Consider the following 54,467-nt stretch of genomic DNA (forward strand, 5'->3'; position numbering starts at 1 on the left):
CTCAAAGTAGGTTGCTTCATTGGCTTAGTGTCTTTTGTAGCGAATGTCTATGAAGTGCACCGCGTAGCAAATTTCACCACGGCGTTTTATTCACCAATCACGCGCTTTTGGGAGTTAATGGTTGGCGCAATATTGGCTTACATGATGCTGAACCAAAAGGGTCTTGTCGATCGCTATCCAGGTGGCGCTTTCAAGGCATTGCATCGTCTCGTAGGAAACAACGGGATTTCGATTGTTGGAGTCATGTGTTTGCTAGTCGGCGCACTGTTGATCACTAAAGAGTCTGCGTTCCCTGGTTTCTGGGCTTTACTGCCTGCCATGGGAGCCGCATTATTGATCGTTGCAGGAGAGGGCGCTTGGGTTAACCGAATGGTTTTATCCAATCGGCTCATGGTCTGGATCGGGCTGATAAGTTTCCCGCTGTATTTGTGGCACTGGCCGCTACTCTCATTTGCACATATTCTGCAAGGTCAGATGCCTGAGGCAGAAATTCGTATTTTGATTGTTTTGGCATCTATAGCACTATCAACGCTTACTTACTATTTGCTTGAGAAACCCATCCGCGCTAATCGATTCAATAAAACGAAGGCGATCATATTGGTTTTTCTGCTGATGATGGTTGGATACGTCGGCCTTAATACGTATCAACGAGATGGGCTCACTTTTAGGTTGGCGCAGGTTCGCTTTCGGCTCCCACCCGTACTCCAAACTTTGGCAATGAAAAATCCATCGGCATCCGATACGGCTATCGGACCCTTAAAGGTGGATTGCACATTGCCAGATGCAGTAAAGATGAAGCCAGAAGGCGCTGTTTGTTATACCCAAGAAGAGCTGCAGAAGCCAGAAATCCTGTTGTGGGGCGACTCGTATGCCGGGCACCTGCTCGCTGGATACGAAGAGCGATATGGCAGTCAGTACCAAATCATGAGGGTTGGACACAATGGTTGTCCACCCATTCTGGATATGGAACTGCCCAATCGCAAGAACTGCACAGCTGGTAATGCAGACATCGTTCGTCGAGTCTTGAGGGATCGCCCAGCAAAACTAGTGATCGCAGCCAATTGGACGGATTATGACTGGCGACGAGTTGAAGGCACTTTAATTCAACTACAGCAGTCTGGATTTACAAGTATTGACTTAATTGGTCCTGCCCCAGTTTGGAGTGATGGACTCTATAAGCAGTTGTACTTGAAATATCTATCGGATCGAGATCCCAACATTCCTTATCGTATGAGTTTTGGTTTCAATAAAGATAAAGATTTTTTAGGGATCGATGCGGATATGGCAAAGATGGCTGCAAAGTTGAAGGTGCATTATTTGTCGATCGTGAACATTCTGTGTAATGCAGATGGTTGCATTACCAGGTTTGGGGATACGGGTGATACGCTTGAAAGCTATGATGCTGGCCACTTTACCAATATGGCATCGCGATATGTTGTGTCCCGTTTTCCGGGGAAGTAAACATCATTTTTAGCGTATGCTGTACATTTAAAAAATTAAAATAATAATATTTGGGAGGCAGTATGAAAAAACAATACTTCACTGGCTTAGTATTTTGGCTTGGGATAACGACAGCTGGGATGGCTGCATCAGCTCCTCCGCTTGTGCTGAGTCCGGGACCAGGTTTCAATCAGGAGGGATTAAAAAAATAGATGCTTTCTTTGCCGATCGAATTACGAATAACAAAATGCCTGGCGCGGTATTGGCAGTGGCTAAAAATGGCAAGCTCAGCATCTATAAGTCATATGGGTATTTAGATAAAGCCAGCAATAAGCCGATGACAACCAATGCGATTTTTAATCTGGCATCGATGACTAAAGTGATGGCATCGGTTGGCGCGTTGACCTTTTATGAAGAGGTCAAGTTACCTCTCAATGCACCCATATCCAATTAGCTGCCGCAATTTAAAGATATGAAAGTTGGCAAGGTGGATGCCGATGGTAATTTGACAACCGTACCAGCCAAAAATCCGATCACTGCGCAAGATCTGATGCGCCATACCAACGGCTTAACATACGGCGCTCGTGGCAACACGGCGGTACATAAGCTGTACCCCGCTGGTTCTGCTCCCGCCGCCATGAAATACAGCGCTACCGAGTTCATTGATAAATTGGCCAGCACGCCATTGCTGTATGAGCCTGGAACGGTGTGGGACTATGGCTTTGGGATTGATGTCCTCGGCATTATTCAAGAAAAGATCACGGGTAAATTATTGGGTGGTGTATTGCAAGAGCGCGTTTGGAATGTCGTTGGCATGTCCGATACCACCTTTGATTTGGCAAAAATCAACTCCGCTCGCTTTGTACAACCATTGCCAATAGATTCGATGAATGGCAAACCCCAGAAAGTCGACATTTTGAGCCAACAGGTGAAGTTTGATTGCGGTGGATCGTGTGCATTTTCGACTGCGGGAGACTATGTGCGTTTTGGTCAAATGCTGTTAAACGGTGGCAGCCTAGTGGCAAAAAAGTACTGGGACCGCAAACGGTGGCATTCATGACCTCGAATCATCTCAATAAAGATATTAAAATACTGTGGGTGGTACTGAGCCAGGGCGAGTGGGTTATGGATTTGGCTTAGGCGTGGCCGTTCGTATGGAGCGCGGTCTCTCCGCGATCAATGGCAACGTTGGCGATTTCACCCGGAATGGCGCCAACGGAACCATCTTTTGGATTGACCCAAAAGAGCAAATGATCGTCGTGATGATGGCTGTTGCTTCCGGCGAGATTCGGAAAGTACATCGGGAGCAATTAAATTCAGTGATTTATGGGGCATTAGCCAAATAATATTTTGGTAATCGCTGGGGTAGAAAAAAGCCCCGTTTCATCGGGGCTTTAGCTTTTCTGGCGCATCATTTTCTAGAGTCCTGCCTCGCGATAATGCCGATACAAATTCGCAATTGCTGCAAATCCGAGGGTCACAATCAACACGGAGAATAAATATTCTAGAGTGAGATAGTTAAATATGCTCATTTGAATCAAAACCACGGCGCCTATAAAAGCGCCAATCGATCCTAAAACTACCCATTTGAAGTTTGGTACAAATGCGCCTAAGGTAATCGCAATAAAAACAATATACAGATCCGAAACCAATTGATCGGCGGTGACAAAGATCGTATTCGTGAATTCGGGATTGGTGAATTTCCCCAAAATAGCAATGACGAGTATGCTGGCCAATATCGCAAAGTTCAACTTTGCTTTACCAACAATCGCTTTCAGTTGATCAGTAATCATTGAGATATTAGGCCCATTGCCGTTAAAGACTAGCCCAATACCCAGCCACAAGAGTGCAAAGGCAACCAAGATAGTCAGCCAATCTTCTTGAGGAAGTATTCCAAGCTATCCATATAGGCTTCATCGCCGCGACCAAACCACCGGTCAAACCGCTTCCATACAAGACGTCCAACTACCAGTGAAAGTAGCATGGCAACAATGCCTAGAATGATTGTCAGCGTGGTGTCCATTTAGTAAATCTTTCAAGCTCGAGTCTTCGGAAGACTCAAGAATACAGGTTTTGCGACTCAAGGCTCATTTTTTGGCACTTTTGAGAGGGTAGTGTTTATTGCTAAAGTAGAGCCCATTCTGCAGTACTAATGTATTTCACTATAGAGAGAAAACCATGGCAGATTTATCGGTGGATCAAATTCAAGAGATCCGCGTAAACGTATTGGGTGCGGCAGCCAAAGTGCCTGGAGCCCTGATTGGCTTGGGTATTTTGTTCATTATTTTGGGCATGATCGGTACTGCAGGCCAAGTCTTGTTCTCTCTGATCTCGGTGAATGTTTTGGGGATCTTCTTATTTGCTGGCGGAGTATTGCAAGGTATTCATGCGTTTAAGTCATCAGGTTGGAAGAGTGTGAGCATCCAAATGGTATTTGCGGTGCTGTATGTTGCCGCGGCAATTTACGTCTGGGCGTTTCCGATTCCTGCATTAGAGGCGATTACCTTGTGGCTAGCTGCCATCTTTTTGTCACCGGCTTCTTGCGCCTGATCGCAACATTTCAGCATCGCCATTTTGCTGAGTGGTTTTGGCTTGCAGTATCCGCAGCAATATCTATTTTGATGGGTGTACTCATCATGAATAACTTTCCATCCTCTAGCCTATGGTTACCAGGTTTATTGATTGCCATTGAGTTGCTATTGCAAGGATGGTCATTATTGTTCTTGGGCTTTGCCACCAAGTCACTGACAATTGGTAAAGAGTAGTCGCCATGGCAATGAAGAAAACGGATCTCTATAAGATCCTCGCTTTAGCGACTGCACAGCGCATGAAAATGCCGCTAAGACCCCAAAGCCTGGGGCTACTGAGGCAAAATCAAAATCCAAGAAAGAGTTAGCCGAGGCTAATCCGTTGCTAGCTTCTTTGATGGGTAAAAAGAAATTGAAATAAGATCCACTTCATTCAATTGATCAGTTGGCTTTGAAAAAAACGGCACCATTTATAGTGATCGATTTTCTGAAGGTGTTTGCAGCCCTTCTGATTATTCTGCATCACCTGTCGAGCTACGGACAAATTGCGAAAGATGCCCATACGGTTCTGCCATTGACGATGGCATGGTTATTTGAGTATAAACGCTATGCCGTACAGATCTTTTTAGTAATGGCAGGATATCTTGCAGCGCAATCCTTGAACCGCCTTGCCAATATGCGCTTTAGTGCATCGAATTTTCTAAAAGTCATCTTCAATCGTTATCTACGATTGTTTTTTCCCTATGCGGTTGCGTTGCTACTAACGATAGCGTGTGCCTATATTGCGCGCCTCTGGATCAATGATGAGTTTGTCGGTGAATCAGAAACCCTCTCTCAATTTTTAGCGCACCTCTTTTTTATACAGGGCATCTTAGGGCTAGATTCTATTTCTGCGGGTGCTTGGTATATCGCGATTGATTGGCAACTCTACGCAGTACTAGCCGTTTTGTTGATTACTTTTCCGCGCTATCAGTCAGCCATTTGGATCCTGAGTGTGCTGGGCGTCTGTTCACTGTTATTTTTTAATCGCTCTGGGGATTACGAAGCCTACTTTATCTACTTCATTGGCTCTTATGCTCTTGGAGCATTGGCATTTCTGGCTAAAGGGTTTAACAACGACGGCGTTAACCGCTTGGCCAGAATCATTCTTCTGGTGATTGACATCACCATTTTGGTGTCATCGTTCCAGCAGCTTTGGCTGCGCAATATTTTGGCTTGGATGGTTGCAGTGGTGTTATTGCTCTGGGGCGATAAACCGTATCCAGCGATGAATGCTAGAAACCAAAAACTCTTAATCTTGTTAGTCTCAGCAATTGCCGTCTTGATTGCCTCATCTAAGGGTATGGCTTTGAGTGCATCGCTACTCAAAGCCGCTAAGACTTCAGCCAATTTCTGGCGTTCGGTCATTTGGCGCTTTAGCTCGGATTTGCTAGGGCCTTCATCTTCCTCGGCTAGCTTGGGAGTGCGATTTTTCTCATTTAGATGCATGTAGCTATTTTAGACGGCTATTGAGAGTCTGCTGTACTGATGACCAATGTTGAAGTTTGGTAAATAATAGAGCGATAAATTCGAATGAATACTAAAAATACCGAGACAATGACTCAAGTAAATGCGTACGACTACATCATTATTGGCGCCGGTAGTGCGGGCTGTATGTTGCAGGCGCTTAACTGAGAACCCCAATAAAAAGGTATTGCTCATCGAGGCGGGCAAGAGCGACAACTATATTTGGATTCATATTCCGGTTGGCTATCTGTACTGCATTGATAACCCTCGCGCGGCTCGGCGTTTCAAGACAGTTACGGAAAAGGGGTTAAACGGCCGCTCTTTGCTGTATCCCCGTGGTCGTGTCCTGGGCGGATGTTCATCGATTAACGGCATGATTTATATGCGTGGTCAAGAGGGCGACTACGAATCTTGGGTGCAGGCCACTGGCGATGCATCTTGGTCTTGGGAAAATGCACTCCAGCGTTACAAGTCTTTTGAGGATTACCACAGTGATGCCAACCCATGGCATAGAAAAGTTGGCGAGCGGACGGTATCCAAACAGCGCTTGCGTTGGCCCATCATGGATAAATTTAAGGAAGCTGTAGTTCAGGCAGGTATTCCACATCGGATGACTTTAATCGCGGTGATAACTTTGGTGTAGGTTACTTTGATGTGAGTCAACGCAAGGGTTGGCGACTCAATACTGCAAAAATTTTTGAAGGATGCAGCCAAGCGCAGCAATCTAACAGTGCTCACAGAAGCCATTGTGACCAAGCTCAAAATTGATCCCGTGACAAAACGCTGTCTCGGAGTGGAATATCGCAAAAATGGTCAACTCACTGAATCCTTAATTCGTTCGAGTGGTGAAGTCATTCTGAGTGCAGGCGCGATTGGTAGCGTGCAGATCTTGGAGCGTTCGAGAATAGGCTCTGCAACCCATTTGGCGAAGTTGGGTATTCCGGTAATGGCGGATTTACCAGGCGCTGGTGAAAACCTCCAAGACCATTTGCAATTGCGCATGATCTATAAGGTGAGCGGTATTAAAACTCTGAACACCAAAGCAAACTCCTGGTTTGGCAAGATGATGATTGGCTTGGAATATCTGCTAAAACGCTCTGGCCCTATAGCCATTTTGAACTATTGAGTACCTTCAGATTGCCATCGGATCGCAATGAATAGAATGCCTGAGTATTGCTCACACATTTTTTTGAAACCAGTTCGGGAACTTGGCAATTTCATACCAGGTCCCCAAGTAACGTGGAACATCCAAGGATGAAATCGTTTTGACTGGTACATCAATCGTTTGAGCATAAGCAGTGTTACCAAATAGCAGAAAAGTACTGCTAAAAAAATAGGGAGTGCAGAATGAATTTTAGTCATTACTTTTTCATGATGAGATTCGAGTAATTTGTTCTCTGCAACCACTGCTTAATAATATTTTTTAAGATCCATACCAGCATACATACTAGCTACTTGCTCGCCATATCCATTAAACATTTGGGTTTTTATTTTGGGCGCAAACATACCCTTGGGGTCACCAATACGTCGTTCAGTAGCTTGGCTCCAGCGGGGATGATCAACTTGTGGATTGACATTGGAATAAAAGCCATACTCCCTCGCATCAAACTGGATTCCAGCTGGTCTTGGGCATTTCTTCCGTAAACCGAATTTTGACGATGGATTTAGCGCTCTTAAAACCGTATTTCCAGGGGACTACGATGCGCACCGGCGCACCATTTTGTTTTGGAAGCACTTCACCATAAAGACCAAAGGTCAGCAAAGTCAGAGGATTCATCATCTCGTCCATTCGCAAGCCTTCACGGTATGGCCAATCGATAATGTTGCTCCGAATTCCTGGCATTTGTTTGCGGTTTTCTAAAAAAATAAATTCCACATACTTTGCCGATCCGAGTGGCTCTACTTTGTTAATGAGTTTTGAAAGAGAGTAGCCATCCCAAGGAATGACCATTGACCATCCTTCGACACAGCGCATCCGATAGATGCGCTCTTCCATGGGTGCCAACTTTAATAAGGCATCAATATCTAAGGTGACTGGCTTTTTTACCAGACCTTCAATGGAGATTGTCCATGGACGCGTCTGCAAACTCCCCGCATGAGCCGCGGGATCCGATTTATCGGTACCGAATTCATAAAAATTGTTATACGTCGTGACGTATTTGTATGGGGTTGCTTCCTCTTTAGGGTCGTAAGCTGAATTCAGTGACGCACTTAACTTCTCAGGAGTGGCGGCTAATGCTTGCCGTGAAAACCATGGCGCCAGTGCGGCACCAAAACTCCCAGCAGCGGCCGCCTTGATCAATGCGCGGCGATTCTCAAAAACTGCTTTGGGTGTGACTTCACTAGCCAGAAGGGTCTTATCTGTAAACGCCATAACGGACTCCATTTATGCAATAGGGCTATTTTGCAACCGTTTTGAATTATGCGTATTGCGCGAATTTAGTGATTAACTTTGGGCTTCGCGCATCTTATTGAGTAGAGACAAACTATGTTTGTCCATACCGCCGACCATTCCTGCTAATACTGGATAGTCACGAATGAGGGTTTCGCCCCTATAAAACCGCAATAGCTACTCAGGATAAGTTCGTTCCGTGATCTCACGAATTTCCAGCAACTCGATCCGGTGATGCCGTTTGTCTTCCTGAATACGCTTCCAGACTTTCATAGTGTTGGCGCGTTCACCCTCGATGATTTGTCCAAATTGCTGGTTGTCATAGAACAAAATGCCAGTAATACCGTGCTGCTGATTGAATGCGCGAGCAGATTCTAATAAACGCATCAGCCCAAGAAAAGACGTATCCGAGACAGTTTCGTTCAGATAACTCAATTCAACAAGGTCGTTTGGTTTTGGCATGGGGGGGTAATTCAAAGGTGATGCAATCGTGAGAACGATAAAAAAGCAAACCCGAGAGTTTGCTTTTTTAGCTTAATCCTAATTGATTAAATTAGGACTTATGACTAACACCTATTGCGCTCTTACTGCCTTTAGCGCTGCATTGAAAGTAGAACTTGGACGCATAACAGCTTTGCACTTCTCAGAATCAGCTAGGTAATAACCGCCGATATCGGCTGGCTTACCTTGGACTGCTTTGAGCTCAGACACAATCTTCTGCTCATTTTCAGCCAACGATTTAGCTAGCGGTGCGAAATACGTTTGCAATTCTTTGTCCTCAGTCTGGTTTTCCAGTGCTTCAGCCCAGTACATGGCGAGATAGAACTGGCTTCCACGGTTATCCAACTCACCAGTACGTGGTGAAGGAGACTTGTTGTTATCCAACAATTTACCGGTTGCCTCGTCCAGAGTACGCGCTAGGATCTTCACTTTCGGGTTACCCGTCTTATCGCCAATATCTTTAAGCGATACAGCCAAGGCCAAGAACTCGCCAAGGGAATCCCAACGCAAGTGATTTTCTTCTACAAGCTGTTGAACGTGCTTCGGCGCTGATCCACCAGCACCAGTTTCAAAGAGGCCACCACCAGCCATCAATGGCACGATTGATAACATCTTCGCACTGGTTCCCAATTCCATGATGGGGAACAAATCGGTGAGGTAGTCACGCAAGCTGTTGCCAGTCACAGAAATAGTGTCTTTGCCACGAATCACGCGCTCGAGGGTGTAACGCATTGCGCGGGTTTGAGACATGATCTGAATATCAACACCTTCGAGGTCATAGTCCTTGAGATAGGTTTTCACCTTTTTGATCAACTCTGCCTCGTGAGGGCGGTACTCGTCCAACCAGAATACTGCTGGAGTGTTCGAGAGACGCGCACGATTTACTGCCAACTTCACCCAATCGCGAATCGGTGCATCTTTGACTTGGCACATACGCCAGATATCACCCTCTTCTACGTTTTGCTCAAGTAATACAGTCCCGTCATCGGCAACAATACAAGCGACACCAGCTTCTGGAATTTCGAAGGTCTTGTCATGTGAGCCGTACTCTTCCGCTTGTTGCGCCATCAAACCAACGTTAGGCACTGTACCCATCGTGGTTGGATCAAAGTTGCCATGGGTCTTACAGAAATTAATCATTTCTTGATAGATACGGGCAAACGTACTTTCTGGAATGACTGCCTTAGTGTCATGCAAGCGACCATCCGCGCCCCACATCTTGCCGCCGACACGAATCATTGCGGGCATCGACGCATCAACGATCACAGCGCTTGGTGAATGGAGATTGGTGATACCTTTAGCAGAATCCACCATCGCCAAAGCTGGACGATGCTCGTGACAAGCATGCAAATCCTGAGTGATCTCTTCGCGCTTAGACTCTGGCAACGATTTAATCTTGTCATAGAGGCTGCCCATACCATTATTGGCATTCACACCCAACTCTTCAAACAACTTAGCATGTTTGGTAAAAGCATCTTTGTAGAAAATCTTCACAGCGTGACCAAAAACGATCGGGTGTGACACTTTCATCATGGTCGCTTTTACGTGCAAGGACAGCATCATGCCAGTTTTGTACGCATCTTCGATTTCTTTTTCATAGAACTCGCACAATGCTTTCTTACTCATGTACATGCTGTCGATGATTTCGCCTTCAAGCAAAGAGACCTTTGGTTTGAGCACAATGGTTTTTCCGCTCTTTGTAACCAAATCCATCTTGACGTCACACGCTTTTGTCATCGTCATCGACTTCTCACTAGAGTAGAAGTCACCACCATGCATGTGAGAAACGTGGGTGCGGGAGGCTTGACTCCACTCACCCATGGAGTGTGGGTTCTTGCGCGCATAGCGCTTCACAGCGGGTGGCGCACGACGGTCGGAGTTACCTTCGCGCAATACTGGGTTTACTGAGCTACCCAAGCATTTTGAATAACGGGTACGAATAGCTTTTTCTTCATCCGTTTTTGGATCTTCTGGGAAATTCGGGATCTTGTATCCCTTGCTTTGCAATTCTTTGATGGCTGCCAAAAGCTGGGGAACGGATGCGCTAATGTTTGGCAACTTAATAATGTTGGTGTCTGGCAAAAGTGTCAGCTTGCCAAGCTCCGCTAGATTGTCAGGTACTTTTTGTGCATCGGTTAAGCAATCAGAAAACTCAGCCAAGATGCGAGCGGCAACAGAAATGTCGCTCTTTACAACCTCCATTCCAGCAGGCGCTGTAAATGTACGAATGATTGGCAGAAACGCACAGGTCGCCAATAATGGCGCTTCGTCTGTCAGCGTGTAAATAATCTTTGATTTCTCTGAAGCCATTAACTTTTCCTCGATATTGATAAATTTACAGAGTCAGGTTTTTACCCTGCCACTCTCATAATCCGCATTTTGCAAGCCGCTTTTAGCCGCCTCTTGGTCAATGAGGCGAGTCTTTAATTTTAAATCATCGGGATTGGCAAAAATGGGGGTTTTGCACCTGAATTCAGCGGATAAACCCTCAAATTTAAGGGAATCCACCAACCCTATGAGGAATATACTGAGCCACTCATTCGTACCCATTAGGAAAAAATATGACTGAACTCAAAAAAATCGATACCGTTGTCGGAAACGGTCAAGAAGCTGTCGCTGGTAACCACGTGGATGTTTGTTTATTACACCGGCTGGCTCTTTGATGAGAGCGCACCCGATAACAAAGGCCAGAAGTTTGATAGCTCACTGGATCGCGGCCAGCTCTTTGGTTTTCCGTTGGGTGCAGGTCACGTTATTAGGGGCTGGGATCAAGGCGTCGCTGGCATGAAGATCGGTGGCAAACGCACATTAATCATCCCTCCAGATATGGGTTACGGCGCACGCGGTGCTGGCGGTGTCATTCCTCCAAACACCACTTTGGTCTTCGACGTGGAATTACATGGCGTGAACTAATCGCTTTGTGGTTACCTGAAAACACAAAAGCCACCCTAGGGTGGCTTTATTTATATGTATTTACTTAGTGGGAGCAGTTTGATTAAGAGCGCAAATCTTTACCATTTAACGTAAGACGATTGGTGGATTTAGTTTGGCAAAGGCCAATTAAACGATTGCGCTCAGCCATGACTTTGTCTGCATAACCGCCATCATCTTCCGCATTGGCAGCGCCCACATAGTATTTCAAACCATTCCGCAAAGATCCTGCCGTAGCAATCAGATACTTGAGAATATAAGCGCCCACACGAATATTGACTTCAGGCTTCGCGGCTTCACGAGTACCGCCAAACAAGGCATATTTATCGCGATGGACGGATGTCATGACTTGCATCAAACCTTCTGCGCCAGCATGACTCTTGGTATTGGGATTGAAGTTTGACTCCACCGAAATCACTGCCAAAAGTAACACTGGATCAATATTGACCTCTTTTGCGATCAGGATGGTATTGGAGACATACTCTTCGATCTTCTTACGATCGAGGCTGTACTTCTTCTCAAAAAAATCCGCTACTGCACGTTGATTCTGAATAGAGCCCATTAAATTACTGTCCAAGGCTTGCGGATCAATCTTGGAGGCTGGAATGCGATCTGCCAAATGCGAAATCGACTTCACGGGCACTTGGGCAACAGAAGGCATGAGTAAGGCAACGGTTTGCTGTCTCGCACTAGCAAAGCCAACATTAGAAGATGCCTGGGCAATCCCTTCGCCATGAGCGTTTTCATTCTTGTATTGGTCTAGCATGCCAAAGCCATTGCTCCACACAATATGGCGGGCTTCGTCTGGAACGAGAATGCGAGCCAGATCAAATGGGCCTGCATTCGTGCCATTGCCAGACAGCCAAAGTCCTACAACCATGAATACCGTGACAACGAGTACGCCATTGATGACTCGATACACAGGAGCCATACCATGCGCAAGCAGTTCTTTGGCCGCCAGCATTGCCGGTTGCGCCTCCTGCATTTCACTCAAATTGTTTGATAAACATTTACTCATTCAGTTGGTTGCGACACCCATAAAACCTAACTACTGATTTATGCTGCATCGCAATATGTAAAAACATGGGTCATCCTAAAAAGGTTCTTATATCAAGTCAAGAATAAAGAGGATCATTTCCATAACTTTTAAGTCTCGCAATACGGGTCATCCCGCATATGCACCAAATAAGACACATTTAATTCAATAAAATCAATAACTTATATATGTTAAGAGGCGCTAATTTCATTTTGTAAAAAATTTTCAAAAACCCAACTTTTTTACTATTTGAAAGAAAAAATTCTTTCAAAAACCCATACATCTAGTGTTTTTCACCCCCTTCATTTCTGCCGGCAGTGCTCTTACAAATTGCTGCGGAGCATTATGGATCAAGGACTTAGAGGGTTAGATAGCCACCCGAGAGATTGGCGTCCTAAACTAGAGACTCATGAATATTCACCTAAAACAATTCGCAACCTTGGGCTTACTGGTTTTACTAATCAGCCCACTGAGAGCGCTTGCTCTCTTTAATGACTGCAAGGACTTCTTCCCCCATCAACAGGTACCCGTGACTGCACAAACTGGTCGAGACCTTTGTTTTGATAGCTTTGCGATCTTTTACTCACCGCAAGATAAAAAGCCCATCTACACTGTAGAGAAATTAAACCGCGAGCAGCTCTTAGCACCACACCCGCGCAGAACAAATCAATTTTATGAAGAAGCTCGACTGCCCTTTGCAGAGCGTGCTCAACTATCCGATTATCGAGGCAGCGGCCATGACCGAGGCCACAATGTTCCCGCGGGGGATATGATTAATGAAAGGACTATGGCCCAGTCGTTTTCGCTGGCCAACATGATGCCTCAGGCCAGACTCAATAACCAAGGGATATGGGCCAAGAACGTTGAGGAGCCCACCAGGCAGTATGTCAAACGCGCCCAAGGCGATATCTATATTTTTACCGGGTCCACAGGCAACCAAGGGAGCATTGGCAAAAATCGCGTCACCATTCCGAGTCACTTGTTCAAATTGGTTTACGACCCTCATAAAAATGATGCATGGGCCTATTGGATTGAAAACGCAAATGAAGCGGGAATGTCCCCACCAATTTCGTATGCAGAATTGGTTTCAAAGACGGGGATTGATTTTCAGTTGCCCATAAAAACCGGCACTCCAATCCAACATACTCCAACTGACCCCAAACCAGTCAAGCCTATAGTGGGCGGCTGGTACCCGATCTTTTTTGATGACTGCTCCAGCAATAAGCTTGATGCACTGATGGCTCGCATTCAAGCGGGCCAAGTGGCGAGCGTGCAAATTCAATACGACCGCAATCGTGAGCTGGCAAGGAAAATCGCTTCTCGAATCGAGTCAAGCTCTTCCATCCAGGCTAGCATCGAACAAAGTAGCCCGCCGGAGTCACCCAGCGTTCAATATGAGCGGGATCGTGTAACACTGATTGTCCGCTCCAGGTAACTAATCTTTGCGTTGCAGCCCATGCGCTTTCGGAATGGGATCAAGAGGTCCACGTAAACCGTTGTGAAGCGTATGCATCAACTCCAGCAGCTCGCCTAATTCGCCTTTCGGAAATCCCTTTCGGGCAAACCACGCTAGATAGTTTCCCGGCAAATCTGCCAGCGCACGTCCTGCATGCTTGCCATAGGGCATTTTCATCAACACTAGCTTTTCGAGTGATTGCGCATCCATTACTGCGGAATTTTACTGGTAAAGCCTAATTCCCTTAGCGATTTCACCATTTATCAAAAAATAGTCTTTTTCGTATTTGATAATTATTCTCATTTGATGGTATATTGAGAACAGTTCTCATTTAGATTTTTAACCACTCTCTTTTCAAATACCCATGAAATTGACCATTCAAAAACTATTCGCCTTTTGCCTTGTCCTTGTTGCCGCCCTTCACTTTTCCCTAGCCCATGCTGGGGAAGGAGCCTTTGGCTGGATTTATACCCTCGACCTACAGCCCAAAGGAAAATGGGAGTTTGAGCAACGCTTACAGTTAAATCAAACCCAAGCATCTGGAACCAAAGCCAACAGATGCTGATATTGATAATGCAATGTCCAATGTTTGCCGTTGTGGAACATACCAAAAGATTCGAGATGGTATTCATGTTGCCTCGGGTCAGAAAAAATTAGCAGATGTCTTGGCGCAGTACCAAGCAACCCCTGCAACACGTGGTTAAGGAGAGAGACATGACATTAGAAAACTCTTCCCGTCGCGAATTTATTATCAAGGGCTCCATGGTCGGAGGCGGCCTGATGTTAGGGATTGGCGCTTTACCAGAGGCGGCATTTGCGCAATCTGGGCCACATAATCCCAATACCCCAACAAAAGCGGGTGAGGCTGAAGTCAATGCTTGGGTCAGCATTAAGCCGGATGATACGGTCTATATTCGTATTGCTCGCTCTGAGATGGGGCAAGGTACGCGTACTGGTTTAGCGCAATTGGTTACCGAAGAGCTCGAATGCAACTGGAAAAAAGTTAAAACCCAGTCTGCAACTTCTGGCCAAAGTTTGGCTCGTAAGCGTGTATGGGGTGAGCATGGAACTGGCGGCAGTCACGGCATTCGTATTTCCGAGGACTATGTTCGTCGTGGCGCAGCAGCAGCGCGTAGCATGCTGCTACAAGCAGCCGCGAATCAGTGGAACGTTCCAGTGACCGAGCTTACTGTAGGTAAAGGTGTTATCACGCATGTGCCAACAGGGCGTAAAACTACCTACGGTAAAGTTGCGGAACTTGCCTCTACGCTGACCCCTCCTGATCCAAAAACGATTACGTTGAGAGATCCTCGCACTTGGAAAGTGGCTGGTCAACCATACGCCCGTATTGATACGGCCAATAAGGCAAATGGCACAAAGGTTTATGGTGCCGACCTGCAACTACCTGGCATATTGTGTGCCTCGGTTAAATCCTGTCCAGTATTTGGCGGTAAGTTGGTGAGCTATGACGAAGCCAAGATTAAAAACATGCGCGGCGTTAAAGGCGTTGTGCAGATCAATGAGAGTACCTTAGCCGTTGTCGCGGATACGTGGTGGCGAGCTAATACCGCTCTCAATGCGTTGCCAATTGTTTGGGATAAAGGCAAGGCTGCTAACGTTTCTCAGAGCGATATCGACAAGATGATGCGCGCTGGCTTAGATGAGCAAGGCGATTTTTGGCAACGCAAGGTTGACGATGCGCCGCAAGCGATTAATGGCTCGGCAAAAAAGTTGAAGCCATTTATTACACCCCGTACTGTGCACACGTTACGATGGAGCCAATGAATGCCGCTGTCAAAATCAGTGGTGATCGTGCTGAGGTTGGGTGCCTACGCAAAACGGCGAAGGCTCCTTGGCAGCATTGTCAGAAGCTACCGGCATTTCATTGCCTAACTGCGAAGTGTATAAATTAGACTCGGGTTGTGGTTTAGGTCGTCGAGGCTCTACTCAAGACTTCGCTACCTTTGCAGCCAAGGTGGCCATGAAATACCCTGGTACTCCTGTCAAGGTGCTTTGGAGTCGTGAAGAGGTATTATGCATGACTATTACCATCCAATTGCGATGGCTAAGATGACTGCGGGTCTTGATGCCAGTGGAAATGTCACAGGCATGCACATCAAGGTTGCTGGGCAATCGATTCATGCTACGCTTGCCATTCAAAATATTAAAGATGGCAAGGATGAGCGGCAGCTGCAAGGCTTTTATGAAAAAGGACCCGATGTTCAACCCGGTTATACCTTCCCGAGTTTACTAACCGAGTACGTCATGAAAAACACCCACGTACCAGTGGGTCCTTGGCGTGGGGTGAATACCAATCAAAACGGTATTTTCATGGAATGCTTTATGGACGAGTGCGCTAAAGCAGCCGGTAAAGATCCTGCGAAATTTAGACAAGCTGTCATGCAGAGTCACCCCAAGCATTTGGGCGTGCTCAATGCTGCCGCTCAAAAAGCGAATTGGGATAAGCCGCTGCCAGCAGGGACGTATCGTGGTGTAGCACGGTTTATGGGTTACGCCAGTTACTCTGCATGCGTGGCAGAAGTATCAGTGGATGGCAATATCGCCCATGTGAAACGCTTGGTGTTTGCGTTAAACCCAGGACATGTAGTCAATTCGTATTTAACGCGTGAGCAAATTGAGGGCTCTGTGGCCATGGCTTTGGGCGCTATTTTCAATCCAGAAATCACCGTTGAAAATGACCGGATCAAGCAACAGAACCTCGATTCCTACCCGATGCTGAAATTGGCCTCGACACCACGAATCGAGACGGTGTTGGTACCAACCTATGATTTTTGGGGTGGTGTTGGTGAGCCCACAATCTGCGTAGTCGGTCCCGCAGTGGCGAATGCCGTTTCAGCGGCGATTGGCAGGCCAGTACGTAACTTCCCGCTCTACAAAGAGGGTCTAACCTTGGCCTAGTGCGTCGGTGTTATGTAAAGCATTGCGACCCCTGCAGAAAAATTTGTAGGGGTCGTTTAACATGGGTCTATGACATTACTTAAAGGCGCTCTTTTCCTGCTCTCCATTATTCCTGTGGGAAGATTGGTGTGGCTTCGATACATAGACCACCTGGGCGCCAATCCGATTGAATTCATCACCCGCTCAATGGGAACGTGGGCTCTGGTATTTTTGTGCGTCACCTTGGCCATGACACCTCTGCGTCTTCTGACCGGCTCGAGCATCTGGATCAAGCTACGTCGAATGTTCGGATTATTTTGTTTTTTCTATGCAAGTTTGCATTTTTCAATTTGGATATATCTGGATCAAAGGTTGGATTGGCAAGCCATGATTCATGATGTACTAATGATGTACTAAAGAGGCCATTCATTACCATGGGCTTTTTAAGCCTGGTGCTGTTGACTCCTCTTTGGCGGCTACGTCGAATACGTGGGCAGTCCGAAGGCTGGGGCGCCGCTGGTCTTTGCTTCATAAGCTTGTCTACTTGATCGCAATCACTGTCATCGCCCATTACTGGTGACACAAAGCAGGCAAAAATAATTTACAAACTGTCAGCATTTATGCCGCAGTATTGTTACTGTTGCTGACGCCGCGAATACCGGTGATACGAGAGCGCTTACGTACTATTCTGAAAATATCAACTCTGGAATAGAGTCAAGATTTAATAGTTCTTTTGCCGATTCAGGGGTTGCGTTTAGCCAGTCCTGAAAGAGATTGGGCTTTAACGGTACGATAGTGCGCTTTTCATCCTCTGGTTTATGACAACGCTTCATGACTGGATGTTTGCTTGCTTCAATGGTGAGCATAGAGAACGACACAATAAGTTCACCTGTCTCTGGCTCTGTCCAGGTATCCCAAATGGATGCAATAGCCATCGGCTCATGATTTTCCTGTTGAATTTTGGTACGCACTGCTTTGCCAGATTCATAACAGGGTTCGTAGAATGCATCTGCTAAGGCAAGTGCGAAGTGCCGCTTCATCCATGCATGTTTATAAGAGGGCTTCTCGCTGACGGTCTCCGCTCTAGCGTTGTAAGTTTTTCTGCCAAATTCTTCATCCTTTGCCCAGGAGGGTATCAGGCCGAAGCGAGCTGGTCCAATAGCGGTGCGTTGAGTGTTGTGACTCTTTAGGATAATCATTCCTGGGTAGGTGGGAAAAACATCGTGTGGGCTTGATGCCGATAGTGCGAGATCAAAATGGGTTTTTACCCAATCAACGTCCGCGGTGGTGAGGTACTGTACGCACATGTCCAGATTTTAATGCTTGCCTAGCTGGTAGTATTAGGGTTCCCTATCTGAAAGATTGCTACACATGAAACTGAATATCACACCCTCTATCAAGCGTATTATCTCTATTGGTTTTTTATCCATCGCCTTATGTGGCGGCGCAAATGCCCAACAGAGTGGCTTGCCAATTAATGCTGCTGCTTCAGTCAATGACGCAATCGTTACAAACGATATGGTTGAACAAGGCATCAAGGCAGCCCTGGCTCAAGGTCAAAAAGATTCGCCCGAGTTGCGTAGGGCGGTGATTGAAAAGTTCATTGAAGTCTTCTTGTTGTCCCAACAAGCTGAAAAAGATGGTACAGCAAGCAAGTAGTTTCATTAGGCCCACAGGGCATGATCAACGAATACAAGATTAGTGACATTGCGGTTGCCTCTGAATCCGATGCGCAAGCCGCTTTAAATCGTATAAAAAAGGGGGGCTTTTGACAAGGTAGCAAAAAGTGTTTCATTAGCACCGAATAAGACACAAGGCGGGGCGGCAGGTTGGGTGCAACCTGGGCAAGTTCCTCCACAAATCTCAGCTGTATTGGTGAATCCTGGCAAAGGCCAAACCTCCGCAGCGATTCAGATGCAGCAGGGCTGGTATTTGGTCAAACTGGAAGATAAGCGTTCCAGTAAGCCACCGACACTTGAACAAGCAAAGCAAGCTATTCGTGCGGGCTTAGCTCAGAAGAAGCAATTTGAATTTATTTCTGGAATTGCCAAGAATTCAAAAATTGTTGTGCAGTAAGCAACAGTATTTAGAGGTCATCGTGAAATAAAAAGGGCTCCCGGGAGTCCTTTTTATTGACGCTCGAGAGTGACGAACTGAAAGTGAATATCGTTTTCGGATCCAGGCGTACGTTCTACTTCTCTCCAGTCGTTGGGATTAGGTACTTCAAAGAATGTATCCCCGCCATCAATATCAAGATCGATTTCAGTAATGTATAAACGATCCGCTTTATCAAAAGCCTGCCTAAAAAGTTGTTCACCGCCAATTACAAAGACTCTAGGGGCTTTACTCAGTGCGTTGAGGGCCTCGTCTAGGGAGCCCACTAATTCTCCGTCGGTCAGCTCGTAGTCAGCATTGCGACTCACCACGATATTGCGTCGACCAGGAAGCGGGCGACCAATTGATTCCCAGGTCTTGCGACCCATGATGACGGGGTGACCCATCGTGACACGCTTAAAAAATTGCAGGTCAGCAGAAATTTTCCAAGGCATTTGGTTGTCACGACCAATCACGTGATTCCGTGAGCGGGCAACAATTATGGAGATAGCAGGTTGTGTCATAGGGCAATTTCTTAAACGGCTACAGGGGCTTTGATATGGGGGTGGGATTCGTAACCTACGATCTCAAAATCCTCAAATTCGTAATCAAAAATAGAGTCGGGTTTGCGTAGGGTATTGAGTTTGGGTAACGGGAAGAAATCTCGAGAGAGCTGCAGATTCACTTGTTCTAGGTGATTACTATACAAGTGGCAATCGCCGCCAGTCCAAACGAAATCGCCGACTTCGAGATTGCATTGCTGGGCCAGCATATGCGTTAACAAAGCATAGCTGGCAATATTGAACGGAACTCCTAAGAAAATATCTGCACTGCGCTGATAAAGCTGGCAAGACAGTTTCCCATCTGCTACGTAAAACTGAAAGAAAGCATGGCAAGGCGCTAATGCCATACGGGGAATATCTGCAACGTTCCATGCAGAAACAATAATACGACGTGAGTCTGGATTCTTTTTGACTGTCTCCACTACTTCACTAATCTGATCGATGTGTTGTCCATTAGGCGCAGGCCAAGAGCGCCATTGATAACTGTAAATTGGTCCCAAGTCACCATCTGGTGCAGCCCATTCGTTCCAAATGGATACACCGCGCTCTTTGAGCCAATTGTTGTCTGTGCTGCCTTTAAGAAACCAAAGCAGCTCATAGATAATGGATTTGAGGTGCAGTTTCTTGGTTGTCACCATCGGGAAACCGTCAGCCAAATTAAAGCGCATTTGGTGACCAAAGACAGACAGTGTTCCAGTACCAGTCCGGTCAGACTTTTTAACGCCGTTGGCTAAAACTTCCTTCATGAGATCGTGATATTGGCGCATAGAAATTGACTAAAAGTGAATTGGTCGGTTTGTAAATTTTGGAATAGCTATAAGGGTAACTTACTCGAGGGTAGTCGGCTTTACCCCAAGTACTTTATGCAGTTTAGGGGAGGTGGTGGTGTACTGAAGTTGAATCGGTTTTTCAGGATTCAGGTACGCGGCAGCAGCGAAAGCCGCTAATGCCGCCTCATGAAAGCCTGACAAAATCAACTTCTTCTTGCCGGGGTAGACATTAATGTCGCCGACAGCATAAATGCCCGGAATGCTTTTCTGAAATTTTTCTGTATCCACCACAATTTGTTTGCAATCAATATCCAGACCCCATTCGGCGATAGGGCCTAGTTTTGGGGATAGACCAAAAAATCAGAAGATCATCTAAAGCGAGTTGTTTAGTGTTGCCGTCATTGTCCGTAAGAGTAATCTCGCTCAATTGGTCGTTTTGAATGTCATATCCAGTGATATGTCCAATGAAGAGATTTATCTTTCCAGAAGCACAAAGCTCTCGCATCTTTGCGATCGATTGTGGTGCTGCCTTAAAGTCGTCCCGTCGATGAATGAGGGTGACGCTTGCTGCTTTATCGGCAAAATATAAGACCCAGTCAATTGCAGAGTCGCCACCCCTGCAGATGGCAATGCGTTTGCCGATAAATTGGTCGGGTTGCTTCACGCGATAGAACACGTTCTGATCTACATAAGCATCTAGACCCTCCAGATTCAGGGTTCTTGGCTGAAGAGCTCCTACTCCAGCTGCTATAAATAGCGTCTTCGTTATAAAGCGCTGATCTTGTGAGGTGCGAATGAGGAAGCGGTCGTCGGATTGGCAATCGAGATGGGTGACTTCTTGTCCTAGATGAAGCTGAGGGTGAAACGGCTCAATTTGTTTCAGTAGATTATCGGTGAGCTCGCGACCAGTACAAACAGGGACGGCAGGAATGTCGTAAATCGGTTTATCGGGATACAGCTCAATACATTGACCACCAGGTTCTGGTAAGGAATCAATGACGTGTGCGTTGATTTCAAGAAGTCCAAGCTCAAATACTTGGAAGAGGCCCACAGGGCCGGCGCCAATAATGACTGCGTCAGCTTCTGTGGGTGGGTGCAAAACGATACTCTTGGGTGATTAAATTACTTTACGAGCTGATCCAGTTTATTTTTAACGTCTTTCCACTCATCAGCATCTGGAAGAGCTGCTTTGGATTTGGTGATCGACGTCCATGACGGCGCGAGTTCGGCATTCAGCTTAATGAACTCTTGTTGATCGCCAGGTACATCATCTTCTGCGTAAATAGCATTGACGGGGCACTCAGGAACGCAAACGGCGCAGTCGATGCACTCATCCGGATCGATCACTAGGAAATTAGGGCCTTCACGAAAGCAATCAACTGGGCAAACATCAACGCAGTCGGTGTATTTGCAGCGAATACAAGATTCAGTAACAACGTAAGTCATGGTGTTTAATCGAATTAGCCCGCGATTAAGGGTTATTAGGTTATAAAACATTAATTTTAGCCGAAATGCCCTCATTTACTGAGGTAAAGTTTCCCCTTATGAATACCCACAAAATACCCAAACTACCCCCCAAAACGCCTCTCAGAAGCCCAAAATCTTGGTTGCCAGGGCTATTTTTCCTGAAGCGTTGGCAAAACTAAAAGAATCGTTTGAGGTGCTGGCAAACCAGGAAGACCAGATCTTGAAGCCCTGAGGAGTTACAAAATGCGCTCTCAGGCGTGGCGGTGCATTAGTTGCAGGAAGTAAACGCATAGACGCAAATGCTTTAGCAATGGCCAAAGATTTAAAAATCGTTCCCAACATTTCAGTGGGCTATAACAATTTTGATGTATCTGCCATTACTGCGGCTGGTGTCATGACAACCAATACACCCGATGTGTTGACCGATACTACCGCTGACTTTGGTTTTGCTTTGCTCATGGCAACAGCGCGGCGTATCACCGAATCAGAGCATTGGGTGCGCGCTGGCCATTGGGACAAATGGTCGATTGTGAATAACCCACTCGGTATGGATTTGCATCACAGCACAATCGGCATCATTGGTATGGGACGGCATTGGACAGGGTGTTGCTAAACGAGCATTGGGTTTTGGCATGAATGTGATTTATCACAATCGCAGTCGTTTATCGGAAGCGGATGAGAGGGCATGTGGCGCACGCTACGTATCAAAAGAAGAAATTACTACGAACTGTGGATCACGTGGTCCTGGTATTGCCATATACCGCCGAAAGCCATCACACCACTGGAGCTGAAGAGCTTGCCTTCATGAAACCCACGGCAACCCTTATCAATATTGTTCGTGGCGGGATTGTTGATGACTTGGCTTTGGCGCAAGCCCTGAAAGAAAAACGAATATTTGTTGCTAGTCTAGATGTATTTGATGGGGAGCCAAACGTGAATCCTGAGTTACTCAAATTGAGCAATGTTGTTCTAGCTCCGCACATTGCGAGCGCGACTGAAAAAGCCCACAGAGCCATGGTGGACCTCGCAATCGAAAACTTGCAAGCAGCGTTGGCCGGGAAAAAACCGCCCAGCTTAATTAATGCTGAGGCATTTAAAGGGTAGCACTTGTTTCTTGCTTTCGAAAAGGTTGCCGGAGAATATCAATGATTACTCGGCATCTACTTCTTCTGGTAAATCGCGTAGTGCTAGCTCAACGCCACCGAATTTTTCAGCAACCCAGTTATAGACTTTGCAAGCAATCCACAGCAAGGCAAAACCCAGTAACGCATTGAGAATTAATGCGGACAAAACGGTAAATCCAGGGATTGCACCATCTCTGATGAGGGCAACGAATAATGCCAACAGCACGATGGGCACTGAGAAGCAGAGGTAAACCAATACCAGTGTTTTAGCGGTATGGGTTGGATCGAGAAAGGCGAGTTCTTTTTTGGTAAGTTTCATGATGACCGCAATCTTAAAGCAGTCCATCAAAAAGCGCTATATCTACTAGGTCACCCGGAGCAACATTTCCTTGGTCGTGACCCAGAATGACAAAACAGTTTGCCTCGCTCATGGAGCGCAAAATGCCCACCCCTTGACTGCCAGTCAGTCGCACACTTGGCTTGCCATCAGCATTGCGCCCCAAGATGGCGCGTTGAAATTCGGTGCGACCAGGTTTCTTACGAATCGCTGTTTCGGCAATCGCTTGAACTAGTGGAGGCATTGTTTGAGTGGCCCCATTGAGTTGCAGCAGTGCGCTGCGAACGAGCTGATAAAAAGTCACCATAACGGCAACAGGGTTACCTGGTAAACCAAAAAATAGGGTTTTGCGGGCAGGCGATTTTCCAGAAGCCAACATCACCCAGTTCTTGCATGATTTGTTTGGTGAAGTCTGCTTCACCAACAGAGACGCCACCAGATGAAATTAATACATCGGCTTTAGAGACTGCTTCGATGAATGCTTGTTTTAGTGAAGCAGGATCATCACGCACAATTCCACAATCGATAATGTCTAGATCTAGACGATTGAGTAAGCCAGTAAGACTGTAACGATTGCTGTCATAGATGCTGCCAGGATCCAGGGTCTGACCCAAGGAACGTAATTCATCTCCCGAAGACAAAATAGCGACTTTGAGCTTGCGCCGAACATGAAGCGTGGCGATACCAAGGGATGCTGCCAATCCTAAATCCGAGGGTCGCAATAACCGACCAGCAGCAATTGCAGGTTTGCCTTGTTGTAAATCCTCGCCACGCAGGCGACGATTTTCCCCTGCCTTCAATTGATTTGACTGAAATCGAACGAATTGATTGTCGTTGCTCGTTGTGAATTCCTGAGGGATCACGGTGTCGCAATCCGCAGGCATGACGGCGCCTGTCATGATTTTGAGGCATTCACCTTGAGCAATTTTGCCCTCGTAAGGTTTGCCAGCCAAAGCAGTGCCAACAATCTTTAATGAGATCTCAGCGCTATTTTGATTCAGGCATTGGCCATTAAATACAAAGCCATCCATCGCTGAGTTATCAGCAACGGGACATCAATGGGTGAAAGGAGATCGCGCGCTAGAACCCGATTAATTGCTTGATCTAGTGGAACACTCTCGATATCGGCAGGATCATTGATTGCAGCGGATTCTTGGAGTAATTCATCGACAAGATCTGCAATCGCCTGACGAGCTTCATCAACATGAAGTGATGACGTCAGCAAGATGGGGTTATTGGGAGAATGCTTCATGCTGAAATGGCTTCTAGTGATTTCAATTCTTCTAGAGTATTGACGTTTGCAAATACTTGCTCATCGTCGAATACGACAGTGCTGCTCTTAATTTCTTGAAACCAACGATCAATTTTGAAATCGCCTTTACGCAAAAAAGCATCCAACGATTCTTGTAAATTAGCGCGCATTAGGCAGAACACTGGTTGTGCCCAAACCCTGTCATCGACACCTTTGGTCGAGGCATAAACCAATTGAAAATCGCCACGTTCAAGTTCGGCGGTAAGCTTTATGCCGAGATTTTGGGGCAATAGCGGTGAGTCACAGGGTGTGGTTAGTAGGTATGGTTTTACAGGCCTTGAGCCCCACCGAGAATCCTGCAAGTGGCCCAGAAAAATCGGGGGTCTCATCCAGAATTACTGGGTAGCTATAGACGGCGTATTTGGTGATATTACGGTTGGCGTTAATCAGGATGGATCCAACCTGGGGCCTTAGGCGGGAGATGGTCGATTCAATTAAGGGTTTTTGGTGAAATGGAATTAATCCTTTATCGATTCCGCCCATTCGTTGGGCACGACCGCCAGCCAGAATGAGTCCGGTTATATTTTTAGCAGTAATCATTAGCCACCAATGTAAGACATTTCAACTTTACGAGAATTGGATTTCAGACCTTCCGTTTGCGAGCCCCGAATTTCAGAATAGTGATTATTGCGTCCAGACCAGGTATTCATGATGGCGTTCGCAATTTCTAAATCGGTTTTATCAGAGCGCAATAAGGATTTGAAACAAACCCCTCATTCGCAAACAAACATAGATACATTTGGCCATCAGTAGAAATGCGTGCACGCGTGCATTCATGGCAGAAGGTTTGTGTCACGCTGGATATCATCTGATTCATCTGCATAACGCCAACGCTGGGCTACCTCACCAGGGTAGTTTGGTTCCATTGACTCCAGCGGAAATGTTGCATGGATCCTCGAGATAACCTCTTTAGATGGCAATACTTTTGCCATATTCCAACCATTCGAGCTACCAACGTCCATAAATTCGATGAAGCGCAAAATAATACCGCTGCCCTTGAAATGGTTTGCCATTGGCACGATCTCGTGATCGTTCGTTCCTTTTTTCACCACAATATTGACTTTGATGTTCTCAAAGCCAGCGTCTTGCGCGGCAGCAATGTCATCCAAAACATCGGCCACCGAAAATCAACATCGTTCATTTTGCGAAAGATGTCATCGTTCAAACCATCGAGACTGACGGTTAGCCTTTGCAATCCCGCTGCTTTTAAGGAAACTGCTTTTTTGCGCAAGATGCTACCACCCGCTTCAAAGCGCTTGGATCTGCCGATAACTCCACTTGAGGTAAAACTTGATTACGATTCATGACATCAGTCCAAATCAAGGCAAGTGCAAAATCTGCAGTAATCACTAAATTCATGAGTTCATCGAATAACCCACCGTTAATTTTGGCATCCACTTCGGTCTACCGTCGCGAGCTTTTAACTCGCTTACGCATTCCATTCGAAGTGGTCTCACCCAAGGTCGATGAGACACCACTTACTGGCGAGACCACGCTGGACCTAGCGTTGCGATTGGCGAACGCCAAAGCTGCAGCAGTTGCAAAAATACACCCCGATACCTGGGTCATTGGCTCTGATCAGGTTGCCGATCTTTGTGGTGCTGCGATAGGTAAACCCGGAAATTTTGATAGAGCGCTTGCACAACTTCAACTCATGCGCGGGCAAACCATCACCTTTCATACTGCACTCTGCTTGATGAAAAACGATGTTCACACCACCCTGAGCATTCCCACGGAAGTGACTTTTCGCAAACTCTCCGACGATGTTCTAGAGAATTATTTGCGCGCAGAAGAGCCCTACGACTGCGCGGGAAGCGCAAAGTCTGAAGGCCTCGGAATCAGTCTATTGGAGGCGATTAAAAGCGATGATCCAACCGCCCTAATTGGCTTGCCACTCATTGCGCTGACGGGTTTATTGCGAGATGCAGGTTTCGCTATTCCGGCTACCAAATAGATTATGGCAACGCTCGGCACACTCTATTTAATTCCGAATACTTTAGGCAATGACGCTCGTGCAGAGCAATTACCTTGGGTCTTATCAAGTGAGACGATTGCCTGTACTGCAAAGCTGCGGCATTGGATTGCCGAAGATGCTAAAACAGCGCGGGCATTTTTAAAAGCAATCGATAGCATCTCACCACTCGCTTGCGCCATTCAAGAAATGCAAATGTCGGAATGGCGCGGCACATCCCGTCATGCAAAGTATGGTGACGCCGTTAAACCTGCTGACTTACTCAAACCATTACTGGCTGGTAACGATATGGGTTTGATGTCCGAAGCAGGTGTTCCAGGCGTCGCTGATCCTGGTGCTGAATTGGTTCTCGCGGCCCATCGCTTCTGTGCGCAAGTCAAACCATTAGTGGGGCCAAGCTCGATCCTGCTTGGCCTGATGGCAAGTGGTCTTAACGGTCAGCGCTTTGCTTTTCAAGGCTACCTCCCGCAGGGAGCTCCAGAGCGAAGCGCCAAACTCAAACAACTTGAGACTGAGTCCCGCAAATTGAAACAAACCCAGATTTGGATCGAGACGCCGTACCGCAATACCGCCATGCTGCTGGCGTGCACTCAAGCGTTAGCACCGCAAACATTGCTTTGCCTTGGTGTAGACCTTAGCCTTCCATCGGAGATGATTGCCACACTCTTCATTGCAGAGTGGCGCAAGCGCTACCCAAATGAAGCGGCCTGCGCAGCACTACAAAATAGGCCAACGGTATTTCTGCTGTTGGCCTAGTGATTCATTCATTAAATATATTCTGACTATTACTTGAGGTCTGGTGATTTGACCAAGGCCTTGCCCGCTGCTGCACCTGCCTCAGCACCAAAACGTTTGGCGACGCGCTCCGCAAAGTTTTCTTTCATGGTGTAGTCCAGTACATCGGGCGCCTTAAAGATGTCGCGAGCAACCGAGTCAACTGTGCCATAACCATCTACCAAGCCCAACTTAACTGCCTGCTCACCATTCCAAATGCGACCTGAAAATAAATCGGGTGCATCCTTTAAGCGATCACCACGACCCTCTTTCACTACCTGAATAAATTGTTGGTGAATTTCGTCGATCATCTTTTTCACCATCTCGACTTGCTTGGGCTCTTCCTTGCTAAAAGGATCGAGCATGCCTTTGTTTGATCCAGCGGTAATCATGCGTCGTGTGACGCCCAACTTATCCATCAAACCAGTAAAACCAAAGCCCTCCATGATCACTCCAATGGAACCCACCAAGCTCGCTTTATCGACCAGAATTTGATCTGCGGCAACCGCCGCATAGTAACCACCGGATGCGCAGATATCCTCCACCACTACATAAAATGGCTTCTTGGGATAAAGCTTACGTAAGCGGTGAATCTCATCATTAATCATGCCCGCTTGAACTGGCGAACCCCCTGGACTGTTTATGCGCAAAATGACGCCGGCACTATGTTCATTTTCAAATGCCGATACCAAAGAAGAATTGATATCCATCGCATTGGCCATCGAGCTAGATGAGATTTCTCCCTCCAAAGTCACCATCGCTGTATGTCGCTCAACGCCCATGCCACGACCAGGAATATGAAAATCAAATACCACGAGCACCACTGCAATAATCACCAACAAAGTCAGTACACGAAGTACCGCTTTCCAGCGACGCGCCTTACGAGTCTCTTTGAGATTCTCTAAGAGCAAATATTCTAGGGCTTGACGCTCCCAGTTTGGATTGGAGTTATTTTCCATATGGATTCCTCTATAGATTCTTTTCAAGCCATTGAGCCAGTTGCGGAACATCATCGACATGCGCAAGCGATGGCGATGCTTTTAACGTATCTGGTGGGTGGGCACCATAGGTCACCGCAATGGCATCAACGCCGGCATTGGCTGCCATATCTAAATCGTGAGTCGTATCCCCGATCATCAACATCCGACGCGTAGGCACTTGGGTTGCATCGGATAGCTCGAGCAGCATTCCCGGATGGGGTTTGGAGAAAGACTCATCCGCTGTGCGTGTTTCGTGAAAGAGATGTCCAATCTGATGGTGCTTAAGCGAACGGTCTAGACCAACGCGCGATTTGCCAGTAGCTACCCCCAAGAGATACTGATCGCTTCGGAGCTTTTCTAGTAACTCACGAATACCCACAAACAAATCCAGTTCGTGATCTTTTGCTAAATAGTGATAACGAAAACGATCCGTCAACTTTGGAAAGTGCACTGGTTCAATCCATGGGACTGCGCGTCGCAACGAATCCTGGATGCCTAACCCAATCACCGAGCTGGCCAAAGAATCATCCGGCTCTTGAAAACCCAAATCGCGGCACACTTGCTGAATGCAGTGCACGATCGTTGGCGTGGAATCCATAATCGTGCCGTCCCAATCCCAAATAGCGACGATTGGCTTCGATCCTTCAGACATTGTTCATGCGTTTCAGTTGCGTTTTATTGCTCAAAATTTTGCATCATGGCAGTAAATTCTGCTGGCAGCGGTGATTCAATTCGCATCTTTTCACCAGTACGAGGGTGCGTAAAACCCGCCAAGTGTGCATGCAAATATAAGCGCTTCGATTTAATAAGCTTATCTTGGTCTTCAAATCCATATTTATCGTCGCCCAAAATCGCATGACCTAATTTTTGCAGATGTACCCGAATTTGATGAGTGCGGCCCGTTTTCAGCTGCGCCTCAGCCAGCGTCATGGCAGCGTCTGCGCGCGTAAATATTTTGGTAACACGCAAAGCCGTATGGCTGGGTAATCCATCGGGATCCACTCGCACCCTTCTCTCACCATTGGCAAGGAGATATTTATGCAAAGGGTATTTCAATTGCATCACTTGCGCACCCTGCTGAATTTCACCGTGTGCCAGTAAATAGTAGCGCTTGTCCGTTTGACCCTCACGAATTTGGCGATGCAATTCCACGAGCGCACTGCGCTTTTTTGCCAGCAGCAATACTCCGGAAGTATCGCGATCGAGGCGATGAACCAATTCCAAGAATTTCAATTTTGGTCGAGCAATCCGCAACGCCTCAATTACACCCAAGGCAATCCCGGAGCCGCCGTGTACCGCCAATCCAGCAGGCTTATCCACAATTAGTAATGCCTCATCCTCAAACAAAATGGGCATCTTCTCAGAAAAGCCTCGGGCACGAGATTTGGTTTTGGCAGTATTAACTGCCGCCATTTGGGCTGGCTCGGCAATTCGGACCGGGGGAATTCGTACAACATCTCCCTCAATCAAGCGAGTCGTTGGCTCAGCCCGTTTTTTGTTAATCCGAACCTCACCCGAGCGAATAATCCGATAAACGTGACTTTTGGGGGCTCCTTTGGCCCAACGCAGTAAATAGTTATCCAAACGCTGACCAGCTTCCTCTGGACCAATGGTTTGCAAATGGACTGCAGCGGGAGGGGGCGTTTTTACCTTGGAAGGCTTGGATACTGGGTCGGATTTCATGATTTTGCTCCCTTGTCGCCTCGGAAAAAGACGATAAGGGACTCAACAATACCCCATTGTCATTCAACTTATGCCGTACAATCAACGCTCTAGCCAATTTATTCGCTAGATACCCGCCAAAAAAATGGCGTGAATTGTGGGGCTTGGAGTCGCCTTTTAATAGACTCTCGGGGTTGCCCCTCCCCCGTTGCAATGAGGCACAGGGTTGGTGTGCCGTATGCCGCGACCCGCGATTAGATGACAGTTTTCAGGCGCGCGCCTGCATGGATGACCTAAAGGAGGTCTCTGCGGCGATCGTCAAGTGTGGCACCGATTTAACCAACAGTTAACGAGGTGAACTAGGAAAAAAGTGCCTTATTTGCATGATCCACACTCATACACCGCCATAGGCTTGCCTATGCGGCCAATAACTGACCCCTAACGCATCGCGCTACTCCCACCTCCCCCATAGGAGAGTGTTATGAAACGCATGTTGTTTAATGCAACTCAACAAGAAGAGTTGCGAGTTGCCATCGTCGATGGTCAAAAACTCATTGATATTGATATCGAAGCTGCCGGTCGTGAACAACGTAAAGGCAATATCTACAAAGGTGTTATCACCCGCATTGAGCCCTCTTTAGAGGCCTGCTTTGTGAACTACGGCGAGGAGCGTCATGGCTTCCTCCCCTTCAAAGAAGTTGCCAGAGCCTATTTCAAAGAGGGTATTGATGTGCGCAATGCGTCCATTAAGGATGCCCTGCGTGAAGGTCAAGAAATTATTGTTCAGGTAGAAAAAGAAGGGCGTGGCCAAAAAGGTGCCGCCCTCACCTCTTTTATCTCTTTAGCGGGTCGTTACTTGGTGTTAATGCCCAACAAACCACGGGGTGGTGGCGTCTCCCGTCGCATTGAAGGCGAAGACCGTCAAGAACTGCGCGAAGCCATGGCTCAATTAGAGGTGCCTGATGGCATGAGCATCATTGCCCGTACTGCTGGTATTGGTCGTGATGCTACCGAATTGCAGTGGGACTTAAGCTACCTCTTGCAATTGTGGAAAGCCATTGATGAAGCTGCTAAGGGCAATTCAGCCCCGCTATTGATTTACCTCGAGTCCAGCTTGGTGATTCGTGCGATCCGCAATTACTTCCAACCGGATATTGGCGAAATCCTGATCGATACCGATGACATTTACGAGCAAGCTGCTGCCTTTATGTCGGTGGTGATGCCAGATAACTTGCCACGAGTAAAGCGCTATCAAGATGATGCGCCGCTCTTCTCACACTTCCAAATTGAACATCAGATTGAGATTGCCTATTCACGCACTGTGCCACTACCATCGGGTGGCGCGATTGTGATTGACCACACTGAAGCACTTGTTTCTGTAGACGTGAACTCTGCACGCGCTACCCGCGGTTCCGATATTGAAGAAACAGCGACTCGCACAAATTTAGAAGCTGCCGATGAAATCGCCCGACAAGCCCGTTTGCGCGACTTAGGCGGCTTGATCGTGATTGACTTCATTGATATGGAGTCCAGCAAGGCTCAGAAGGATGTTGAGAATCGCCTACGCGATGCTCTGCGTCATGACCGTGCGCGCGTTCAAATGGGCAAGATCTCTAAGTTTGGCTTGATGGAAATGTCCCGCCAACGTTTGCGCCCAGCGTTATCCGAAGGCAGTCATGTCACCTGCCCACGTTGCAATGGCACTAGTCACATTCGTGATACCGAATCTTCTGCATTGCAAGTTCTACGCATCATTCAAGAAGAGGCAATAAAAGAAAACACAGCGGCGATTCATACGCAGGTTCCAGTCGAAGTGGCTGCGTTCCTGCTCAATGAAAAGCGTGCAGAAGTCATCAAGATTGAGACTCGCTTCAAAGTTAATGTCTTGTTAGTACCGAATAAGTATTTAGAAACACCGCACTATAAGTTAGAGCGTTTGCGTCATGATGATCCTCGTTTGGATGATCAAAAGGCTAGCTATGTCATGTCTGAAGAAGCAGCACGCGAATTAGAAACTGACACTACAGTTAGTCGTAAAGATGCGGATGTAAAAGCGCGTCCTGAAGCTGCAGTCAAAGGCATCACCCCAACGCAACCAGCACCAATCAGTCAGCCGCAGCCAGCACGCGCTGAGAAGGCTGCTGGCGAGAGTTCTGGTGGTTTCCTTGGTTTCATTAAGAAACTCTTCACCTCCAGCCCAGCTGCAGAAGAAAAACCTTCACCAAGTAATGGCCGTGGTCGCAACCAAGGGCGTAATGGTGATCGTAATCGCGGTCGCAATCGTCGCGGTGAGCGCAACGGTGATCGTGCAGAGCGCTCCGCAGCAAATGCTGGAGAGGGTACTACTGAAACTAATAGCAATCGTGGCCGCAACAACCGCAACGGCAACCGTAACCAAAACAATCAAAGTAACCAAAATGGCCCGAAACCAGAACGTCAAGCGAATCCCGCTGCCGTAACGCCTGCCACCGAAGCAACTCCTGGTAGTGAAACAACTTCAACGGCTGATAGCGATGAGCGTCGCGGTCGTGGATGTAACCGAAATGATCGTGGTGAGCGCACCGAAATTGGTGATGGCGCAACTGCGGCAACAGCCGCCCCATCTGCAAGTCCTTTTAGAAGGCCTCCCGTTGGTATGGCCGGCGCATCCGTTTCAATGCCGATTCAAAACATTGTCAATAGTTTTGGTGATAATCTGGTTGCCGAAAAATCTGAGCGCAACGAGAGGCCAGCACGCGCACCGAGTCAATCAAATCGTTCTGAAAAAACTGCTGGCTCAGCATCATCAGCAGCACCAGTAGCACCGCTTGCAGTTGTAGCTACTGCAACAGCGATTGAAGTGATTGCAAAACCAGCGCCAGAACTGCCAAAAGTTGCTTTTCAAGCGCTTGAAGAAACGCCATTGCATAGCGTTGTGCAATCCGCTGGAATGATTTGGGTCGCTACCGATGCTTCGAAGCATACAGAAGCGCAAAACCAGATTCAGTCTGAACCCGTCATTCATAACGTCGGCAGAACACCAAAGCCAGCGGCCACGCTTCCAGAAGGCCCAATGGTTCTAGTTGAAACTGGCGGCCAAGAAAAAACGGTCTAAGGCTTTTTCTTTTTCTCCAGACCGCCTCGTATCCCAAAAGGATATTGGGCGGTTTGGCAGAAACTCCGTTTCACAGATCAAAACTATTCGTATTTAGCACACAAAGAATTACTCAGTTTTGAAGAAATTACCCGCCTGTCCAACATCTTCGCAACCCTGGGCGTTGAAAAGATTCGCCTAACCGGTGGCGAACCGCTGCTTCGTAAGAACTTAGAAGTATTAATCGAAATGTTGGCTGCCGTCCGCACTCCAGCAGGCAAACATTTGGGTCTCACCTTCACGACTAACGGATTTTTGTGCTCCGCAGACCTATCAAGGTGCTGGTTTTTTAGGCATCTCGGATCTGCCCAGGCTGGCTGAGGAAGTTTCTACAGTTGCATCAGGGGACGGCTTTAATTGGGAAGTTCAAACCCATTTTGGGATTCCCCGGGGGTTGAGCCCCGTCAAATCTGCAATTAGGCCTCAACGGGCGCCTACATCTGATATGCCAGCGGTGTTTACAGGATTGCGCTGTAGATTTAGCTGAAAAACGGCGTTTTATCATTCTGGCAACTGAAGAAGAGGCGGATCACTATCCAGTAGAGGACGAGGACCAAGAGCCCTTGGTTGCCAGTCAGCAATTTAACTTTTGGAGACCATTGAGGATGAAATTTTGCTCTCTATCCCTTTGATTCCAAAGCATCCCGAGGGCTTTTGTGAGTCCCATCTCCTGGCTTTGGGGGGCGAAGAGCCTGAAGAAGTTTCTTCTGAACGGGAAAATCCCTTTAACATATTGAAAAATATGAAGAAAAACTAAATTTGGGATGCCGCTTTTGGCTTTTGGGATGCCCCGTTGTTTTTGCTCACTTCATTGATAAATCAAGCATTTAGACGCTTTTCCGTGCTAGAATGTCGCCTTATTTAGGAGTTCATTATGGCCGTTCAACAAAATAAAAAATCACCTTCCAAACGTGGCATGCATCGTGCGCACGACTTTTTGACCGCACCTGCTACGGCTGTTGAAGCCACTACTGGTGAGGCTCATTTGCGCCACCACATTTCACCTAACGGCTACTATCGTGGTCGTAAAGTTGTTAAAACCAAAAACGACTAATTTCTTAGTCTAAACAGATCGAAGCGGCTCCATTTACGGCCGCTTTTTCTTGGATAACGTCGGTTAACCACTTGCTGCAATCGAACAGTTTATGAGCGTTACTCTCGCTATCGATGCCATGGGCGGAGATCATGGAGTCGTCGTGACGGTTCCCGCTGCCTGCGATTTTCTAGAAAAACATACTGATGTGAAGATTGCCTTAATTGGCGATCCAGAGTTAATTTCACAAATATTAAGTAAGTCCTCTAAGGCGCCAGTAAAGCGCATTCAAATTATTCCTGCAAGTGAAGTGGTATTGATGGATGATCCCATTGAAATTGCTTTGCGCCGTAAAAAAGATTCATCCATGCGCGTTGCTATAGAGCAGGTTAAAGAAGGCGTCGCAGATGCAGTGATCTCGTCTGGTAACACCGGCGCATTAATGGCGATTTCTCGTTACATATTGAAAACATTAGATGGCGTAGACCGCCCGGCTATCGCTGCTGCGATACCGAATGAACTTGGGCGCGGCACAACGATGTTGGATCTGGGCGCAAACGCCGATTGTGAGCCCATACACTTAGTGCAGTTTGCACAAATGGCCAACGTGATGGTTCAGGTTGTTGATGGCAAACCCATTCCTTCGATTGGCCTTCTCAATATTGGCGAAGAGGTCATCAAAGGCAATGAAGTAGTTAAGCAAACCAGTGAACTTCTGCGTCAAACAAACTTAAACTTTTACGGCAACGTTGAAGGAAATGACATCTTTAAAGGCACCACCGACATTGTGGTGTGCGATGGATTTGTTGGTAATGTTGTACTCAAGGCCAGCGAGGGTCTTGCGAAAATGATGAGCGGCATGATCCGTGAAGAATTCAATCGCTCTTGGCTTACAAAATTGATGGCTGTTTGCGTTATGGTGCCATTATTACGAGTACGTAAACGTGTCGATCATCGCCGTTATAACGGCGCGGTATTGTTGGGTCTTCGCGGTTGCGTTATTAAGAGTCATGGTTCTGCTGATCGCTTTGCATTTGGTTTTGCATTAGAGCGCGCTTATGAAGCCGCTAAAAATCGGATGGTTGATCGTATTGCTGCAGCCTTTGTAGCGGAGACAACAGAATGAGTATTTTTGCGAGAGTAGCTGGAACAGGAAGTTATCTTCCGGCGCAACGTTTAACGAATCAAGACCTAGTGGAGCGTTTAGCAAAATCGGGTTTAGAGACTAGCGATGAGTGGATTACGACGCGCAGCGGAATTTCGGCGCGCCATTTTGCTGCCGATCACGAACTAACCAGTGATTTGGCAGTCAAAGCAGCGCAAGCAGCGCTGACTAGCGCGGGCATCACTTCCAAGGATATCGATCTGATTATTTTGGCAACCTCGACTCCAGATCATTTGGGTGGTTTTCCGAGTACTGCTTGCGTCGTGCAAGATAAATTAGGTGCTCATACTTCTTGCGCCGTATTTGATGTGCAAGCAGTTTGCGCGGGATTTATGTATGCATTAGCTACAGCAGATGCATTTATTCGGACAAGCGCATACAAAAAAGTATTGGTAATTGGTGCCGAAACATTTTCTCGCATCTTGGATTTTCAGGATCGTGGCACCTGTGTTCTCTTTGGTGATGGTGCAGGTGCAGTAGTGCTTGAGGCCTCTACTAAAGCTGGTATTTTGTCGTCTGCATTGCATGCTGACGGTAGTCAACGCGATATTTTGTGCGTTCCGGGTCGCGCAGGTAATGGCGTTGTTCATGGTTCACCATTTATGACGATGGACGGTCAAGCTGTCTTTAAGTTAGCAGTGAAAGTGTTAGAGCAAGTTGCGCATGAAGCGCTGGAAAAAGCCAAACTCAAACCTGAACAGATTGATTGGTTAGTCCCACATCAGGCAAACATTCGTATCATGGAGGGCACTGCTAAGAAGATGGGCATATCAATGGATAAAGTGATTGTGACAGTACATGAGCATGGCAACACATCCGCAGCATCGATCCCATTGGCTCTTGACGCAGGTGTTCGCTCTGGCCAAATTCAACGTGGTCATCACCTCTTGTTAGAGGGTGTTGGCGGTGGTTTTGCTTGGGGCGCGGTTGCTTTGAAGTATTAATTCTCTCCAATGGTTTTCAGTTCGCGTTAATCCGTATTTAATCGATTCCAATTCTTTACTAAATTCACCCTATGACATTTGCATTCGTTTTCCCAGGACAAGGCTCTCAATCTGTTGGCATGCTCAGTTCCATTGCTGAGCGCCCCGAAGTGCGAGCAACATTGCAAGAGGCTTCCGAGGCTTTGGGTGAGGATGTGGCGAAATTAATCGCTGAAGGTCCTGCCGAAGCATTGTCATTAACTACGAACACCCAACCAGTAATGCTGACTGCAGCGATTGCGTTTTATCGCGCATGGCTAGCAGCGGGAGGCCCTGTTCCAAAGGTCATGGCAGGCCACAGCTTGGGTGAGTACTCAGCCTTAGTTGCCGCTGGCGTGATTTCGTTTAAAGATGCCGTTCCCTTGGTGCGTTTTCGTGCTGAAGCGATGCAGACGGCTGTGCCTGTCGGTACCGGCGGCATGGCTGCCATTTTGGGTTTGGATGACGCAACTGTGATTCAAGTGTGCGCGCAAGCGAGCGCTGAATCAGGCGGGGTTGTCGAGGCAGCGAACTTTAATGCACCCGGCCAAGTAGTCATAGCTGGTGCAAGTGATGCTGTAGCAAAAGCATGCGAACTTTTAAAAGTAGCGGGTGCTAAACGTGCGTTGCCGTTGCCAGTATCTGCACCATTCCATTCTTCTTTATTGCAGCCTGCTTCTGAAAAGCTCAAGGGCTATTTAGCCAACATTGAATTTAAAGCACCTACTATTTCTGTAATCAATAACGTGGATGTAGAAATTCTGAATGATCCTGCGGCAATCAAAGATGCTTTAGTGCGTCAAGCGGCTAAACCGGTTCGCTGGCAAGAAACCATTCAAGCGATGGTGGGTCAAGGGGTTAATCAAGTCGTGGAGTGCGGCCCTGGAAAAGTATTAGCCGGTTTGACTAAGCGTATTAATGACCAGGTGACTGGCGTGCCAGTATTTGAGAGGCGAGCTTGAATGAAGTGCTTGCTAGCTTAAAGTAAAAATAAAACACAGTATCAATAAAACACAGCGAAAGACATTATGAATCTCGACCTCAGCGGACAAATTGCCTTAGTCACTGGAGCTTCACGCGGTATCGGGCAGGCTATTGCAGATGAGTTAGTAAAGTGTGGCGCCAAAGTAATTGGTACCGCTACTTCTACCGATGGAGCCAGCGCTATCGATGCGCGTTTAAAACCTGCTGGCGGTGCTGGCTTGGTATTGAATGTCACTGCGCCTAATGCTTGCGAAGAAATTATTGATCGCATCGTGAAGAAGTATGGCGGCACTCATATTTTGGTGAATAACGCAGGCATCACGCGCGATAACTTAGCAATGCGCATGAAATCCGAAGAGTGGTCTGATGTCATCGATACGAACCTGAGTTCAGTATTTCGGTTATCCCAAGCAGCGCTTCGTCCAATGACGAAAGCACGTGGTGGTCGCATCATTAACATCACATCCATCGTGGGCCATATGGGTAATCCTGGTCAGGCAAATTACGCTGCAGCAAAGTCTGGTGTTTCTGGAATGACGCGCGCCTTAGCTCGCGAAATTGGCAGTCGTAACATCACGGTGAATTGCGTAGCTCCCGGATTTATCGATACCGATATGACTAGGGCACTGAGTGAAGAGCAGCAAAATGCACTAAAAGTGAACATCCCGTTGGCGCGTTTGGGTAGCCCTGAGGATGTCGCCCAAGCTGTGGCATTTTTAGCCTCTCCAGCAGCGGGGTACATTACGGGTAATACCCTACATGTCAATGGCGGGCTCTATCTGGCCTAACGGCAAAACGCGGATTTGGTCATTTTTTGGCGGTTTTGCTAATTACGTCCGCCAAACTGATAAAATCCTTCCATCGTTTTTTTACAACCCTTGGGGGACTTAATGGATAACATCGAACAACGCGTTAAGAAAATCGTCGCTGAGCAATTGGGCGTCGCTGAAGGAGATATCAAGAATGATTCTTCTTTTGTGAATGACCTGGGCGCTGACTCTCTTGACACTGTTGAGTTGGTAATGGCTTTGGAAGATGAATTCGGCATCGAAATTCCTGATGAGGAAGCTGAAAAGATCACCACCGTTCAACTCGCGATCGACTTCGCTAAATCAAAAGCTCAGGGTTAATTCCCAAGCTTACGCATTACTGTGTCAGCATCAAATGGCCGACGCCGGATAGTAGTCACCGGCCTTGGCCTCATCTCACCTGTTGGTAATTCTGTTGATGTAGCTTGGTCTAATTTGCTTGCGGGCAAATCGGGCATTGCTACGATCACCAAGTTCGACCACGCTCCACTTAGCGTTCATTTCGCTGGAGAGGTGAAAGATTTCAATGTCGAAGAATATGTTTCTGCCAAGGAAGCGCGCCATATGGATACGTTTATCCATTACGGTATCGCCGCTGGCACGCAAGCTATTCGCGACAGTGGCCTGAAAGTAACCGATCAGAACGCCGAGCGTGTTGGCGTCATGGTTGGCTCAGGCATTGGCGGTTTGCCCATGATTGAAGAGACGAGCGCCGAGCATTTAGCCCGCGGTCCTCGTCGTATCTCACCATTCTTTGTGCCAGGATCAATCATTAATATGATTTCTGGGCACCTCAGTATTTTGTTTGGACTAAAAGGCCCTACCATTGCGGCTGTTACTGCATGCACAACAGGTTTGCACAGCATTGGTTTGGCTGCGCGTCTGATTCAGTACGGTGATGCTGATGTCATGATTGCTGGCGGCGCCGAATCCACTATCTCCCCGTTGGGTGTTGGTGGCTTTGCTGCTGCGCGAGCACTCTCAACACGCAATGATGACCCTGCTACTGCTTCACGTCCCTGGGATAAGGACCGCGATGGTTTTGTGCTTGGTGAAGGTGCTGGCGTAGTGGTGTTAGAAGAATATGAGCACGCAAAGGCACGTGGCGCGAAGATTTATTGTGAGCTCAAAGGTTTTGGTATGAGTGGTGACGCGTACCACATGACTGCTCCCAATATGGATGGTCCGCGTCGTTGCATGGTCAATGCAATGCGTGACGCTGGCATTAACCCAGATCAAATCCAATATTTAAATGCTCACGGTACTTCGACCCCATTGGGCGACAAAAATGAAACGGATGCTATCAAAGCGGCGTTGGGAGACCATGCCAAAAAAGCATTGATTAATTCCACTAAGTCGATGACTGGCCACCTATTGGGTGGGGCGGGGGGCTTGGAGTCGGTTTTCACGATTCTGGCGTTTCATCACCAGAAATCACCCCCTACCATCAATATCTTCAACCAAGATCCTGAGTGCGACTTGGACTACTGCGCCAATTCCGCCAGAGATGTGAAGATTGACCATGCAGTCAAAAACAACTTTGGCTTTGGTGGTACTAACGGCACCTTGATTTTTGGTAAGCTGACCTAATACTCTCTTTATCACCATTTTTTGGTTTTTACCAAGTAGGTCACGCATTATGAAAAAGCACTTAATTGCGCTCATGACTGTTTTGAGTCTGGGGCAAATGTCATTTATTGCGCCAGCCGTTGCGCAAAATCCTCGCGTCACTATTCCGGACTTTGCGGATTTGGTTGAGCGCGCTAGTCCCGCTGTAGTAAATATTCGGACGACTGAAAAGGTCATGGTGCAGCAGCAAAGCGGCATTCCAGGAATGCCAGAGGATCAAGCAGAATTTTTTCGCCGTTTCTTTGGTGTGCCTATTCCAGGCATTCCGAATGGTCCTAAACAATCTCAGCCAAATTCGGGCAAGCCGCAAGAAGCGGAGCGTGGTGTTGGTTCAGGTTTTATTATCGAATCAAACGGTTTAATTTTGACGAATGCACACGTTGTGGAGGGTGCGACAACGATCTATGTCACGCTGACAGATAAACGTGAGTTCAAAGCGAAGTTGCTTGGCATGGATAAGCGCACGGATGTCGCGGTAGTCAAGATTGATGCTCGTGAATTGCCCAAGCTTACTTTGGGCGACTCATCAAAAGTGCGTGTTGGCGAATGGGTATTAGCGATTGGCTCCCCGTTTGGTCTAGAAAATACTGTGACGGCTGGCATTGTGTCTGCCAAGAGTCGAGACACTGGCGACTATCTCCCATTTATTCAAACGGACGTTGCGGTTAATCCCGGAAACTCTGGTGGCCCCTTATTAAATACTGCCGGTCAGGTGATTGGCATTAATTCTCAGATCTTTAGCCGTTCCGGTGGCTACATGGGAATCTCCTTTGCCATTCCAATTGACGAAGCTATGCGAGTAGCTGATCAACTGCGCACAAATGGAAAAATGACACGTGGTCGTATTGGTGTGGCGCTTGGTGAAATGACAAAAGATGTTGCTGAGAGTTTAGGTCTCGGTAAGCCGCGAGGCGCCTATGTGCGTAACGTTGAACCAGGTGGACCAGCGGCAGCAGGTGGTATTGAGTCCGGCGATGTGATTTTAAGTTTCAATGGTCGTGATATTGCTAAGTCGACGGACCTGCCGCGTATCGTTGGCGATACAAAACTGGGCACCTCGGTTCCAGTGCAAGTGTGGCGCAAAGGTGCTACGCGTGAATTAACGGTCACCGTTACCGACATGGAGTCAGCGCAGGTTGCGAAAAAAGCCGATGCTTCAGCGGGTGGCGGAGGTAGTGCGAATTCTATGGGTGTGATCGTCACCGATGTTTCAGACGCCAAAAAGAAGGAGCTCAACATCAGAGGCGGCGTTGAGGTGACTGGCTTAGGTGACGGTCCCTTGGCTAGAGCGGGCGCTCGCCCTGGGGACGTGATTATTCGGGTGGCCGATACCGATATTTCGGGAGTAAAGCAGTTTGAGGCTCTGGTTAAAGGCTTGGATCCCAACAAGGCGGTTGCAGTCTTTATTCGCCGGGCTGATAGCACTCTGGTCGTACCGGTTCGACCAAAATAAGCCCTTTTTTGGGTAAAAAATGGGGTTTGGCGCCTTTTGGGCGCCACCCATTACAATCCCTTTAAGATGGCTTTTTGCAGCGCATCATTGTGGTGCGTTCTGACAAGGCGTTTTTGGAATCACTGAATAAGACGCTATGGATTTAATCCGCAATTTTTCTATCATCGCCCATATTGATCACGGCAAATCAACGCTTGCGGATCGCATTATTCAACTCTCCGGTGGTCTCTCTGATCGCGAAATGGAAGCCCAAGTACTCGATTCGATGGATATCGAGCGAGAGCGTGGCATCACGATTAAAGCGCAAACAGCAGCGCTAAATTACAAGGCGAAGGACGGCAAGACTTACAACATCAATTTGATTGACACCCCGGGACACGTTGATTTTTCTTATGAGGTGAGTCGGTCTTTGTCTGCCTGTGAGGGTGCTTTATTAGTTGTCGATGCCAGTCAAGGTGTTGAGGCTCAAACAGTTGCAAATTGCTACATGGCCCTTGAGCTCGGTGTTGAAGTGGTTCCCGTTCTGAACAAGATTGATTTGCCACAAGCCGATCCTGATCGCGCGAAGAAAGAAATTGAAGATGTCATTGGTATTGATGCATCGGAAGCGGTCACTTGTTCGGCCAAGACAGGTATGGGCGTTGCGGATGTCATTGAAGAAATGATTGCGAAAGTGCCACCGCCAAAAGGTGACGCAGCAGCGCCCCTGCAGGCGTTGATTATTGACTCTTGGTTTGATAACTATGTTGGTGTTGTCATGTTGATTCGGGTTGCGAATGGCACCCTAAAACCAAAAGAAAAAATTACATTGATAGCCAATGGCTCAACCCATTTGGTAGAGCATGTTGGCGTGTTTAGCCCGAAATCGGTAGATCGTCCTGAGCTTTCTGCGGGTCAAGTGGGCTTCGTGATTGCCGGTATTAAAGAATTAAAAGCGGCAAAAGTGGGTGATACCGTTACGCACGCTTCTGGACAGCAAGGGCGCGTTCCTGCGGCTGAACCTTTGCCCGGTTTTAAAGAGGTGAAACCACAAGTCTTCGCTGGTTTGTACCCAGTCGAGGCAAGTGAATACGATCAGTTACGCGAGTCGCTGGAAAAACTCAAGCTCAATGACGCATCCCTCTTATATGAGCCTGAGGTATCTCAAGCTTTAGGATTTGGTTTCCGATGCGGTTTCTTGGGTTTGCTCCACATGGAGATCGTCCAAGAACGCTTAGAGCGCCAGTACGGGATGAACTTAATTACGACTGCGCCAACTGTTGTCTATCAAGTTGAGCAGTCGGATGGCACCACCATCATGGTGGATAACCCATCCAAGATGCCTGAGGTCAGCAAGATCGATACTATCTTGGAGCCGATCGTTACCGTGAATCTTTACATGCCTCAAGAGTATGTGGGTTCGGTGATTACGCTGTGTGTTGGCAAGCGGGGTATTCAGACGGGGATGAACTATTTGGGTCGCCAGGTTCAGTTAACGTATGAATTGCCAATGGCCGAGATCGTGTTGGATTTCTTTGACAGACTGAAATCGATTTCACGTGGTTATGCCTCGATGGATTATGAGTTTAAGGGGTATCGACCTGCCGATGTGGTGAAGGTGGATATCTTGATTAACGGCGATCGTGTAGATGCATTGTCCGTGATTGTTCATAGATGTAATAGTCAGTCACGTGGCCGAGAAGTGGTTTCTAAAATGCGCGGCATTATTCCTCGTCAGATGTTTGATGTCGTTATTCAAGCGGCGATTGGTAGCAATATCGTCGCGCGTGAAAATGTGAAAGCATTGCGCAAGAACGTTTTGGCAAAGTGTTATGGCGGTGATATTTCTCGTAAGCGCAAACTCCTGGAGAAGCAAAAAGAGGGTAAGAAGCGCATGAAGCAAGTAGGTAACGTAGAGATACCGCAGGAAGCTTTCCTGGCAATTTTGCAGGTGGAAGAATAATGAATTTTGCGCTGATCCTCTTTATCTTGGTGATCGTCTCAAGTGTTGCCTGGGTAGCTGACAGAATGTACTTCGCCCCCCAGCGCAAGCTAGCTGGTATTGATCGTATGCCGCCTTGGCTGGAATACACAGCTGGATTCTTTCCAGTGATTTGCGCAGTTTTTGTATTGCGGTCTTTCATTGTGGAGCCATTCAAGATTCCATCAGGATCGATGATTCCAACACTGCAAATTGGCGACTTTATTTTGGTCAATAAGTTCACTTACGGTATTCGCTTGCCAGTTATTAACCAAAAAGTGGTTGATCTGGGATCGCCCAAGCGTGGTGACGTAATTGTGTTTCGTTACCCACGTGACGAATCCGTTGATTACATCAAGCGTGTAGTAGCTATTCCTGGCGACGTCATTACGTACCAAGATAAACGCTTAATCATCAATGATCAGCCCTTGCAATACAGTGGCGGTGAAGCTTATCTCGATCCTGAGAATATGCGTTACGCCAAACGCTATACCGAAACATTTCCGGTAGATTTGGGCGGTAATCGTCACGAGATTCTGAATGATCCTGATCGTCCAGCAACTGTATTTCCAACAGAGCGTTTCCCAGGTGCTGAGTTTTGCCAATACCAACCCTCAGGCTTAACGTGTAAGGTGCTACCAGGCCACTACTTCGCGATGGGTGATAACCGTGATAACAGCGCGGACTCCCGCTACTGGGGTTTTGTGCCTGATAAGAACATTGTTGGACGAGCCTTCTTTGTTTGGCTTAATCTGGGCAATCTGGGCCGCATCGGTGGCTTTGAGTAAATGATCATGAGTGCGCGCGCCGTTATCGAAACCGCACCGTTGCAAAAGCGCCTCGGCTATACCTTTAAGAAGCCTGAGCTTTTGCATCAAGCACTGACTCATCGTAGTCATAGCAAGAAAAATAACGAGCGCTTAGAGTTTTTAGGGGATTCCATTCTGAATTGCGTGGTCGCAGACCTTTTGTATGAGCGTTATTCTGATTTAGATGAAGGCGATCTTTCGCGTGTTCGGGCAAATTTAGTAAAGCAACAAGCTTTATATGAGATTGCTCAGACCTTGTCGTTATCAGACTACCTACGTTTAGGTGAGGGCGAATTGAAAAGTGGAGGCATCCGTCGCCCCTCCATACTTGCGGATACGCTAGAGGCCGTGACAGGCGCTATCTTTCTCGATGGTGGGTTTGAAGCGGCTAAGGGATGCTTGCGTAAGCTGTACTCAATTATTCTGGCGCAAGTCGATTCAAAGAGCTTGGGCAAGGATGACAAAACACTACTACAAGAGTGTTTGCAAAGCTATCAACTGCCCTTGCCAACCTATAACGTTACTGGGACCAGTGGCGCTGCACACAATCAGCAATTTGAGGTGGAGTGTTTAATTCTGAGCTTGAAGGTATCGGTCAAAGGTGAGGGTGCATCTCGCCGCGCGGCTGAACAGTCAGCTGCCAAGACTGCATTGCTTGCAGTACTCAAGGCCTTGCCACAAGAATCTCGCAAGCCCAAGAAGACTCGCTCAGCAAAGAAAAAAGCTGCCAAAAAAGAAGCGACCGAAGGTCAATTAAATCTGAAGCTAAAGGGCTAATCGTGTTTAGATGCGGCACTATCGCCATTGTTGGTCGTCCAAACATGGGCAAGTCCACCTTATTGAATGCTTTAGTTGGACAAAAGATCAGCATCACATCGCGTAAAGCGCAAACCACACGTCACCGAATTCTGGGTGTTCAAAACCGTCCAGAAGCGCAATTTATTTTTATTGATACACCCGGATTTCAGACGCGTTTGATGAATACGCTGAATAAAGCATTGAATCGAACGGTGACTACGGCATTGCAAGATGTGAATGTTGCTTGCTTTGTAGTAGAGGCGGGTTATTTTGGCGAGGACGACAAAAAGGTATTAAAGCTGTTGCCGGATAACTTGCCGGTGGTGTTGGTGTTAAACAAGCTTGATGTTTTCAATAGTCGCTTTCAGACACCGTCAGAGCGTGATCAAGCCTTGCTCAATTTCATCAAAGAAATGGCCCAGCCTTGGTGTGCAATCGGCGGTCATGAGGATCAAACGTCCGAGTTTGCGGAAATTGTGCCGATGAGTGCGAAGAGCCCTGGCGATATTGAAAGGCTCTTAGATGTGCTGGAGGGATATTTGCCGGGAGGCGAGGCGATTTATGATGAGGATACTGTCACAGATCGTAGTGAGCGCTTCTTGGCTGCAGAAATTTTGCGAGAAAAAGTTTTTCGTTTTACCGGTGAAGAGTTGCCGTACACCTCAACTGTGGTGATTGATCAGTTCAAGATGGATGGCAAAATGCGCCGCATCTCCGCCACCATTTTGGTCGATCGTGATAGCCATAAAGCCATGATCATTGGTCAAAAAGGGGAACGTCTTAAAAAGATTTCAACCGATGCCCGCATCGACATGGAAAAGCTCTTTGATGGAAAAGTCTTTTTAGAGACTTGGGTCAAGGTGAAGCGTGGTTGGGCAGATGATCGCGCTGAATTGCGAGCACAAGGTCTGGAATAAAAACTCATGGCTTCGATTTGCATTGCTGACGAGCCTGCTTTTGTATTGCACAGTATTCCCTATAAAGAAACCAGTCTCATATTAGACGTCTTTACCAGACAGCATGGTCGCATGGCGTTGATCGCAAAAGGTGCAAAACGTCCACATTCAACACTACGCCCAGTCTTACAGCGCTTTCAGCCACTACTGGTTTCTTGGAGTGGTAAATCGGAATTGCGTACCTTAACTAAATCTGAGTGGGTGGGTGGGATGCCCTCATTGGTTGGTGATGCCTTGCTTTGTGGTTTCTATCTCAATGAATTATTGGTGAAATTTCTGGCGCGTGAGGATGAGCACGAGAAACTCTACGATCGTTATGCCGAGACAATTAATGCGTTATCGAATCTCGAATTTGAATCCAAGGGTTTAGAGGAAATTCTGCGTCCTTTCGAACTCTCGCTATTACAAGAGGCTGGCTATGCTGCTGCCCTAGATCGCTGCGTGGAAACCAACGATCTTCCAGACGCTGAAACGGAATATGTTTACCAGCCTGAGCGAGGGGTGCGTCCGGCGCAAGCTGATGATCCTGGGCATTGGCCTGTTCTGAAGGGCCAATCCTTGTTGGCGATTGCGGCAGGTGATTTTTCAGATCTGCAGACTCTTTCTGAGAGTAAGCAATTGATGCGTTTTCTATTGGGTTTGCATTTGCATGACCAAGTTTTAACGACACGTCAAATTTTGATAGATCTCAAGAAAATCTAGTAATCTATAGGCATGACAGCAAATTACCTTCTGGAGCTCGGTATCAATATTGATCACGTTGCTACATTACGCAATGTTCGGGGTACGGTTTATCCAGATCCGATCAAGGTAGCCCAATTGGCTGAAGAAGCTGAGGCTGATTTAATTACCTTGCATCTTCGTGAGGACCGACGCCATATTAAAGATGCGGATCTAATCGCGCTACGCCCATTGATCAAGACGCGCATGAATTTGGAGTGTGCGGTTACACCTGAAATGCTCATATTGCGTGTCAAGTGAAGCCACACGATGTGTGTTTAGTGCCTGAGAAGCGTGAAGAGGTGGCCACTGAGGGTGGCCTTGATGTTGTGGGCCATTTTGCGGCAGTGAAAGCGGCAACGGCACAGTAGCAAGAAGCCGGTATCAGGGTGTCCTTATTTATTGACCCGGAAGAAAAGCAAATTCAGGCGGCAAAGGATGTCGGTGCTACTGTAGTGGAATTGCATACCGGACGTTACGCCGATTTGGGGGGCGCTGAACAAGCGCAAGAGCTAGAGCGTATCCGTCAAGCGGCGAAGCTTGGAAAAAGTATTGGGCTTCGAGTCAATGCTGGCCATGGCTTGCATGAGGGTAACGTCGTGCCAATTGCGGCGATTGAGGAGCCATCCGAACTTAATATTGGCCATGTCATCGTGGCAGAAGCTCTCTTCAAGGGCTGGCAAAATGCCATCGAAGATATGAAAGCCTTGATGGCTCGAGGTCGTCATAAAGACCATATTCATCCATTGAAATAGAACGCCCGATGATTATTGGTATTGGCACAGATACATTGCAGATCGAGCGCTTACAAGCGGCCTACGATCGCACCCAGGGTCGATTAGCTGAGAGAATTCTTGGCCCCGATGAGATGAAGGTGTTTCAGCATCGTCTTGCCAGAAATCACAAGCGCGGTATGGCATTTTTAGCGACTCGATTTGCAGCCAAAGAAGCGTTTTCAAAAGCGATTGGTCTGGGCATGCGCATGCCGATGACCTGGCGTTCCTTGCAAACCTTGAATGAGCCTAGCGGAAAACCGATCACTACCTATTTGGGAGCCTTAGCGCAATTTATGAAGGAAAAAAACTGGGAAGCGCAGGTTACCGTAAGCGATGAACAAAATATGGCTATTGCGCATGTCATTGTTACGCAAAAGTAAATCACGGAATATTTTTAACCATTATTAAAACGCTCGATTACCGATATCCAGAGGAAAAGATGACTGTAGCCACCATGAAACCAGGCCCAATTATCTTGGACGTAATAGGTCAGACACTGAATGCAGAAGACCGTCGTCGTATCTTGCATCCACTGACTGGCGGTGCCATTTTGTTCGGTCGCAATTTTGCCAATCGCCAACAACTCACCAAATTAACATCCGATATCAAAAAGCTGCGCCCCGATGTCTTGATTTCGATTGATCACGAGGGTGGTCGAGTACAGCGTGCCAAGACCGGTGGCTTTACCCATTTACCTGCAATGCGCAAGCTAGGGGAGTTGTGGGGCGCAAAACATAAATCCACTCATGCGGCTGAGTCTGCTGCATTGGCTATGGCGGCAGCGACTGCCTGTGGATATGTGTTGGCTACAGAGTTGCGTGCGTGTGGGGTCGACTTTAGTTTTACGCCAGCACTGGATTTGGATTTCGGTCGCAGCGGTGTCATCGGTGATCGTTCATTTAGCCGTGATCCGCAAATCGTGTTTGCCCTTGCAAAGAGTTTGAACGAAGGTTTGCGACTGGGTGGCATGGCAAATTGCGGCAAGCATTTTCCAGGTCACGGCTGGGCTGAAGCAGATTCACATGCTGCCATTCCAGTCGATGAGCGTTCTTTAGCCGAAATCCTAAACGACGATGCCAAGCCCTATGAATGGTTAGATCTGAGTTTGGCAGCGGTGATGCCGGCGCACGTGATTTATCCCAAAGTCGATCAGAACCCAGCCGGCTTTTCTAAAATCTGGTTGCATTCGATCTTGCGTCAAGAACTAGGATTTGAGGGCGTGATTTTCAGTGATGATCTGTCGATGGAGGGTGCAAGTGTTGCTGGATCGGTAGTGAAAGGCGCCGAAATGGCTTTGGATGCAGGCTGCGATGCAGCGTTAATTTGTAATCGTCCTGATTTGGCAGATCAATTGCTCAGCAAGTTAACGGTTTCTAAGCAAAAACAAGCAGAGTCTGCTGTTCGATTAAATCGCCTCATGCCGAGCTCACCGGCGCTTTCGTGGAATGCGTTGCAAAAAGAGGCTGAGTATCAGCATGCGAAGGGCTTGCTGAAGCAGTTCAAGTTGATTGCATAAATTGAGCGCATAACCTAAACAAAAGAAAAAAGCCCGGCATGCCGGGCTTTTGCCTATTTGTAGCTGACTACTTAGTTAGCACGGCTACGATATTCGCCAGTACGAGTATCGATCTCAATCTTATCACCTGTGTTACAGAATAAAGGTACTTGCAATTCATAGCCGGTAGCCAATTTTGCTGTCTTCAATACTTTGCCTGAGCTCGTATCGCCTTTCACTGCAGGTTCTGTGTAAGTAATCTCGCGTACTAAGGAATTTGGCATCGCAACTGAGAGTGCTTTGCCTTCGTAGAACACTACTTCGCATGGCATGCCTTCTTCGAGGTAGTTCAAAGCATCGCCCATGTATTCGGATTCCACTTCATATTGGTTGTAATCACCATCCATGAAAACGTACATCGGATCAGCAAAGTAAGAATAAGTGCATTCTTTTTTATCCAGAATGACCACATCAAACTTGTCATCCGCTTTGTAAACACCTTCGTTGGGGGCGCTGGTTAACAAATTCTTAAATTTCATTTTCACAACGGAGGAGTTGCGACCTGAGCGGCTGTATTCGGCCTTTAAGACGACCATGGCATCAGCGCCAATCATCACTACGTTACCAACGCGGAGTTCTTGTGCTGTTTTCATATTTGCTATTCCTGGGAGCAGAATGCTTAATCTGCGGTTTTTATCAAAACCAAGATTGTAACCGCCTGTAAGGCACTTTAGCCGGGGTCTAGGACACAAACCGCAATAGACGGGTCACTAAGTCACCATCACCCTGATTTTGGAGTAATTGGGCGCGCCATTCTTTAGCATGCGTGCCCCATGGATCGAGGAGGTCTAGCCACTCGCTTGGCATGGCCCATGTCATCGCCGCAATGATCGCAAGCCGTAGCTCCTGAGAGGCATCCGCGAGATAAAGATCTAAAAATGCAGCCAATTTCACCTCATGTGCACGATCTTCTTGAGGGTAGATGTGCCAAATAAATGGCTTGCCAACCAATTGTGCTCGAATGAAAGAATCTTCGCCCCGCACAATATTGAAATCGCATTGCGATAACACCCAGTCGTAATGGTCTTGTGAGACAAACGGAATTGAAATCAATTGCACATTGTTCGGTATTTCAAATGGCTGTTCCCCATAAAGATGGAGATGCTCTGCATGGCCATGAGTGAGAATGACATCCACTTCAATACCCAAGTTGCCCAGGTCTAGCAACCATTTACGCAATGGCGCGCCGGGATAACAGAAAATGCTGATACGTTTCGCGCCTGCACGTAACTTAGACCATGCATCTTGTAGATCTACAGGAGTACGCTTGGCAATCGCTTCACCTACAGGTGGGACTGGGTCAATCAGAATTCCGCCAACATCTCGTTGAAATCCTGGAAAGAAAAAATACTTTGATATCCCATGGGATTGGGGGGAGGGCTTTGCATGAAAGTCTACGATCCAGGGCTCTGCGCTGAGATATTCAAGGTTAATGATGATGGGTTTTACGGATGCAATAAACAGTCCTGCAAGGTAGCGCTCTGGTAACTCACACCCAAAGGCCTCGATGACAACATCGGGTGTCCGTACAGGGTGTTTGGCATTGCTGTAGCTGGCCTCCCAGGGTTGTAAATCAATTTTCTGTTTAATTGCGGGATCAACACCAGAAGCGAGTAAATTGAGGGTGGGGAGATCGTCGCAAAAAATGCGCACCTCTTGGCCGTGAAGACTTGATAAGCTTCTCGCTAGACGCCAGCAAACACCGGCATCCCCATAGTTGTCTACGATTTGGCAGAAAATATCCCAACGCATGAGTAATTCGCTTTTTGAAACCCTTCAGCAGGATGTTAAACGGCTACCCGGATTGCCGGGGGTATATCGCTTTTTTGATGAAGCGGGAAATATTTTGTATGTGGGCAAAGCACGCAACCTTAAAAAGCGGGTATCCAGTTATTTTCAGAGTAAGCAACTATCGCCTCGAATCGCATTGATGGTGGGCAAAATTGCTCGTTATGAAATAACAGTAACACGGACCGAAACGGAAGCCCTTATTCTAGAGAATAATCTCATTAAAGAGTTGGCGCCACCATTTAATATTCTTTTTCGTGATGACAAGTCCTACCCTTATGTCATGCTCACCGGCCATGAATTTCCCCGCCTAGCCTCCTATCGTGGCAAGGTCGATAAACGAAACCAGTACTTTGGACCATTTCCGAATAGTTGGGCAGTGCGCAATAGCGTGCAGATATTACAAAAAGTCTTCCGCCTGAAAACATGCGAGGATTCCGTTTTTAAGAATCGTAGCCGTCCATGTTTGCTACATCAGATTCATCGCTGTAGCGCACCTTGTGTGGGGCGATTAAGTGCCCAGCAGTACGGGCAAGACGTGGCGCAGGCTACGCGGTTTTTGCAAGGAGATCACAGTCGCGTTCTCTCCGAACTGGAAAAGGAGATGCATGCGCATAGTGATGCTATGGAATTTGAAATGGCCGCAGTCTTGCGCGATCGAATTGCAGACTTGTCCAGCGTTTTACAACAGCAAGCGATGGATGTGGTTGCTGAAGGCGAAGGAGATGTCGATATTATTGCTGTCGCACAAATGGAGGGAATAGTTTGCGTTAACCTAGCCATGGTGCGTGGTGGACGACATTTTGGGGATCGAGCGTATTTTCCGAAAAGCTTACGCTCGGCCTCAGGTGAAATGCCTCCCCCCGCAGAAATTTTGGAGGCGTTTATTGCGCAACATTACTTGGAGGATGTCGATGAAAAACATGACGCAAGTGGTGGTGTAAGTGCGGTTGTCATTCCACCAGTCTTAGTCCTCAATCACTCTCTGCGTTCCGTAAGTGATGATGTTAGTGAATCAATAGAAGAAACCCCTGAAGATCTGCGCGATTTATTGAATGCGCAAGCAGGTAGAAAAATCACTTTCTTACACCAACCTCAGGGGCAACGTCGTCATTGGCTTGTCATGGCCGAAGGAAATGCGAAGATCGCCTTAACTAAACGCATTGTAGAAACTGGTGGGCAACTAGCCAGGGCGCGCGCCTTGGTGGATGTATTGGGCCTTGATCTGGAAGGGCTCGAGCATTTGCGCATTGAATGCTTTGATATTAGTCATACATCGGGAGAGGCAACCCAAGCCTCCTGTGTTGTCTACGCCAAAAATGCGATGCAGTCTGGAGAATATCGGCGTTTTAATATCAATGACATTACGCCAGGCGATGACTATGCCGCTATGCGACAGGTACTGCAAAGACGCTATGCCAATTTTCAGGAGCTTCCCCAAGAAAAAATGCCACACGTTATTTTGATTGATGGTGGTAAGGGCCAAGTCGAGATGGCAAGACAAGTGCTATCAGCGTTTCGGATGGATATAAGCCTCATTGTTGGCGTAGCCAAAGGTGAGGGGCGTAAAGTAGGCTTAGAAACCTTAATTTTTGCGGATGGCCGTAAGTCTCTCGAGCTAGGTATTGATAGCGCGGCACTATTGCTGGTGGCACAAATTCGTGATGAGGCGCACCGTTTTGCGATTACGGGGATGCGTGCCAAGCGTGCGAAAGCCAGAACGGTATCGCGTTTGGAGGAGATTGAGGGTATCGGCGCAAAACGGCGACAAAAGTTATTGGCCCGCTTTGGCGGTCTTAAAGGAGTAGCCAACGCTACTGTGGAAGAGATTGCCAGTGTAGAGGGCGTATCACTTACATTGGCTGAACAAATTTATCGCCAGCTTCACTAGTGTATTACTGACGATTTCGTTTATTCTTCATTCATGCCATTTAATCTACCGATTGCACTGACCTGGTTGCGTGTTGCCGCAATACCATTGCTGGTAGTGGTTTTTTATCTTCCTGCTGCTTGGTTTTCTCCGTTTGAAAAGAATGTCATCGCAGCCATCATTTTTGTTTCAGCAGCAATCACCGATTGGTTGGATGGATTTTTAGCGCGCCGCTTAAAGCAGGAATCTGCCTTTGGCCAATTTTTAGATCCGGTTGCGGACAAATTAATCGTGGCTGCTGCATTGCTTGTTCTGTTAAACATGGATCGTGTGCAGGTATGGGTTGCGCTAGTTATTATTGGTCGTGAGATTACGATCTCTGCCCTTAGAGAGTGGATGGCATTGTTGGGTGCAGGTAAAAGTGTTGCGGTACATATGGTGGGCAAACTCAAAACCACCGCACAATTGGTGGCCATTCCATTTTTATTAATTCATGACACGTTATTTGGCCGGCTAGATTGCTCGAGAGTCGGCACTTGGTTGATTTGGGTGGCAGCGTTTTTGACGCTTTGGTCGATGTTTTATTACTTAAAAAAGGCCTTACCGCAATTAGTCGGCAAAATCGACTAATTCGATTTATTTCCGTTCCGTAAGGCTCGCAGGGTGAGTTGATGGGTGAGAAAGTTCTGTTTCCTGCGGAATAATGCTTTCTTTTCGATTGTTTGTTAAACTATCGCCCTGTTACGCGGGAATAGCTCAGTTGGTAGAGCGCAACCTTGCCAAGGTTGAGGTCGCGAGTTCGAGCCTCGTTTCCCGCTCCAAATTCGATGGGAAGCCCTAAAAAGCTTCCCATCTTGGTTCTAGAGTTTGGCGCGTTGGCCGAGTGGTTAGGCAGGAGCCTGCAAAGCTTCGTACGGGGGTTCGATTCCCTCACGCGCCTCCAGTAATTTTGCTTGACGAAATAGGCCAAGACCTCAAATGTTTTTTGAGCACACAAGCAATGGACATTCATCCTTAATAGCAAAGATCACCAGTCACTCTCTTAAATTCGGCGCCCTTGTACTATCTCTAGCCGCTCTCTTGAGCGCATGCGTAAGCTCTAGCGATTCCCCAACAGGCACTCTACAAGAAGTGCAGAAGATTCAATCGCAACTGTTGGGCGATATGCCGTTACCAGCAGCTTCCAAAATTATTGGCGCGGATTCTCTGATTATTGGTCGTGGTGACAATTGGGTCGGTCGAGTTGTGTTGTCTGGAGTTCAGTCGCCAATCGATATTTATGCATTCTTTCAATCGGAATATCCACGCGCTGGTTGGACAACCGTCAGTTCCGTGAAAACAAAAACCAGTATTTTGGTTTTCACCAAGGGCGATCGTACTGCGACAGTGGAATTGAATGAAGGCTCGCTGACTGGACCCAAAACACTCATTACGATTACATCCTTACCTAAGAATGCAAACGTGGTTGCACCAAGCAAGAAGTAATTAAAAATATAAACACACAAATCAAAAGGCCTCCAATTGGAGGCCTTTTGATTTAATCGGCAAGTAATAGCTATGCGTTATAGTCTTTCAGCTCGAATTAAGCCAACCGCTTGCCCTTCAATTACAAAGTTTGGTTGACGTCTGTCAACCACAATATTTTTGAAATCTGGATTCTCTGCTTGTAGTTCCACGACTAAGCCATTGGCGGTTTTCTTTTKATGCCAGCGCTTCACTGTCACCTCATCGTCAAGGCGCGCAACCACAATGTCACCATTGCGAACTTCGGTTGTTTTTCTGACGGCCAAATAATCGCCATCCAAAATTCCGGCGTTACGCATACTCATGCCTTTTACTTTTAATAAGTAATCCGCACCTTTGCTAAATAAGCTTGGATCAATAGGCACTTGTTTCTCAATGTGCTCAACCGCCATGATGGGTGAGCCCGCAGCAACACGACCAATGAGGGGCAGTGTCAATTGTTGAAGCGCACCCGAGGGTAGCGATAGCTGTCGATATTGATTGGCGCGCTGCGTTTGATTGAAGCGTTGTGGAATGCGAATGCCGCGAGAAGTGCCGGGCGTTAATTCGATATAGCCTTTTTTTGCGAGTGCGCGCAAATGTTCTTCCGCTGCATTGGCAGAGGCAAATCCCAACTGGGCTGCAATTTCTGCGCGCGTGGGCGGTAAACCGCTCTCATCGATAGCTTTGGTAATCAAATCCAAAATCTCACTCTGACGGGCGGTGAGCTTGGGGAGGGTGGTCAACTCCTCGGAAAAATCAACTGTATTTATGTCCATACTGGGATTGTATACAGCACTTTTGGAGAATTCAAGTCATTT

The 54,467-nt window shown here is 47.3% G+C and carries 54 protein-coding genes, 2 tRNA genes and 13 pseudogenes (1 of these 69 only partly in view); 43 read left to right on the forward strand and 26 right to left on the reverse strand.

The genetic code is table 11. From position 1 onward, the window contains the following. From BQ1619_RS01605 to BQ1619_RS01620, 3 genes and pseudogenes are all read left to right on the forward strand, one after another. A protein-coding gene (locus BQ1619_RS01605) for an acyltransferase family protein (RefSeq protein ID WP_114661880.1) crosses the window boundary here: on the forward strand, positions 1-1,461 show its 3' portion. It extends 603 nt beyond the left edge of the window; only the last 1,461 of its 2,064 coding nucleotides appear in the window; its start codon lies off the left edge, out of view; it ends in the stop codon at positions 1,459-1,461. Positions 1,462-1,555: 94 nt separating this feature from the next. Next, positions 1,556-2,500, forward strand: a pseudogene (locus tag BQ1619_RS01615) (serine hydrolase domain-containing protein). 34 nt (positions 2,501-2,534) lie between these two features. Continuing rightward, positions 2,535-2,786 carry a serine hydrolase domain-containing protein gene (locus BQ1619_RS01620; RefSeq protein WP_114661886.1) on the forward strand — a complete coding sequence of 84 codons (252 nt, stop codon included), beginning with the start codon at positions 2,535-2,537 and terminating at the stop codon, positions 2,784-2,786. Positions 2,787-2,858: 72 nt separating this feature from the next. On the opposite strand, the gene BQ1619_RS01625 is transcribed toward BQ1619_RS01620, so the two are convergent. Then, positions 2,859-3,302, reverse strand: a complete 444-nt coding sequence (locus BQ1619_RS01625) for a hypothetical protein (protein WP_231968420.1) — start codon at positions 3,300-3,302, stop codon at positions 2,859-2,861. 5 nt (positions 3,303-3,307) lie between these two features. Further along, the gene (locus BQ1619_RS08575) at positions 3,308-3,463 is read right to left on the reverse strand and encodes a hypothetical protein (RefSeq protein ID WP_162784575.1); all 156 of its coding nucleotides are present in this window, start codon (positions 3,461-3,463) and stop codon (positions 3,308-3,310) included. Between the two features lie 155 nt (positions 3,464-3,618). Here BQ1619_RS08575 and BQ1619_RS08905 point away from each other — a divergent pair, with 155 nt between their 5' ends. The 3 genes and pseudogenes from BQ1619_RS08905 to BQ1619_RS01635 form a co-directional block, all read left to right on the forward strand. Further along, a complete protein-coding gene (locus tag BQ1619_RS08905) occupies positions 3,619-3,990 on the forward strand; it encodes a DUF308 domain-containing protein (protein WP_197711816.1) in 372 nt (123 codons plus the stop codon). Continuing rightward, positions 3,981-4,205, forward strand: coding sequence for a hypothetical protein (locus BQ1619_RS08910; RefSeq protein ID WP_197711817.1), 225 nt, complete (start codon positions 3,981-3,983; stop codon positions 4,203-4,205). The genes BQ1619_RS08905 and BQ1619_RS08910 overlap by 10 nt, the downstream gene beginning before the upstream one ends. Positions 4,206-4,443: 238 nt before the next feature. Further along, positions 4,444-5,238: pseudogene (locus tag BQ1619_RS01635) on the forward strand (acyltransferase family protein); the annotation flags it as partial. A 77-nt stretch (positions 5,239-5,315) separates the two neighbouring features. Here BQ1619_RS01635 and BQ1619_RS10385 read toward each other — a convergent pair. Next, a pseudogene (locus tag BQ1619_RS10385) lies at positions 5,316-5,456 on the reverse strand (ribosome biogenesis factor YjgA); the annotation flags it as partial. A gap of 121 nt (positions 5,457-5,577) precedes the next feature. On the opposite strand from BQ1619_RS10385, the pseudogene BQ1619_RS09480 reads away from it, so the two are divergent. Further along, positions 5,578-6,600: pseudogene (locus BQ1619_RS09480) on the forward strand (GMC family oxidoreductase). 51 nt (positions 6,601-6,651) lie between these two features. On the opposite strand, the gene BQ1619_RS10555 reads toward BQ1619_RS09480, so the two are convergent. From BQ1619_RS10555 to BQ1619_RS01665, 4 genes and pseudogenes are all read right to left on the reverse strand, one after another. Beyond that, positions 6,652-6,726: a lipocalin family protein gene (locus tag BQ1619_RS10555; protein WP_415066237.1), complete on the reverse strand. Its 75-nt coding sequence runs from the start codon at positions 6,724-6,726 to the stop codon at positions 6,652-6,654. 158 nt (positions 6,727-6,884) lie between these two features. Then, a pseudogene (msrP, locus tag BQ1619_RS01655) lies at positions 6,885-7,848 on the reverse strand (protein-methionine-sulfoxide reductase catalytic subunit MsrP). A gap of 195 nt (positions 7,849-8,043) precedes the next feature. Continuing rightward, positions 8,044-8,328: a BLUF domain-containing protein gene (locus BQ1619_RS09485; RefSeq protein ID WP_269460091.1), complete on the reverse strand. Its 285-nt coding sequence runs from the start codon at positions 8,326-8,328 to the stop codon at positions 8,044-8,046. A 111-nt stretch (positions 8,329-8,439) separates the two neighbouring features. After that, entirely contained in the window at positions 8,440-10,677 is a 2,238-nt protein-coding gene (locus tag BQ1619_RS01665) for an NADP-dependent isocitrate dehydrogenase (protein WP_114661888.1), read from the reverse strand. 251 nt (positions 10,678-10,928) lie between these two features. Here BQ1619_RS01665 and BQ1619_RS01675 point away from each other — a divergent pair. Further along, positions 10,929-11,280, forward strand: a pseudogene (locus BQ1619_RS01675) (FKBP-type peptidyl-prolyl cis-trans isomerase). Positions 11,281-11,362: 82 nt separating this feature from the next. Here BQ1619_RS01675 and BQ1619_RS01680 read toward each other — a convergent pair. Continuing rightward, positions 11,363-12,316: a transglycosylase SLT domain-containing protein gene (locus tag BQ1619_RS01680; RefSeq protein WP_114661892.1), complete on the reverse strand. Its 954-nt coding sequence runs from the start codon at positions 12,314-12,316 to the stop codon at positions 11,363-11,365. A gap of 427 nt (positions 12,317-12,743) precedes the next feature. Between BQ1619_RS01680 and BQ1619_RS01685 the strand changes: the two genes are divergently transcribed. Next, a complete protein-coding gene (locus BQ1619_RS01685; RefSeq protein ID WP_114661894.1) occupies positions 12,744-13,769 on the forward strand; it encodes a DNA/RNA non-specific endonuclease in 1,026 nt (341 codons plus the stop codon). On the opposite strand, the gene BQ1619_RS01690 is transcribed toward BQ1619_RS01685, so the two are convergent. Then, positions 13,770-14,000 (reverse strand): DUF3820 family protein, encoded by a 231-nt coding sequence (locus BQ1619_RS01690; protein ID WP_114661896.1) that lies wholly within the window; start codon positions 13,998-14,000, stop codon positions 13,770-13,772. Positions 14,001-14,154: 154 nt separating this feature from the next. On the opposite strand from BQ1619_RS01690, the gene BQ1619_RS01695 reads away from it, so the two are divergent. From BQ1619_RS01695 to BQ1619_RS09505, 6 genes are all read left to right on the forward strand, one after another. Next, positions 14,155-14,355 carry a hypothetical protein gene (locus BQ1619_RS01695; protein WP_231968424.1) on the forward strand — a complete coding sequence of 67 codons (201 nt, stop codon included), beginning with the start codon at positions 14,155-14,157 and terminating at the stop codon, positions 14,353-14,355. 13 nt (positions 14,356-14,368) lie between these two features. Next, a complete protein-coding gene (locus BQ1619_RS01700) occupies positions 14,369-14,494 on the forward strand; it encodes a hypothetical protein (RefSeq protein ID WP_415065848.1) in 126 nt (41 codons plus the stop codon). Positions 14,495-14,504: 10 nt separating this feature from the next. After that, positions 14,505-15,575: a molybdopterin cofactor-binding domain-containing protein gene (locus BQ1619_RS09490; protein WP_231968426.1), complete on the forward strand. Its 1,071-nt coding sequence runs from the start codon at positions 14,505-14,507 to the stop codon at positions 15,573-15,575. A gap of 40 nt (positions 15,576-15,615) precedes the next feature. Beyond that, positions 15,616-15,864, forward strand: coding sequence for a hypothetical protein (locus tag BQ1619_RS09495; RefSeq protein ID WP_231968428.1), 249 nt, complete (start codon positions 15,616-15,618; stop codon positions 15,862-15,864). Then, entirely contained in the window at positions 15,825-16,709 is an 885-nt protein-coding gene (locus BQ1619_RS09500; protein ID WP_231968429.1) for a molybdopterin cofactor-binding domain-containing protein, read from the forward strand. The genes BQ1619_RS09495 and BQ1619_RS09500 overlap by 40 nt, the downstream gene beginning before the upstream one ends. A gap of 69 nt (positions 16,710-16,778) precedes the next feature. Next, positions 16,779-17,105, forward strand: a complete 327-nt coding sequence (locus BQ1619_RS09505) for a protein-methionine-sulfoxide reductase heme-binding subunit MsrQ (protein WP_231968430.1) — start codon at positions 16,779-16,781, stop codon at positions 17,103-17,105. Between the two features lie 266 nt (positions 17,106-17,371). On the opposite strand, the gene BQ1619_RS01715 is transcribed toward BQ1619_RS09505, so the two are convergent. Next, positions 17,372-17,995, reverse strand: coding sequence for an SOS response-associated peptidase (locus tag BQ1619_RS01715; RefSeq protein ID WP_114661898.1), 624 nt, complete (start codon positions 17,993-17,995; stop codon positions 17,372-17,374). Between the two features lie 64 nt (positions 17,996-18,059). Between BQ1619_RS01715 and BQ1619_RS09510 the strand changes: the two genes are divergently transcribed. Together BQ1619_RS09510 and BQ1619_RS09515 are read left to right on the forward strand one after the other, a co-directional pair. Beyond that, positions 18,060-18,347 (forward strand): hypothetical protein, encoded by a 288-nt coding sequence (locus BQ1619_RS09510; RefSeq protein ID WP_231968431.1) that lies wholly within the window; start codon positions 18,060-18,062, stop codon positions 18,345-18,347. 111 nt (positions 18,348-18,458) lie between these two features. Next, positions 18,459-18,764, forward strand: a pseudogene (locus tag BQ1619_RS09515) (peptidylprolyl isomerase); the annotation flags it as partial. A gap of 53 nt (positions 18,765-18,817) precedes the next feature. On the opposite strand, the gene BQ1619_RS01725 reads toward BQ1619_RS09515, so the two are convergent. The 4 genes and pseudogenes from BQ1619_RS01725 to fdxA form a co-directional block, all read right to left on the reverse strand. Next, entirely contained in the window at positions 18,818-19,306 is a 489-nt protein-coding gene (locus BQ1619_RS01725; RefSeq protein ID WP_114661900.1) for a dihydrofolate reductase, read from the reverse strand. Between the two features lie 11 nt (positions 19,307-19,317). Next, positions 19,318-20,112 (reverse strand): thymidylate synthase, encoded by a 795-nt coding sequence (locus tag BQ1619_RS01730; protein ID WP_114661902.1) that lies wholly within the window; start codon positions 20,110-20,112, stop codon positions 19,318-19,320. 60 nt (positions 20,113-20,172) lie between these two features. Then, positions 20,173-21,220: pseudogene (locus tag BQ1619_RS01735) on the reverse strand (NAD(P)/FAD-dependent oxidoreductase). Between the two features lie 17 nt (positions 21,221-21,237). Next, the gene (fdxA, locus tag BQ1619_RS01740; RefSeq protein WP_114661904.1) at positions 21,238-21,561 is read right to left on the reverse strand and encodes a ferredoxin FdxA; all 324 of its coding nucleotides are present in this window, start codon (positions 21,559-21,561) and stop codon (positions 21,238-21,240) included. 154 nt (positions 21,562-21,715) lie between these two features. On the opposite strand from fdxA, the pseudogene BQ1619_RS01745 reads away from it, so the two are divergent. After that, positions 21,716-22,686 (forward strand): annotated as a pseudogene (locus BQ1619_RS01745) (2-hydroxyacid dehydrogenase). 45 nt (positions 22,687-22,731) lie between these two features. On the opposite strand, the gene BQ1619_RS01750 reads toward BQ1619_RS01745, so the two are convergent. From BQ1619_RS01750 to BQ1619_RS08580, 6 genes and pseudogenes are all read right to left on the reverse strand, one after another. Continuing rightward, entirely contained in the window at positions 22,732-23,025 is a 294-nt protein-coding gene (locus tag BQ1619_RS01750; RefSeq protein ID WP_114663466.1) for a hypothetical protein, read from the reverse strand. A 13-nt stretch (positions 23,026-23,038) separates the two neighbouring features. Then, a pseudogene (gene moeA / locus BQ1619_RS01755) lies at positions 23,039-24,295 on the reverse strand (molybdopterin molybdotransferase MoeA). After that, positions 24,292-24,585 carry a glycosyltransferase family protein gene (locus BQ1619_RS09520; RefSeq protein ID WP_231968432.1) on the reverse strand — a complete coding sequence of 98 codons (294 nt, stop codon included), beginning with the start codon at positions 24,583-24,585 and terminating at the stop codon, positions 24,292-24,294. The pseudogene moeA and the gene BQ1619_RS09520 overlap by 4 nt, the downstream one beginning before the upstream one ends. 10 nt (positions 24,586-24,595) lie before the next feature. Then, the gene (locus BQ1619_RS09525) at positions 24,596-24,895 is read right to left on the reverse strand and encodes an NTP transferase domain-containing protein (protein ID WP_231968433.1); all 300 of its coding nucleotides are present in this window, start codon (positions 24,893-24,895) and stop codon (positions 24,596-24,598) included. Beyond that, positions 24,895-25,595, reverse strand: a pseudogene (locus tag BQ1619_RS01765) (GTP 3',8-cyclase MoaA); the annotation flags it as partial. The gene BQ1619_RS09525 and the pseudogene BQ1619_RS01765, both read right to left, overlap by 1 nt. After that, positions 25,562-25,714 (reverse strand): hypothetical protein, encoded by a 153-nt coding sequence (locus BQ1619_RS08580; protein ID WP_162784576.1) that lies wholly within the window; start codon positions 25,712-25,714, stop codon positions 25,562-25,564. The gene BQ1619_RS08580 and the pseudogene BQ1619_RS01765, both read right to left, overlap by 34 nt. On the opposite strand from BQ1619_RS08580, the gene BQ1619_RS01770 reads away from it, so the two are divergent. Next, positions 25,713-26,309, forward strand: a complete 597-nt coding sequence (locus tag BQ1619_RS01770; protein WP_114661906.1) for a Maf family nucleotide pyrophosphatase — start codon at positions 25,713-25,715, stop codon at positions 26,307-26,309. The two genes, BQ1619_RS08580 and BQ1619_RS01770, sit on opposite strands and share 2 nt — an antisense overlap. Positions 26,310-26,312: 3 nt before the next feature. Next, positions 26,313-27,083, forward strand: coding sequence for an SAM-dependent methyltransferase (locus tag BQ1619_RS01775; protein ID WP_114661908.1), 771 nt, complete (start codon positions 26,313-26,315; stop codon positions 27,081-27,083). 29 nt (positions 27,084-27,112) lie between these two features. On the opposite strand, the gene sppA is transcribed toward BQ1619_RS01775, so the two are convergent. Genes sppA through BQ1619_RS01790 form a run of 3 tightly spaced genes read right to left on the reverse strand, consistent with a single transcriptional unit; the run spans position 27,113 to position 29,764 of the window. Further along, a complete protein-coding gene (gene sppA / locus BQ1619_RS01780; RefSeq protein ID WP_114661910.1) occupies positions 27,113-28,060 on the reverse strand; it encodes a signal peptide peptidase SppA in 948 nt (315 codons plus the stop codon). 10 nt (positions 28,061-28,070) lie between these two features. Continuing rightward, positions 28,071-28,733: an HAD-IA family hydrolase gene (locus tag BQ1619_RS01785; protein WP_114661912.1), complete on the reverse strand. Its 663-nt coding sequence runs from the start codon at positions 28,731-28,733 to the stop codon at positions 28,071-28,073. A gap of 23 nt (positions 28,734-28,756) precedes the next feature. Then, positions 28,757-29,764, reverse strand: a complete 1,008-nt coding sequence (locus tag BQ1619_RS01790) for an RluA family pseudouridine synthase (protein ID WP_114661914.1) — start codon at positions 29,762-29,764, stop codon at positions 28,757-28,759. A 460-nt stretch (positions 29,765-30,224) separates the two neighbouring features. Here BQ1619_RS01790 and BQ1619_RS01795 point away from each other — a divergent pair, with 460 nt between their 5' ends. From BQ1619_RS01795 to nagZ, 18 genes and pseudogenes are all read left to right on the forward strand, one after another. Continuing rightward, positions 30,225-32,837 (forward strand): Rne/Rng family ribonuclease, encoded by a 2,613-nt coding sequence (locus BQ1619_RS01795; protein WP_114661916.1) that lies wholly within the window; start codon positions 30,225-30,227, stop codon positions 32,835-32,837. A gap of 75 nt (positions 32,838-32,912) precedes the next feature. Continuing rightward, positions 32,913-33,134, forward strand: a pseudogene (locus BQ1619_RS01800) (radical SAM protein); the annotation flags it as partial. Between the two features lie 616 nt (positions 33,135-33,750). Next, the gene (gene rpmF / locus BQ1619_RS01810; protein WP_011902241.1) at positions 33,751-33,930 is read left to right on the forward strand and encodes a 50S ribosomal protein L32; all 180 of its coding nucleotides are present in this window, start codon (positions 33,751-33,753) and stop codon (positions 33,928-33,930) included. A 91-nt stretch (positions 33,931-34,021) separates the two neighbouring features. Further along, a complete protein-coding gene (gene plsX, locus BQ1619_RS01815) occupies positions 34,022-35,035 on the forward strand; it encodes a phosphate acyltransferase PlsX (RefSeq protein WP_114661920.1) in 1,014 nt (337 codons plus the stop codon). Beyond that, complete coding sequence (locus tag BQ1619_RS01820; RefSeq protein WP_114661922.1) at positions 35,032-36,018, forward strand: beta-ketoacyl-ACP synthase III; 987 nt, start codon at positions 35,032-35,034, stop codon at positions 36,016-36,018. The genes plsX and BQ1619_RS01820 overlap by 4 nt, the downstream gene beginning before the upstream one ends. A gap of 71 nt (positions 36,019-36,089) precedes the next feature. Continuing rightward, on the forward strand, positions 36,090-36,998 hold the full coding sequence (gene fabD, locus BQ1619_RS01825) for an ACP S-malonyltransferase (RefSeq protein WP_114661924.1): 909 nt from the start codon (positions 36,090-36,092) through the stop codon (positions 36,996-36,998). Between the two features lie 66 nt (positions 36,999-37,064). Further along, a complete protein-coding gene (gene fabG, locus BQ1619_RS01830) occupies positions 37,065-37,808 on the forward strand; it encodes a 3-oxoacyl-ACP reductase FabG (protein WP_114661925.1) in 744 nt (247 codons plus the stop codon). A 102-nt stretch (positions 37,809-37,910) separates the two neighbouring features. Then, the gene (gene acpP, locus BQ1619_RS01835; RefSeq protein ID WP_114661926.1) at positions 37,911-38,150 is read left to right on the forward strand and encodes an acyl carrier protein; all 240 of its coding nucleotides are present in this window, start codon (positions 37,911-37,913) and stop codon (positions 38,148-38,150) included. A gap of 21 nt (positions 38,151-38,171) precedes the next feature. Then, positions 38,172-39,419 carry a beta-ketoacyl-ACP synthase II gene (gene fabF, locus BQ1619_RS01840; RefSeq protein WP_114661927.1) on the forward strand — a complete coding sequence of 416 codons (1,248 nt, stop codon included), beginning with the start codon at positions 38,172-38,174 and terminating at the stop codon, positions 39,417-39,419. A 49-nt stretch (positions 39,420-39,468) separates the two neighbouring features. Beyond that, on the forward strand, positions 39,469-40,911 hold the full coding sequence (locus tag BQ1619_RS01845) for a DegQ family serine endoprotease (RefSeq protein WP_114661928.1): 1,443 nt from the start codon (positions 39,469-39,471) through the stop codon (positions 40,909-40,911). A gap of 136 nt (positions 40,912-41,047) precedes the next feature. Next, positions 41,048-42,853, forward strand: coding sequence for a translation elongation factor 4 (gene lepA, locus BQ1619_RS01850; protein ID WP_114661929.1), 1,806 nt, complete (start codon positions 41,048-41,050; stop codon positions 42,851-42,853). Beyond that, positions 42,853-43,659, forward strand: a complete 807-nt coding sequence (lepB, locus tag BQ1619_RS01855) for a signal peptidase I (protein WP_114661930.1) — start codon at positions 42,853-42,855, stop codon at positions 43,657-43,659. Before lepA ends, lepB begins: the two co-directional genes overlap by 1 nt. A gap of 6 nt (positions 43,660-43,665) precedes the next feature. Next, positions 43,666-44,457 (forward strand): ribonuclease III, encoded by a 792-nt coding sequence (gene rnc / locus BQ1619_RS01860; RefSeq protein ID WP_114663467.1) that lies wholly within the window; start codon positions 43,666-43,668, stop codon positions 44,455-44,457. Positions 44,458-44,501: 44 nt separating this feature from the next. Further along, on the forward strand, positions 44,502-45,395 hold the full coding sequence (era, locus tag BQ1619_RS01865) for a GTPase Era (RefSeq protein ID WP_231968622.1): 894 nt from the start codon (positions 44,502-44,504) through the stop codon (positions 45,393-45,395). A gap of 6 nt (positions 45,396-45,401) precedes the next feature. Beyond that, positions 45,402-46,136 carry a DNA repair protein RecO gene (gene recO, locus BQ1619_RS01870; RefSeq protein ID WP_114661932.1) on the forward strand — a complete coding sequence of 245 codons (735 nt, stop codon included), beginning with the start codon at positions 45,402-45,404 and terminating at the stop codon, positions 46,134-46,136. Positions 46,137-46,148: 12 nt separating this feature from the next. Next, positions 46,149-46,909 (forward strand): annotated as a pseudogene (locus BQ1619_RS01875) (pyridoxine 5'-phosphate synthase). 8 nt (positions 46,910-46,917) lie between these two features. Then, positions 46,918-47,310 (forward strand): holo-ACP synthase, encoded by a 393-nt coding sequence (gene acpS / locus BQ1619_RS01880; RefSeq protein WP_114661934.1) that lies wholly within the window; start codon positions 46,918-46,920, stop codon positions 47,308-47,310. Positions 47,311-47,369: 59 nt separating this feature from the next. Further along, positions 47,370-48,446, forward strand: coding sequence for a beta-N-acetylhexosaminidase (gene nagZ / locus BQ1619_RS01885; RefSeq protein WP_114661936.1), 1,077 nt, complete (start codon positions 47,370-47,372; stop codon positions 48,444-48,446). Between the two features lie 71 nt (positions 48,447-48,517). On the opposite strand, the gene efp is transcribed toward nagZ, so the two are convergent. Together efp and earP are read right to left on the reverse strand one after the other, a co-directional pair. Beyond that, positions 48,518-49,078, reverse strand: coding sequence for an elongation factor P (efp, locus tag BQ1619_RS01890; protein WP_114661938.1), 561 nt, complete (start codon positions 49,076-49,078; stop codon positions 48,518-48,520). An 88-nt stretch (positions 49,079-49,166) separates the two neighbouring features. After that, positions 49,167-50,237, reverse strand: a complete 1,071-nt coding sequence (earP, locus tag BQ1619_RS01895) for an elongation factor P maturation arginine rhamnosyltransferase EarP (protein ID WP_114661940.1) — start codon at positions 50,235-50,237, stop codon at positions 49,167-49,169. Between earP and uvrC the strand changes: the two genes are divergently transcribed. From uvrC to BQ1619_RS01920, 5 genes are all read left to right on the forward strand, one after another. Beyond that, positions 50,236-52,164 (forward strand): excinuclease ABC subunit UvrC, encoded by a 1,929-nt coding sequence (uvrC, locus tag BQ1619_RS01900; RefSeq protein ID WP_114661943.1) that lies wholly within the window; start codon positions 50,236-50,238, stop codon positions 52,162-52,164. The genes earP and uvrC overlap by 2 nt on opposite strands. Before the next feature lie 33 nt (positions 52,165-52,197). Next, complete coding sequence (gene pgsA, locus BQ1619_RS01905; protein WP_114661945.1) at positions 52,198-52,773, forward strand: CDP-diacylglycerol--glycerol-3-phosphate 3-phosphatidyltransferase; 576 nt, start codon at positions 52,198-52,200, stop codon at positions 52,771-52,773. Between the two features lie 115 nt (positions 52,774-52,888). After that, positions 52,889-52,964, forward strand: a tRNA-Gly gene (locus BQ1619_RS01910). A gap of 48 nt (positions 52,965-53,012) precedes the next feature. Beyond that, positions 53,013-53,086: transfer RNA gene (locus BQ1619_RS01915), tRNA-Cys, on the forward strand. 137 nt (positions 53,087-53,223) lie between these two features. Further along, a complete protein-coding gene (locus tag BQ1619_RS01920) occupies positions 53,224-53,628 on the forward strand; it encodes a hypothetical protein (RefSeq protein ID WP_231968434.1) in 405 nt (134 codons plus the stop codon). A 77-nt stretch (positions 53,629-53,705) separates the two neighbouring features. On the opposite strand, the gene lexA is transcribed toward BQ1619_RS01920, so the two are convergent. Beyond that, positions 53,706-54,425: a transcriptional repressor LexA gene (gene lexA / locus BQ1619_RS01925; protein ID WP_114661947.1), complete on the reverse strand. Its 720-nt coding sequence runs from the start codon at positions 54,423-54,425 to the stop codon at positions 53,706-53,708. Between the last annotated feature and the right edge of the window lie 42 nt (positions 54,426-54,467).

This window comes from Polynucleobacter necessarius, assembly GCF_900095195.1.
Taxonomy (GTDB): Bacteria; Pseudomonadota; Gammaproteobacteria; order Burkholderiales; family Burkholderiaceae; genus Polynucleobacter; species Polynucleobacter necessarius_G.

What these genes read in the sequence shown, in the direction of transcription:
- earP (WP_114661940.1), bottom strand. Translation starts at nt 50,237, where the DNA reads ATGCGTTGGGATATTTTCTGCCAAATCGTAGACAACTATGGGGATGCC.
- BQ1619_RS01730 (WP_114661902.1), bottom strand. Translation starts at nt 20,112, where the DNA reads ATGCGCCAATATCACGATCTCATGAAGGAAGTTTTAGCCAACGGCGTT.
- recO (WP_114661932.1), top strand. Translation starts at nt 45,402, where the DNA reads ATGGCTTCGATTTGCATTGCTGACGAGCCTGCTTTTGTATTGCACAGT.
- nagZ (WP_114661936.1), top strand. Translation starts at nt 47,370, where the DNA reads ATGACTGTAGCCACCATGAAACCAGGCCCAATTATCTTGGACGTAATA.
- fabG (WP_114661925.1), top strand. Translation starts at nt 37,065, where the DNA reads ATGAATCTCGACCTCAGCGGACAAATTGCCTTAGTCACTGGAGCTTCA.
- rpmF (WP_011902241.1), top strand. Translation starts at nt 33,751, where the DNA reads ATGGCCGTTCAACAAAATAAAAAATCACCTTCCAAACGTGGCATGCAT.
- pgsA (WP_114661945.1), top strand. Translation starts at nt 52,198, where the DNA reads ATGCCATTTAATCTACCGATTGCACTGACCTGGTTGCGTGTTGCCGCA.
- efp (WP_114661938.1), bottom strand. Translation starts at nt 49,078, where the DNA reads ATGAAAACAGCACAAGAACTCCGCGTTGGTAACGTAGTGATGATTGGC.
- plsX (WP_114661920.1), top strand. Translation starts at nt 34,022, where the DNA reads ATGAGCGTTACTCTCGCTATCGATGCCATGGGCGGAGATCATGGAGTC.
- BQ1619_RS01770 (WP_114661906.1), top strand. Translation starts at nt 25,713, where the DNA reads ATGAGTTCATCGAATAACCCACCGTTAATTTTGGCATCCACTTCGGTC.
- era (WP_231968622.1), top strand. Translation starts at nt 44,502, where the DNA reads ATGGGCAAGTCCACCTTATTGAATGCTTTAGTTGGACAAAAGATCAGC.
- BQ1619_RS01680 (WP_114661892.1), bottom strand. Translation starts at nt 12,316, where the DNA reads ATGAGTAAATGTTTATCAAACAATTTGAGTGAAATGCAGGAGGCGCAA.
- BQ1619_RS01690 (WP_114661896.1), bottom strand. Translation starts at nt 14,000, where the DNA reads ATGGATGCGCAATCACTCGAAAAGCTAGTGTTGATGAAAATGCCCTAT.
- BQ1619_RS08575 (WP_162784575.1), bottom strand. Translation starts at nt 3,463, where the DNA reads ATGGACACCACGCTGACAATCATTCTAGGCATTGTTGCCATGCTACTT.
- BQ1619_RS01685 (WP_114661894.1), top strand. Translation starts at nt 12,744, where the DNA reads ATGAATATTCACCTAAAACAATTCGCAACCTTGGGCTTACTGGTTTTA.
- BQ1619_RS09525 (WP_231968433.1), bottom strand. Translation starts at nt 24,895, where the DNA reads ATGATTACTGCTAAAAATATAACCGGACTCATTCTGGCTGGCGGTCGT.
- BQ1619_RS09490 (WP_231968426.1), top strand. Translation starts at nt 14,505, where the DNA reads ATGACATTAGAAAACTCTTCCCGTCGCGAATTTATTATCAAGGGCTCC.
- acpP (WP_114661926.1), top strand. Translation starts at nt 37,911, where the DNA reads ATGGATAACATCGAACAACGCGTTAAGAAAATCGTCGCTGAGCAATTG.
- acpS (WP_114661934.1), top strand. Translation starts at nt 46,918, where the DNA reads ATGATTATTGGTATTGGCACAGATACATTGCAGATCGAGCGCTTACAA.
- BQ1619_RS09510 (WP_231968431.1), top strand. Translation starts at nt 18,060, where the DNA reads ATGAAACTGAATATCACACCCTCTATCAAGCGTATTATCTCTATTGGT.
- rnc (WP_114663467.1), top strand. Translation starts at nt 43,666, where the DNA reads ATGAGTGCGCGCGCCGTTATCGAAACCGCACCGTTGCAAAAGCGCCTC.
- sppA (WP_114661910.1), bottom strand. Translation starts at nt 28,060, where the DNA reads ATGGAAAATAACTCCAATCCAAACTGGGAGCGTCAAGCCCTAGAATAT.
- BQ1619_RS01715 (WP_114661898.1), bottom strand. Translation starts at nt 17,995, where the DNA reads ATGTGCGTACAGTACCTCACCACCGCGGACGTTGATTGGGTAAAAACC.
- BQ1619_RS01750 (WP_114663466.1), bottom strand. Translation starts at nt 23,025, where the DNA reads ATGAAACTTACCAAAAAAGAACTCGCCTTTCTCGATCCAACCCATACC.
- lepA (WP_114661929.1), top strand. Translation starts at nt 41,048, where the DNA reads ATGGATTTAATCCGCAATTTTTCTATCATCGCCCATATTGATCACGGC.
- BQ1619_RS01785 (WP_114661912.1), bottom strand. Translation starts at nt 28,733, where the DNA reads ATGTCTGAAGGATCGAAGCCAATCGTCGCTATTTGGGATTGGGACGGC.
- BQ1619_RS08580 (WP_162784576.1), bottom strand. Translation starts at nt 25,714, where the DNA reads ATGAATTTAGTGATTACTGCAGATTTTGCACTTGCCTTGATTTGGACT.
- BQ1619_RS01775 (WP_114661908.1), top strand. Translation starts at nt 26,313, where the DNA reads ATGGCAACGCTCGGCACACTCTATTTAATTCCGAATACTTTAGGCAAT.
- fdxA (WP_114661904.1), bottom strand. Translation starts at nt 21,561, where the DNA reads ATGACTTACGTTGTTACTGAATCTTGTATTCGCTGCAAATACACCGAC.
- BQ1619_RS08905 (WP_197711816.1), top strand. Translation starts at nt 3,619, where the DNA reads ATGGCAGATTTATCGGTGGATCAAATTCAAGAGATCCGCGTAAACGTA.
- BQ1619_RS01695 (WP_231968424.1), top strand. Translation starts at nt 14,155, where the DNA reads ATGAAATTGACCATTCAAAAACTATTCGCCTTTTGCCTTGTCCTTGTT.
- BQ1619_RS01700 (WP_415065848.1), top strand. Translation starts at nt 14,369, where the DNA reads ATGTCCAATGTTTGCCGTTGTGGAACATACCAAAAGATTCGAGATGGT.
- BQ1619_RS01845 (WP_114661928.1), top strand. Translation starts at nt 39,469, where the DNA reads ATGAAAAAGCACTTAATTGCGCTCATGACTGTTTTGAGTCTGGGGCAA.
- BQ1619_RS01790 (WP_114661914.1), bottom strand. Translation starts at nt 29,764, where the DNA reads ATGAAATCCGACCCAGTATCCAAGCCTTCCAAGGTAAAAACGCCCCCT.
- BQ1619_RS09485 (WP_269460091.1), bottom strand. Translation starts at nt 8,328, where the DNA reads ATGCCAAAACCAAACGACCTTGTTGAATTGAGTTATCTGAACGAAACT.
- uvrC (WP_114661943.1), top strand. Translation starts at nt 50,236, where the DNA reads ATGAGTAATTCGCTTTTTGAAACCCTTCAGCAGGATGTTAAACGGCTA.
- BQ1619_RS09505 (WP_231968430.1), top strand. Translation starts at nt 16,779, where the DNA reads ATGACATTACTTAAAGGCGCTCTTTTCCTGCTCTCCATTATTCCTGTG.
- BQ1619_RS01665 (WP_114661888.1), bottom strand. Translation starts at nt 10,677, where the DNA reads ATGGCTTCAGAGAAATCAAAGATTATTTACACGCTGACAGACGAAGCG.
- BQ1619_RS09500 (WP_231968429.1), top strand. Translation starts at nt 15,825, where the DNA reads ATGCATGACTATTACCATCCAATTGCGATGGCTAAGATGACTGCGGGT.
- BQ1619_RS01795 (WP_114661916.1), top strand. Translation starts at nt 30,225, where the DNA reads ATGAAACGCATGTTGTTTAATGCAACTCAACAAGAAGAGTTGCGAGTT.
- lepB (WP_114661930.1), top strand. Translation starts at nt 42,853, where the DNA reads ATGAATTTTGCGCTGATCCTCTTTATCTTGGTGATCGTCTCAAGTGTT.
- fabD (WP_114661924.1), top strand. Translation starts at nt 36,090, where the DNA reads ATGACATTTGCATTCGTTTTCCCAGGACAAGGCTCTCAATCTGTTGGC.
- BQ1619_RS01820 (WP_114661922.1), top strand. Translation starts at nt 35,032, where the DNA reads ATGAGTATTTTTGCGAGAGTAGCTGGAACAGGAAGTTATCTTCCGGCG.
- BQ1619_RS01725 (WP_114661900.1), bottom strand. Translation starts at nt 19,306, where the DNA reads ATGACACAACCTGCTATCTCCATAATTGTTGCCCGCTCACGGAATCAC.